This is a genomic window from Streptomyces violaceoruber (assembly GCF_033406955.1).
In the GTDB taxonomy this organism is placed as follows: domain Bacteria; phylum Actinomycetota; class Actinomycetes; order Streptomycetales; family Streptomycetaceae; genus Streptomyces; species Streptomyces violaceoruber.
In genome coordinates this window covers 169264-224661 of record NZ_CP137734.1, presented here as the reverse complement: position 1 = coordinate 224661, position 55398 = coordinate 169264, and the positions used below count along the sequence as shown (strand labels likewise).

Sequence of the window (55398 nt, the reverse complement as noted above, 5' to 3'; positions counted from 1 at the left end):
GTGCGGGCCCTGGAGGACTCGGGCGCCGCACTCGACGTCGACGCGCTGGGCCGGGCGGTGGACGCGGTGGCCAAGGCCCGCAGGGTCGATATCTTCGGCGTGGGGGCCAGCGCGTTCGTCGGCCAGGATCTGCACCAGAAGCTGCACCGCATAGGCCGGATGGCCTTCATCTGGAGCGACCGGCACGCGGCGCTCACCGCGACGGCCCTGCTGGGGCCCGGTGATGTGGCCCTGGCCGTCTCCCACTCCGGGGAGACCGAGGACACCACCGAGCCCCTCCAGGCCGCGGCCGAACGCGGAGCCACCACCATCGCCCTGACCAACGACCCGGGCTCCACGCTCGCGACCGGCGCCGACCTGGTGCTGACGACCTGCGCGCGGGAAACACCGTTCCGCTCCGGAGCGACCGTCAGCCGCATCGCCCAACTGGCCGTCATCGACTGCCTCTTCGTCGGCGTCGCCCAGCGCTCCTACGACGCGGCGACCACCGCCCTCGAAGAGACCTACGGAGCCGTCCAGCGCCGCCGGCGCCCCACACGCCGCACCGGGTGACGGCGCGTCACGACCGCACGGCCCCCACACCTTCCGTTTCCGGGTACTCGCCCTCGCGCAGGCTCGTCACCAGCTCGCGCGGCAGACCGTGGGTGTCATGGAGGTAGTGGAAGTCCTCCTCTCCCAGCGGGCCCCGGAAACGGGGCCGGGCGAGCACGTTCCGGCCGCGGTCCAGGAGCCGCCGGAACCGGCGCTCCTCCTCCACCAGCAGGCGCCGCACGAGGCCGGGGAGGCCGGGGTCGCCGTCCTGCCGGAAGTGGTCCAGGGTGTGCGTGATCAACTCGTCCGGCAGGTCACCGAGCCCGCGCGAGGGATCGTCCCGCCACAGCACGGTGAGCAGCCGCCGCACCAGGCGCCGCAGCACGTAGCCCCGGCCGGTGTTGGACGGGCGGACACCGTCGCCGACGATCACGACGGCCGACCGGAGGTGGTCGCAGACCACCCGGAACGACGGTTCGTCCAACGGCCACAGGACGGGCAGCAGGCGTCGCCACGGCTCGAAGACGTCGCACTCGAAGACCGACGACTTGCCCTGAAGGAGCATGGCGAGGCGCTCCAGGCCCAGGCCGGTGTCCACATTGCGCTGTGGAAGCGGCACGAGGCGGCCGTCGTCCAGTCGGCGGTGGCGCATCATCACGTGGTTCCACACCTCCACCCAGCGGTCGTCGCCGGTGGGCGTGGACCGGGGCGGGGTGTCACCGCTCCACAGGAAGATCTCCGAGTCGGGTCCGCACGGGCCCACCGGCCCGTTGGACCACCAGTTGTCGTCCACCGTCCGCTCCACGGGAACGCCGCGCTCCTGCCACAGCCGCAGCGACTCGGTGTCCGGCCCGACCTGCTCACCGCCCCCGTACACGGTGGCGTGCAGCAGGCCCGGGTCGACCCCGAGGCCCTCGGTGAGCAGCCGGTGGGCCCAGTCGAGGCTGCGCGAGCCCTCGTAGTCGCCCAGCGACCACGTGCCGAGCATCTCGAAGACCGTCAGATGCGTGCTGTCCCCGACCTCGTCCAGGTCCGTGGTGCGCAGACAGCGCTGTACGTTGACCAGCCGCCGGCCCAGCGGGTGGGGGCGGCCTTCCAGGTACGGGGTGAGCGGATGCATGCCGGCGCTGGTGAACAGCACGGGATCGCCCGGCTCGGGCAGCAGCGTCGAGCCGGTGATCCGGCGATGGCCCTGATCCTCGTAGTACTCGACGAACGTGCGGAGGACGTGCTCGGTGTCCATGGGGTGACTCCTTCGCTTCGGGGCGGGAGAGGCACCGGAGAACGGAACCGTGCGGTCCTCGCACCTGGGCGAAGGTGGCGGAGCGCCACGTGAACCACCGACGAACCGTTTCCGGTCGCCGGTGGGAAAGGGGGAAGGTCAGGCGGCGGCAACCGGCGAGCTGGTCGCTCGCGCGGTCGCGAAGATGTTCCTGCCGATGACGTTCATGCCTCGAAGATAACGCCCCGGGCGCGGGCGGGCACCCCATATTCCGCACCCGCGCCGCCCCGTGCGCCCGACTTCTGTCCCTCCGGTTCTATCCGTCCAGCTGATGGCTTGACGGAACGGGGGAGTCTCCCGCCCACACGGCGGGGACGCGGTCGGACCACGGCTGTGCCTGTTCGAGCTGGCCGGCGAGGCGGAAGAGGAGACCTTCGAGGCCGTAACCGGCGGCGAACTGCATACCGATCGGGAGACCGGTGCCGCTGTCGGCCGTCACCGGCACGGACATGGCGGGTGTGCCCGCCACGTTGAACGCCATGGTGAACGGGGAGTGGTCGTTGAGCCGTTCGATCCAGCCGAGCCCGTCGAGCGCCTCCGCGCCCGCGCCGTAGGCGCCCAGCGGCGGGGGCGGCTCCGGCAGGGTGGGGGTGAGCAGCAGGTCGTAGGTGCCGAAGTACCGCGCCAGGCCGCGGGCGACGCGGTTGCGGATCGCGAGGGCGGTGACGAACTGCGGGCCGCTGACCCGTTGCCCGTAGCGGTGGGCGGCCAGCGTCGCCGGTTCGAGGAACGAGGAGTCGACGGGCCGGCCCAGCGCCGCCGACAGGTCGTCGACCGAGGCCGCGAGATTCGCGGTCGACAGACGGGCGTTGGCCAGCACGAACTCCTCCCAGTCGGCGCCGAGGCCGACCGCGGCCTCCTCCGTGCGGTGTCCGAGGGATTCGAGCAGCCGCACGGTGCGCTCCAGCGCCTCGGCCACCGGGGCGGCGGTGGGGCGCCCGCCCCAGGCCCGCGCCAGGACCCCGATCCGCAGCGAGCCCGGCGGGCGCGTGACTTCCTCCGCGTAGGGGCGGGACGGCTGTTCGGCGAAGTAGGGGTCGCCGGGCTCCGGACCGCGTATCAGGTCGAGCAGCGCCGCGCTGTCCCGTACGGTGCGGCTGACACCGCCCTGGACGGCCAGGCCGTTGAATCCCTCGTCGAGAGCGGGGCCCATGGAGACCCGGCCGCGGGTGGGCTTCAGCCCGAAGAGGCCGTTGTACGCGGCGGGGATGCGCAGCGAGCCGGCGGCATCGGTCGCGTGGGCGAGGGGGACCGCTCCGGCCGCCACGGCCGCGGCCGCGCCACCGCTGGATCCCCCGGCGCCGCGCCGGGGGTCCCACGGATTGCGGGTCGGGCCGTACAGCACCGGCTCCGTGGTGATGCTGTAGGCCAGCTCCGGTGTCGCGGTACGCCCGAGGGTCACGAGGCCCGCGCGGCGGAAGCGCCGCATCAGGAAGGAGTCGGAGCGGGCGACGTGCCCGGCCGCGAGTCGGCTGCCCAGCTCCGTGCGCCGGCCCTCCATGGCGACCCCGAAGTCCTTGATCAGGAAGGGCGCGCCGGCCAGCGGCGTGCTGCCCGGGGCGGGCCGGTCGTCGGCCGGCCAGGTCTCCACGACGGCGTTGATCCGCGGGTTGACCCGCCGCACAGCCTCGTGTGCGGCGGCCTCCACCTCGGCGGGGGTCACCTCGCCCTTGGCCACCAGTTCCGCGAGGCCCACCGCGTCGTGGCGTACGTACTCGGACACTTTCACTGTCACTCCTGGGTGGATCGGAAGATACCTGTGAGTCCCGAACGATACCGAGCGGTATCGAGCGGGACGGGCTGGTACCGTAGCAGAGCAGCGAGGGGCCCCATCGACCGGACATCACGGAGCAGGCATGACATCGACCGCCGCCAGACCGGGCAGAGTGGCGAAGCTGCCGCCCCGCGAGCGCATCCTCGACGCGGCCGAGGAGCTCTTCCAGGGCGAGGGCATCCGACGCGTGGGGGTCCAGGCGATCGCCGAGCGGGCCGAGACCACCAAGATGGCGATCTACCGGCACTTCGAGACCAAGGACGCACTCGTCGCCGAATGGCTGCGGATCCTGGCCGCCGAGTACCAGGCGGCCTTCGACCGCGTCGAGGCCGAACATCCCGGCCGGCCCCGGGAGCAGATCCTGGGCCTCGCCCGCTTCATCGCCGACGGGCTGCCGGGGCTCTCGCACCGGGGCTGCCCCTTCATCAACTCCCTCGCCGAGCTGCCCGACCACTCCCACCCCGCGCGACGGGTGATCGAGGAGCACAAGGCCCGCCAGACCCGCAGGCTGGTCGGCATGTGTGCCGAGGCGGGGATGCCCGACCCCGAACAGGTCGCGGCCCAGATCACCTTCGTCCTCGAAGGGGCGCAGGTCAGCACGCAGAACGCAAGCATCGACCGGGCGGGGGAGCGGTTGATGCGCATCGTCGAGGCGATCGTCGACCAGTAGCACGGGCCCAGCCGGATCGTGTCGGTGCCGCGGGCCTTCGGCCGCTGCGGGTGAGCAGCGCGCCGAGGTGGGTCGGCGGTCTGCTCCGGCCGGTGGGCCGGCGGGGTCTACTCCGGCCGGTCCGTCGCCCAGGAGGGCAGCCAGGTGTCCTCGGGCAGCGGGGCCAGGTTCGCGAAGTGGTTGACGACCGCCCTGAGCCCCGGGTGCGGATTCTCCCGGGGGAGGAGGAGCGAAAGCGGGTAGGCGAGCGTCGGACCCGCGATCGGGATGCGGCGCAGATCGTGACCGGTCGGCCAGACGTACCGGTCGCGCGAGCCCACGAGGGTGGCCACGTCGTCGGAGTCGGCGAGGATGTCGAGGAGTACCTCGTTGCCGAAGTTGGGGCCCGCGGCGTCCACCCGGAGGCCGAACTCGGCGGTGAGCTGCTGGTAGAACTCCGCCCATTCGCTGCCCGGGGCGATACCGGGCACCCAGATCCGGTGCCCGCGCAGCCGGGCCGGTGTCACGGTGCGTGTGGAGGCGAGCGGGTGTCTCGGGCCGACGACGAGTTCCAGCGGGGAGTGGAACGCGTGGATCATCCGCACCTCGGGCGGCAGCGCGGCCGGGTCGGTGACCGAGCGGAAGGAGGCGTCGACGTCCCCCGCCCGCACGGCGGCCACCGCCAGACGCGGGTCGTCGACCTTGAGTGTCACCACGTCGAGTGCGGTTCCGGGATGTGAACGCCAGTAGTCGTGCAGGACGACGGCCTGCGCGGACCGCAGGCCGAGCACGTCGATCCGCAGCGCCCGCGAGCCCCGTCGGATCGCGGTGACGGCGCGGTCGACGTTCGCGACGATGTTCCGGGCGTGCGGCAGGAAGGCCTGCCCGTCCAGCGTCAGCTCGACCCCTCGGGGGGTGCGGGTGAACAACCGGACGTCCAGCGCGCGCTCCAGGGCCGCGATCCGTTTCGAGACGGCCTGCTGCGTCACGCCGAGTTCGTCGGCCGCGTGCCGCAGCTGGCCCAGCTCGGCCGCGCGGACGAACGATCGCACCGCCTCGGTATCCATGGGGGCGAGCATAGGGCTGCCCAACCCGTGGTTGTGGCGCAGGGCTCGGGCGGGGCGTCGGCCGCTCCCGGGACGCCGGACGAGGCGGGGGCCGGGCGGTGCCGGGGCCCGCCCCGCGGTGCCATAACCTCGTCGGTGGGAACGGCGGTTGCCATGTGTGTCCACACCGAGGAGGCGGCGGTGCTCAAATGGGGCGGCTCGCGATTGCTCGTCTGCGCGGTGGCGCTGGCCTGCGTGGCACTGGTGGGGCCCAGTGCACCCGGCGGTGCCCTGTCCGGCAGGTCGCTGCCCGTCGAAGCCGTCAAGGACGTCGTACCCGACCGGGTCATGACGTGGAACCTGTGCAACCCCTGCGACGCGAGCAACCTCGACCGGGCCGCGGAGATAGCCGCACACGCGCCCCAGGTCATCGGCATGCAGGAAGCCTGCGCACGTGACGTCGACAGGATCCGGGACTACCTGGAGGCCTTCCACGGGCTCGTCTACCACGTCGCACACGGATCGGTCCTGCAGAACTGGAGCCGTTGCGGGGGAGCGCCGTGGAATCCCGGGGGCTTCGGCCAGGCCATCCTCTCGGCGGCGCCGATCACGGACGCGGTCAACGTCGAGTACCCCGACGGCGGCTCCGAGGACCGCGGATACCTCGCGGTCACCACCGAGGTGGGCGGCCGGTCCGTCCGGGTGTTCAACACGCACCTCGCCCAGCGCCGTCAGGAGGAGTTCCGGACGGACCAGGTCCGCGTACTCGCCAAGGAGGTCGCCCGGCACGAACGCGCCATAGTCGTCGGCGACTTCAACGCCGTACCGGAAGCCTCCGAACTCGACCCCATGTGGTCCCTGGCCACGGACACCGACCCGCAGTGCCACCCCGCGCCCGGCGGCACCTGCGAGCCGACCACGGACTGGCAGAGCAAGTTCGACTACGTCTTCCTGCGCGGCGTCGCCCCGCGCGAGCACCGCGTGGTCCGTACGTCGCACTCGGACCACGACCTGCTGTACGCCGACCTGGACGTCACCTGAGGCCCCGTCACCGGATGCGGTGGCTCTCCCAGAAGGGGCCGAGGTCCTCGTCCGTCATGGACTGGGCGGCCCGCTTGAAGTCCTCCGTGGTGGAGACGCCGTACCAGTGGTCCCGGGCGTAGCGCTCGAGGAGCCGGGCCATGGCGTCGGCGCCGAGGGTGCGTTCCAGGTCGGCCAGGGCGCAGGGCCCGGCCGTGTAGACGAGGTGGTACTCGCCGCGGTGCCGCGACCAGTAGTCCATGGAGGCGGTCAGCTCGGCGCCGTCGTCGGGCCAGTAGACGTCCGACCAGCAGTCGCGCGTCTCCAGGCCGTAGAAGCGGAAGTTGGCGTACTGGGCGAAGCTCTCGTCCAGCCACGGCGAGGCGTACTGGTCGTTGCCGACGATGCCGTACCACCACTGGTGCGCCAGCTCGTGGACGACGGCGTTGCCCTCCTCGGTGGTGCCGAGCAGGACGAGGCCGGGATACTCCATACCGCCACCGAACCCGCTGGTCATCACGAGATCGACCTCGCCGTAGGGATAGCGGCCGAACTCGCGGCCGAACCGGTCGACGGCGGCGACGGCTTCCGCGCGGGCGAGGCGGACGCCCGCGGCGGGTGTGCCGGGCGCCCAGAACGACTTCACGCGCACACCCCCGGGCGTGGTCTGGGCCGCCGTGCGGAACGGCCCCGCCGCCCAGGCGAAGTCCCGCACGCGCTCCGCGAGGCTGAGGGTCACCGAACGTCCCGGGGCCCCCGGGCGGGTCCTGTTGCGGCCCGTCGCGGGCACCGCCATGCCCGAGGGGTGGTCGAGGCGGACCCTGAAGTCACCGGCGAGGGCGTAGAAGCTCTCGCCGACGGCCACGTACGGGTCGAGGTGCCAGCCCGCGGCGTCGTGCACGGCGAGCACCGGCAGGGCGTTGCCGAGGAAGCGGAAGGCGCCCTCGCGGCCGAAGCGGGCATTGCGGTCGGGCACCGTGACGGAGACGTCGAAGGCCACGGACGCCCGCTCCCCCCGCGCGAGGGGCTTCGGCAGGGCGATGCGCAGAGCCGTGCAGTTCACCGTGAGCGGGTCCGCCGTCCCGCCGCGCAGACCCGACACGACGACGGGCGAGGGCACGCCGGGCGCACCGGGTGTGCCGGGTGTGCCGCACCCGTCCTCGCCGTTGCCCCACAGGCGCAGGTACACCTCGCGCAGCGGCCGCTCCGACGCATTGCGGAAGGACACTCGCTGTCGCCCCGTCCAGCGGCCGCCGTCGGCGTCGGAGCGCAGGTCCACGTCGTAGCGGGCGCGATCGGGCGTCGCCGCGGACCCGCCGCCCCCGGCTGCCGCACCGGACACACCCGCCGGCGTACCCACCGCCAGGAGCAGCACGAGCAACACCACGAACAGACGACGACCGGCCGGGTGCGACCACGGGGCGGGCAGGAACGTGCCGAGCGGTGACATGACAGCGGATACTGCCACAACCCCCTGTCGGCCGAACCGACTTCGCCGAATCCTCAGTCCCGCCGGGCGCCGTGGGCGAGTCCGGCCCCGATGACCATGGCGGTGAACGCGATCGTGTCGTCGGCCCGGCGTTCGGGGATCGCGTCGTAGACGGACGGAGCGCTGGTGGACTCTCGCACCCGCAGGGCCTCGAGGACGATCGGGTGCCAGCGAGCATCGAAGGCGTTCAGGGCGTACCGTCCCGCGCCGCTCTTGGAAGTGAGGGAACCCGTCGAGAGGAGGTGATGCAGGCGGCTGACACCGAGCACGCACCACTCCACGGCGTCCGGCTCGGCAGCCTCCGCCGGACTCTCGACCAACTCCCGGTGCACGTGCGACCAGTAGCTCGACAGGTTGTCGTGGCTGAAGGCACGCAGCGCGGCGTCGTCGACGTGCACCTCAGCCTCGGTGAGCGCCGGGCCGCGGACCTTCACGCCGTGCCGGACCAGCTCGTGCCAGGTGACGGGGTTGATGCCGAACCGCCCGGCCTCCTCGTAGACCCCCATCCGGGTGCAGGGCAGGTCGGGGCAGTGCTCCGGTGGTCCGACCAGGTCCTCGCGCACCGCGTGGAAACCGTCGAAGAAGGGGCGGGGGTGCTCCCGCCGGACGGTCTCGTGCGCTGCGGCGAGCGCCGCCAGCGCGGCCCGGTCCGGGCGCTCGGCCAGCACGCTCACGAAGTCGACGTCACTGCGGTCGGGGAAGAACTCGCCGAAACCGAGTGAGCCGCACAGGTACAGCCCCCGGACCAGTCCCGGCGCGGACGCGTCGATCGCGGACAGGAATACGGACGTGGTCCGGTGGACCTCCGGAGGCAGCGGCATGCCGGCCAACTTAACCAGGGGCTCGCGGAACGCATAATCGGTTGCCGTCGACGGCGGGGGGTGGATGCAATGACCGGCATGGTGACGCAAGAGACTCTGCCGGGGCGGGACGAGACGAACGGGCACGTCCGGATCGGGGCTCTCGTGCCGCTGACCCGGCCGGGCTGGGACGAGGCGGGCCGGCACCTGCTCGCCGGGATGGAACTGGCCGTACGCGAAGTCAACGACGCCGGCGGCATCATGGGCAGGCCGGTGGCGCTGGTGGTGCGGGACACCGCGGCCGATCCCCACCGGGCCGCCGCGGCCGTGGAGGAACTGGCCGGGCTGGGCGTGGCCGCCGTGGCGGGGGAGTACCACAGCGTCGTCGCGCGTGCCGCTGCCGCCAGGGCCGATGCCCTGGGCGTGCCGTTCCTGTGCGCCTCGGCCGTGCTCGACACGCTCACCGAACAGCCGACGCCGTGGGTCGCGCGCCTCGCCCCGGCGCAGTCCCACGGCTGGCGGATCTACGCGGACCATCTCCTCGCCGCGGGCCACCGCCGCATCGCCGTGGCCATCGACCCGAGCAGCGTCTACTGGGCGTCTGGCGCCCGCATCCTGCGTGACCACCTCGCGCCGCACGGCGGCACCGTCGTCGACATCGACGTGCGCGACTCGACCGCCGCGTCGGTGTGCGACACGCTCGCCGGCCGGCACGCGACCGCCCTCCTCCTCCTGGTCGGTCACCCCGAGCCGGCCGTGTCGATCGTCCGCTCCGTGCGCCGGGACCGGCGCCTGGCCGGAGTCATGATCGGCGCCCCGGCCGGGCAGCCGGAGTTCACCGGATGGGCGACGTCGCTGGGCGCGGACGGCGCCGCGGTTCCCTTCCTGCGCTACCTGCCCGAACGCCTGGGCCCGCTTGGTGAACGGGTCGCAACGGCGCTGCGCGAGCGGCTGGCCGAAGCGCCCTCCTTCGTCGCCTTCGAGGGCTACGACACGGTGACGGTCCTCGCCGGCATGCTGCGCTCGCAGGGCCCGGACCGGGCGTGGACCCCCGAATCGTGGGCGAGCGTCTCGGCCGAGGGCACCCGGGGGCGGATCCGGTTCTCCCGGACGCCGGACATCGGCGTGTGGCAATGGGTCTGGGCGCCGGTGCAGGTCGTGGACCGGGATCCGGCGGACCCCGGCCGCCTGCGGGTCCTGCACACGGGCTGACGCCTCGGGCCGGCGCGCCTTGGTCAGCCGTACATCGCCACGCGGTGGAAGGCCGCGAGCGCGTCGTCGATGGGATGGGGCCGCGGCCTGCCCGCCGAGTCGAGTGCGTTCCACCTCTGGAGGTTCACCGCGACGGCCACGCGGCGCCTGCCGTCGGCGCTGATCACGGCCAGCGCCCCGGCGCCCCAGGCCGTGCCGCCGTGGCCCCAGAAGGTGTCCTGACCGGGCGTCTGTGTCGGGTGCAGGCCGAGACCGTACTCGATGGTCCGCCCCTCCTGGGAGACCACCGGCACGGTACGCCGCATCTGCGCCAGCGACGACGGGCTCACGATCTCGCCGGCCAGCAGCATCCCGAAGAAGCGGTTGAGGTCCGAGACGGTGGAAATCAGCGACGCCGACGGCCCCACCCACGACATGTCGTAGACGCTGTAGTCGCGCGGTGGGTCGATCATGCCGAACCAGGACTCGTAGAGGCGCGAGTGCGGCTCGCCCACGTACGGTCCGGTGGGCAGCTCGGTGTCCCGGAGTCCGGCGCGCTCGATGACGTTCCGGGTGATGCAGCGCTCGGCGCTGGTGCCGGTCACCTCCTCCAGGAGCTTGCCCAGGAGCAGGTAGTTGGTGTTCGAGTACAGGCCCGGAGCGCCGCCCGGGGGGCCGACGGCGGGTGCGGCGACGCCGAGTGCGATGAGTTCGGCGGGGTCGAACCGGGTGAACCGGTGGTCGTCCAGGCTCTGCGGCCCGGTGTCCGCGAGGGCGGGGAACGCCTTGAGGGACGAGTAGGCGTGGGGCAGGTACTCGGCGAGACCACTGGTGTGGTTCATCAGCATGCGGACCGTGACGGCCTCGCCGCGCCCGTCGGGAAGGAGCCCCGGAAGATACCGGCCGATCGGCGCGTCGAGACCGATCCGCCCCTGCTCGACCTGCTGCAGGACCGCGGCGGCGGTGAAGGTCTTCGTGATGCTGCCGACCCGGTGGCGCAGGTCGGCGGTGACCGGGCGGCCGGTGTCGACATCGGCGACCCCGGCGGCGCCCCGCCAGACCTGGTCGCCGTCCCGCACCTCGGCGAACAGGCCCGGCATTCCGGCGCGGTGGACGTTCTCGACGGCTGCGTCCAGTACCTCGGGATCCAGTGCGTCACTCACGGCAGGTGTCCTCTCCCCGGTTCTTCGGCGGCTCCTCGGCATGCTCTTGAACCCATTATGCACGCAGTGCGCGCAACACCAAGTGCACGGAGGGGGCGAAGAAGAATCCGCTGCGGTCCGCCGTCGCGCATGCCCGCCGCTGCCCCGGGTAGGACGTTCCGGTACACGGGCGTGACGCGAGGGCCCGAAGAGCGAGGAGAGTCGGACGTGATTCGAAAGATGCAGGCGGTCGCGCTGGACTGCGCGGATCCGGTACGGCTCGCGTCGTTCTACGCGGAGCTGCTCGGCGGGCGGGTGGTCGCGGATCCGGACGACTCCGACTGGCTTGAGGTGCACGGCTTCGAGGGGACGCCGCTGGCCCTCCAGCGGGTGGACGGCTACCGGCCGCCCGAATGGCCCGGCCAGGACCACCCCCAGCAGCTCCATCTGGACTTCGACGTCGACGACCTCGAAGGCGAGGAGAAGCGGGCCCTCGCACTCGGCGCGACCGTCCTGGAGCGGACCGACCAGCTCCGCCCGGGCGCCAACTGGCGGGTCTACGCGGACCCGGCCGGCCATCCGTTCTGCCTCTGCCTCCACTGAGCCGGGACTCTGGCCGACCGGGACGTGGCGACCGTCAGTTCCCCTCGGCCGCCGCGGCCAGGACCCGGGCCAGCTCGGCAGGCTTGGTGATCATGGGCCAGTGGCCCGAGTCGATGTCCGCGAAGTCGACGTGCTTGGCCCGGGCGAGTTCCGGAACATCGCCCGCGTCGATCCACTCCCGCGCCTGCGCGGGCGTGAACTCGGGGCACACGACCACGACCGGCACGTCGTAGCGGCGCTCGTCGGACAGTCGCACCACACCCCGGGCCACGGCCTCGGGCACCGGGATCGCGGCCGCCGCCAGCTCGTGCCGCGCCGCCTCGTCGAGGTCGGCGGCATCGGGCCCCTGGAAGGGCTCCCAGCCCGGAAAGGGCATCACACCGTCCCTGACCTCGAAGAAGTCCGCGTACGGTCGGCCGTCGGGGGTCGGGATGCCGCCGATGAGCGCGACCTTGGCCAACCGCCCCGGCCGCCGGTCGGCCGCCAGCCAGGCCAGCGCACAGGCCGCGGAGTGCCCCACCACCATGGGCCTGCCGGGCGCGGCGTCCACCGCGGCCAGCACCGCTGCCACCTGATCGTCCAGTGTGGCGGTCGCCGCGCCGTCCCCCTGCCCGGGGAGCGTGAGCGGCACCGGACGGTGGCCGAGCGACTCCAGCGTGGACGCGACGCCCTCCCACACGGATCCGTTCAGCCAGAGGCCGCCGATGAGCACGATGTCCATGATCGTTCCCCTTCGTCTGCGTGGGCCCCACCGTAGGAGGAGATCCGGACGATCCACTGCCGGTTTGCTCCGCCGGTCGCCGGTCGCCGGTCGCCGGTCGCCGGTCGCCGGTCGCCGGTCGCCGGCCGTCGGCCAGCGATCACCGTCGCCCGACCTCCGCCGCCCCCGGGCCGCGCCGTGCGCCGACTACCCTGCTCCCGTGCCCAACGACCCCGGCCCCACCGCGCGAGCGCTGCGCGCCCTGGAGATCCTCCGGACCCGCCCCACCACGACGGCCGACGAACTCGCCGTGCGGCTGGGCGTGACGGAGCGAGCTGCGCGCCGGTACGTCGGCATCCTCAAGGAGGCGGGCATCCCCGTGGAGTCGGCCCGCGGACCGCACGGCGGATACCGGCTGGGACGCGGGACGAGACTGCCGCCCGTGCACTTCACGCAGGCCGAGGCCCTCGGCCTCGTCATGGCGGCACTCGGCGGCCGGCCTGCGGTGGCCGATGCCGACGACCTCGTCGGTACCGCGCTGGGCAAGGTCGTCAAGGCGCTGCCGGAGAGCGTCGGCCGGCAGGCGGCACTGCTGCGGGAGTACGCGGCAGCCGCCCCCGACCCGTTGGCGGCCCACCCCGATCCGGCCGTCACCAGTTCCCTCGTCGAGGCCGTCGCGCACCGGCGCCGCGTGCGGCTCGCCTACCGCAGCGAGGCCGGCCACGCATGGGAGGAGGAGGCGGACCCCTGGTCCCTCGTCGTCCGCCACGGGCGCTGGTACCTGCTGTGCCACTCCCACCGCGCCGACGCCGTCCGCACCTACCGGGTCGACCGGATCGGCGAGGTCCGGAGCACCGGCCACGGATTCGACGCGCCGGTGGACTTCGACCCGGTGGCGGTGCTGGAGGAGAACCTGGGCACCGGATGGGAGTTCGCCACCCGCGTGGTCTTCGACGTCCCGCCCGCCGAGGTCGCCCCCTGGATCCGCCCGCCCATGGGACGGCTCGAACCACTGGGAGACGGCTGCGTCCTTCTCGGCAGCACTCGCAACCCGGACATGTACGCGCAGGAGTGGCTGGCGGGGGTGCCCTTCGCCTTCCGCATCGAGGGCGGAAAGGAACTGCGTGCCGCTGCCGCCGCCCTCGCGGAGCGTTTCACCGCCGCGGTGACGGACCACGACGCGGCGGGCCGCGACCGGTGACAGTGCTGCCGGGCGTGCGCGATCATGACGGAATGGACACTCGTTTCGTTGGCATACCCGAGGTCGGCGAGGCTCCGGCCGTGGCGGTCGTCGTCGACGTCATGCGCGCGTTCACCGTGGCCGCATGGGCCTTCGCGCGGGGGGCCGAGAAGATCGTTCTCGCCGGGTCGCTGGACGAAGCCCTGGCCCTCAAGGAGCGCGACCCGGCCCGGGTGGCGCTCAAGGACGGGCCGCTCACGCCCGGTTTCGACCTGGTCAACTCGCCGGGCCTGTTGCGCTCCGCCGACCTCGCGGGACGGACCGTCGTACAGAAGACCACGGCGGGGACCGTCGGCGCCCTGGCGGTCAGGGACGCGTCACTGGTGCTGTGCGCCGGCTTCGTGGTCGCGGAGGCGACGGCCCGGGTGCTGCGGGCACGCGCTCCCGAGCACGTCACGTTCGTGGTCACCGGTGAGGACGGCCGGGCCGACGAAGACCTGGCGTGTGCCCGGTACATCGCGCGCAGGGCCGCCGGGCACGATGCGGACGCCGCCGGGTTCCTCGGCCGTGCCGCCGAGTCGCGCGCCGCCACCGAGCTGGTGCAGGGCGTGCGTCAGGGCGTCCATCCCGATGACGTTGCCCTCTGCCTCGAACTCGACCGGTTCCCCTTCGCCATGGTCGCGGCACCGGAGGACTCGCTCATGGTCCTGCGCCCGTGCGCCGTGCCCCGGCCGTAGGGTTCAGGAGGAGCGGATCGCGGAGATGTCGAACTGCAGGCGGACCTTCTCGCTCACCATGCTGCCGCCCGCCTCGAGTCGCTGGTTGTAGACCAGGCCCCAGTCCCTGCGGTCGATGGTGGTGGTCCCGTCGAAACCCGCCCGCTCGTAGCCGAACGGGTCCACGACCGAGCCGAGGTAGTCCAGTTGGAGCTCGACGGGGCGGGTCGTGTCCCGGATGGTCAGGTCCCCCGTCATGCGGAAGCTCTCCGCGGACTCCTGGGTGGTGGAGGTGGAGTGGAAGGTCATCTCCGGGTGGCGCCGCGCGTCGAAGAAGTCCTTGCCGACGAGGTGGGCGTCCCGTTGTTCCACGCCGGTGTCGACGCTGGCCACGCGGATGACGAGGTCGGCCCGGGACTCGGAGGGGCGGGCTCCGTCGAAGTGGAGCGTGCTGTCGTAGTCGGTGAACGCCCCGCGGACCGTGGTGACCATCGCGTGCCGCACGGAGAACCCGATCCGGCTGTGCGGGCGGTCGATGGTCCATCGCCCGGTCAGCGCGCGAAGGGCCGGGTCGGGCGTGGCGAGCGCTGTCGCGGGCCGTGCGGCGAACGGGTCCTGCCCGACGGCCGACGGCTGCTCGACGGTGGCGGTCTGGCGGCGGCTGAAGATGCCCATGAGTCGGCCCTTTCGAAATCGATCACTTCGTGTTACCACGAAGTCGATCAATGGCCCACGGCAAGATGGGTGGCCTCGTCCGGGTTCCATGACCCCGACCGCAAAGCTGCACGGGTTGGACACGAGGCCCCCTCGCTCGTGCACATGGCGGCCCCGCGACCTGATCCGCCGGACAGGCCCTAGCCGAGCCGCCCCAGTGCCTCCCTCAGGCGCCGGGCGTCCCGCAGCCGTTGCTCGTAGGTGGCGCCGAGGACCAGCAGCACGAGACCGGCGACGGCGGGAGGAGCCCAGCGGGGGAGCGCGCCGACGACCTGGGCGAGGTACGGGGTCAGTTCGTGCAGCGCCACCAGCGCGAGCACACCCGGGCCGAGAACCAATGGCGCCTGGAGCCGGTGCCGGGCGCCCGCCAGCGTCACCGCGAGCGCGGCGACGCCGAGCGCCAGCGGACGCAGCCAGTGCTGGTCGTCCCAGGCGGCGAGCAGACTCGGCACCAGGGTGACGGCCAGCCCGGAGCCGTATGCCGTCCACGACGACACCGCGGCGTCACGGCGCCGACGCAGAAGTCCGACGATCAGCGCGGGTCCGGTCACCGGCAGCGTGTAGGCCTCCGGAGCGGCGACGTCCCACGCGGCCAGCCGCACCCAGGTGGCCAGCAGGAACAGCGCGGCCGCCGCCCAACCGGCCGCCCTCCGCTCCGGGCGCAGCGCGGTGGCCGCCGCGACGGCACCGCAGAGGGAGAGCACCAGGGCCAGCATCGGCGGCTCCGGCGCGGCGAGCGCGAGCGCCAGCAGCCCCGCGGCCGCACCCGCCACCTCGACCGGTACGGTGGCGCGCGACCCGCCCGTCCGCGACCCGCCCGTCCGCGACCCGCCCGTCCGTGACCCGCCCGTCCGCGACGCGATCAGGGCGGCGACGGCGGGCACGACGAGGACCAGCAGTGCCGTGTGGTGCGGCGGCCGGCCCGCGGACGCACCGATCGCGCAGGCCAGAGCCGTGGCGTGGCAGAGGGCGGCGGGCGCCGCGAAGGGCGCGGGCCCCGGACGGAGCCCGGCGGCAGCGAACAGGACCGTCAGCGTCCCGAGTACGGCGATCGTCGCGGGCTCGGAGGCCAGCGAGACGAGGGCGAGGCCGACCGAGGTGACGAGCGCCAGCAGGAGGGCCGTCAGGGACGGCGGCGACGGCCGCTTGTCGGCGCGGCCGAACCGCACCGCGAAGAACAGGGCCGCCGCGACCACGACCGCATGCGCCACCAGACCGGCCGCGTACGGCAGTTGCAGCACCACCGGGAGGACAAGGGCGGCCGCCCAGCCGAGGACCGGCGCCGCCACCGTGACCGCCGGGCGCCGGGCCGTGCGGTGTCCGGCCACCACCAGCACCGCGGCCACCACGGCGAGGACCAGCGGCGCGGTGCCCGCGTACGGCGGCCGGGGCAGGCCCGCGAACACGGCATCCCGGAAATCCCGCGGCGTACCGGACCAGGCCCCCGCACCCCGGACCGCCGGGCCGAGGACGCATCCGGCGACCAGGGGGAGCGTCCACAGCACCGCGAAGCCCTGAACCGCCGCCGAAGCGCGCACCAGCCCCTGCCGCAACGGATGGTGAAGACGCGTTCGCTCCGCCGCCAGCAGGGCGATCGCGCAGGCCAGACATCCCGGCACCGTCCACTCGCCGGGCACCGTCACCCGCAGCACCCCACCGGCCCCGGCGACCACGCACAGGCCGGCCGCGAAGGCGGCGCCCACGGAGATCTCCGGTCGTGGAACGAAGCGGCCGGCCACCAGCGCGAGCGCCGCCGCCACGAGCAGGAGCGCCGCCGCCCGAGCGGCCGGGCCCGGGCCGGACGCACTCCAGCCGAGCCACCCCGCCGACAGCACACCGGCGGCGCCCGTGCCCAGTGCGCCGGTGACGGCGACGATCCGCACCGGCAGCAGCGCGGCGCGCAGCGCGACGGCGGTGCCGCCGGCGGCGGTCGCCAGCGACACCGCCGTGAGCGTGTACGGACCCGCTCCGACGGCGATCGCCCCCAGCAGCAGGGGCAGATGGGCGGTCGCCACGGCGAGCGGGAGGGGGTGCCGGAGCCTGAGGCGAACGCCGTACACGGCCCACAGCGCCGCGAGGACGGCGGACGCGGTGGCCGTGTACCCGGCACCGTCCGTGCCGGGGAACGCCACCTCGTGGAGCGCGTAGGCGTCGAGGACGGTCAGGGCGGTCCCGAGAGCGGCCACGGCCTCGGCCGTCGACCTCAGCCCGCGTCGCAGCAGGGCCACCGGCGCACCGAGCGCGCCCACGGTCAGCGCACCGAGCACCAGAGCGCGTCCAGCGATCCCCAGGTGACCCCAGCTGACGAGGGTGAACGCGATCGCCGCGATCGTCAGCAGTACGCCACCGAGCACCAGCAGCACGTTCTGCACGCCGGGCGCGGTTGCCTCCGGGCGCCGTGCGGTGGCACCGGTGCCGGCGGGCGGTCCCACCGGCGCGGTCCCGGGGCCGAGGGCGGGCTGCCGGGCGGCGGTCGCCTGCAACGTGTGGACCAGCCACGCACGGCGCCGCAGCAGGGTGGCGCGGCGCACATCGAGTTGCCGCAACTCGGCGTCCAGGAACCGCAGCTCCTCGGCCGGGGGCGGAAGGTTCGTCATGCCTCGGAGTGTGGTCCTCGCCACGCGTCGGGACATGAGCGCGCATACTCAGCCCGTACTCAGAGGCGGGGTGCCCCGGGGGGTCAGAGGCCGACCCGCAGAACCGCCCAGACGGTGGTGCCCCTGGTGCGGTCGGAACGGGCCGTCCCCCACGAGTCGGCCAACTGCTGCACGATCAACAGCCCCCGGCCGCTCTCGTCCCGCGGGCCGGAGCCGCAACCGGCCGGGCCGGCCGAGGTCCGCCCGTCGTCGTGCATCTCGATCCGCAGCTGCTCGTGCGAGGTCAGCGACAGGCCGCACAGCATGCGGTCGCCGCCCGAGTGGAGCACGGCGTTGGTCGCCAGCTCCGAGACGAGCAGTACCGCGTCGGTGCACACGTCGCCGGGAAGCCGCCAGGTGCGAAGCTGCCGGCGGACCGTGTCGCGCGCCGTCCGCACGCTGATGCGGAGCGAGGGAAGGTCGAACCAGTGTTCCAGGTCGGGGCGCGCCGGTGGTAACAGTCCGGGTGAAGGGCTCGTGTGGGGGGTCACGGTGATCGCCTTCCAGTGAGGACGGGCGCGATGCTCACGACCGCCACTATGCTCGCCGACGAGTTCAGCCTGCAACCGGATCCCTGATAATTTCAGAAAGACCCGTTCAGTCTGGTGTCGTCATCAAGTCGCTGTCACAATGGCGCCGGTGACAGCCCATCAGGAGGTGGGGCGTGAGTGAAGCTCGGTCCGGCGCGGGCACCAGCGCCCCGACGGTGCTGCGCATGATCCTGGGGCGCCGGCTCCATGACATGAGGCAGAGCGCGGGTGCCTCACTGGCCGACGCCGCCAGGGCACTCCGGGTGACGCCCCTGACGATCCGCCGGCTGGAGAAGGCCGAAGTCGCCCTCAAACCCCTGTACGTCGAGAAGCTCCTGCAGACCTACGGCACCGGACAGCAGGAGATCGACGAGTTCGTCGCGCTCGCCGAGCAGGCCAACAAACCGGGCTGGTGGCACGCCTACCGCGACGTGCTGCCCAACTGGTTCACCGCGTACGTCAGTCTGGAGACCGGCGCCGGCACGCTGCGCACCTACGAACCCCACTACGTCACAGGGCTGCTCCAGACCCCCGCCTACGCCCGCGGCGTCCTGGGCGGAGGCTTTCCGAACGGCTCCGACGAGGAGCTGGAGCGCCGCGTCGGCCTGCGGCTGCGCCGGCAGAGCCTGCTGGAGCGGGAGAACGCGCCCACCCTCTGGGTGGTCATGGAGGAAGCGGTCCTGCACCGGGTCGTCGGCGGTCCGGACGTGATGCGCGAGCAGATCGACCGGTTGCTGGAGGCGTCCGAGCTGGAGCACGTCAGCATCGACATCCTTCCCTTCGCCGTCGGCGCCCACGTCGGGGCCTGCGCCCCCTTCACCTACTTCCGGTTCGAGGAACCGGAGCTGCCCGACGTGGTCTACAGCGAGATCCTCTCCGCGTCGATGTACCTGGACGAACGGGCCGACGTCGTCGCGCACCTGGAGGCGCACAACAGGATGTCGCTGCTCACCTCCACCCGGGCCAGCAAGGCACTCCTGAACCGCATGCGCAAGGAGTACTCATGAGCACCACCGACGTCCCCGTCTACAACGGGATGCCCGCCCGCGACCTCGGCGAAAGCGGCTGGGAGCGCCCGTGGAGCGGTCCCAACGGCGGCCAGTGCGTGGAGACCAAGCAACTCGCCGACGGACGCATCGCCGTGCGTCAGTCGACGGACCCGGCCGGCCCCGCACTCATCTACACGCGCGAGGAGATCGGCGCGTTCGTCCGAGGAGTCAAGCAGGGCATGGCCGACCATCTGACGGCCGGCCGCAGGAGGGGAACGGAATGAGCAGCACCCAGGGCGCGCGGAGCCTGGACACCAGCAGGCCGCACTCGGCCCGCATGTACGACTTCTACCTCGGCGGCAAGGACCACTTCCCGGTCGACAAGCAGGCGGCCGAAGCGGTCGCCGAGGCCTACCCGGGCATCTTCACCTGTGCCCGCGAGAACCGTGCCTTCATGCACCGTGCCACTCGGGTACTGGCACAGGAGCACGGCATCCGGCAGTGGCTGGACATCGGCACGGGCATCCCCACCGAGCCGAACGTGCACCAGGTGGCACAGTCCGTGGTCCCCGACGCCCGGGTGGTCTACGCCGACAACGACCCGCTCGTCCTGAAGTACGCCGAGCGCCTCATGCGCAGCACCCCGCAGGGCCGCACCACCTACATCGAGGCCGACGTCAACGACCCCGACGCCCTGCTGAACGCGCCCGAACTGGCCGAGGTGCTGGACCTGTCCCGGCCGGTCGCCCTGTCGCTGAACGCGCTGATGCACTTCATCACCGACGCCCGCGACCCGTACGGCATCGTCGACCGGCTGATGGCGGCCCTTCCGGCGGGCAGCGCGCTCGCGCTGAGCCACTGCACGCCCGACTTCGACCCGCCCACCTGGGAGAAGGTCACCGACATCTACACCGGCGGGGGCACGCCGGTGCAGTTCCGTTCGCAGCAGGACGTCGCCCGCTTCTTCGACGGGCTCGACCTCCTCACCCCCGGCGTCACCGTCGGTCACCGCTGGCGACCGGACCTCCCCGCCGGTCCCGACGCCCCCACCGACGCCCAGGTCAGCCTGTGGGCCGGGGTCGGCATCAAGGCGTAGCCCGCTTGCCGGACCCCCGCGGTGGGGCGCAGGGTGGAGGAGTGAGCGGTCAGGAGGGCCCCACGCTCATCTCCTCGGTGCAGCGAGCCTTTCGCCTGATGGAAGCGGTGGGCGCCCACGAGAGCGGCGTACCGGCCAAGCAGCTGGCGCGCGAGACGGGTCTGGCCCTGGGGACCACCTACCACCTGCTGCGCACCATGGTCCACGACGGTTATGTGCGCAAACTCGAGGACGGCACGTTCGTCCTGGGGGAGAGGCTGGGCGCGCTGCACGCGGGAAGCCGCGACCAGACGGCGCTCAGCAGGGTCCGCCCCACGCTCACCGAGCTGCGGGACGACCTGTCGGCCGCGGCGTACCTGACCCTCTACGAGGAGGGCGAGATCAGGGTCGCGGAGATCGTGGACGGCCCGAAGGCCCCCCGGGTGGATCTCTGGGTCGGCTTCGAGGACGCGGGACACGCCACGGCGCTCGGCAAGAGCGTGCTGCGCGAGCTGGACGCCGAGGCCCGCGCCGACTACCTCTCCCGCCACGCGCTGAACGATCTCACCCCGCGCACCATCACCTACCGCGCCCAGCTGCTGCGGAGCCTCGACGCCGCCCCACGCGGCCCGGCCGTGACCGACCTGGAGGAGTACCGTCTGGGCACCGCCTGCGTCGCGGTCCCCGTCCGCCGGGGCGACACCATCGGATCCCTCGGCATCTCCGTGGACATCAACCGCACGGCCTGCCTCGACGACGCCGTGACGACGCTGCTCGCCACCGCGGAACGGGTGTCCCGGGGGCTCTCGCTCACCATCTGAAAACCGGGCCCTTGCGGCAGCGAAGCCCCACCGCGTTTCCTGGATGAGACGGGCAAATCGGGCACGGTCGCAAGGAGAACCGGAACGTGAGTGAGCAGGGCGTCGCAGGGCCGTACGGGCAGGTCGGCTGTCATGTGGCGAACGGCTGGACGGTCGTCCGGGCGGCCGACGAGATCGACATCGCCTTCGCGCCGCTCGTCCGGGCCGAGGTGGGCCGGCGTCTCGCCGAGGGTCACCGGCACTTCGTACTGGACCTGTGCGACACGCCCTTCATCGACTCCATGGGCCTCGGCATGATCGTGGCCGTGACCAAGCTCATCCGGACCCATCACGGGTCGTTGCGGATCGCCTGTCCGGACCGGCGCCTCCTGCACGTCTTCGCGCTCGGCGGCCTGGGCGCGGTCTACTCCTTCCACGACTCCGTGGACAAGGCCGTCGCGCAGCCTCCCGGGGCCGAGGGACTGGCCGGCTGGCCGTACGCGCGCGACTGACCCCGCCGTCACCGCACGCCTTCGTGTTTCGTCCCGCCCGCGGCGGTTCACTTGAACGGAAGTCGCTGCCCGGGTCCTCTCCGGAAGGTGGATCATGACGGCACGGGTCGGATACCGCAGAATCTACGAAAGTGCCACGCCCCAGGACGGCAAGCGCGTGCTCGTCGACCGGCTGTGGCCCCGCGGTGTGAGCAAGGAGAAGGCCGGTCTGGACGCCTGGCTGCGCGACGTCGCACCGTCGGCCGATCTGCGGCGCTGGTACCACCACGATCCACGGCGCTACGACGAGTTCCGGCGCCGCTACTTCGCCGAACTGGAGGATTCCGACCACGAGGCCGCGCTGGAGCGCCTGCGCGACCTGGCGGCCCGGGCCAAGGTGACCCTGCTGACGGCCACCAAGGACGTGGACCACAGCGAGGCGGCCGCGCTCGCCGAGTGGCTGGACGGGTCCTGAGGGAGGCGGTCCTGGGGGAGGTGGTCCTGGGGGGGAGCACCCGCCCGCCCTACCTCGGAGGTCATCGCCCCGGCGCGCGCGGGCCGACAGGATGGGCGATGTCTCCGCGTCGACGGGATGCGGACCAGGAGGAGGTCTGCCATGCCCGCGGCCGCATCGACGAACACCCGCTCCGTGGTCGAAGACCTGCTGCGCAGGATCGGCACGGGCGACCCCGAGCACATCGCCGCGCTGTACGCCGACCAGGGCGACTGGAGGCTCGACTGGCCGGAGGCCGAGCACGGTCGTCCGGCCACGCCGTGGATCCGTCACCGGTCCACCCGGGCGGACGCGGCGGCCCACTACCGGGAGCTTGCCGAGCACCACCTGCCGCAGCAGGCGGACACCGAGGTGGAACGCATCCTCGTCGACGGGAACGACGCGGTCGTGCTCGGCGAGATCCGCCAGACCGCGCGCTCCACCGGACGCGCGTACCGCGCCCGGTTCGCCCTCCACCTGACGGTCGAGAACGGCCTCGTCACCCGCCACCACGTGTACGAGGACAGCCTCGCCGTCGCGCAGGCCTTCGAAACGGACCGCGCGTGAGGACTCCGCGCGGCGCCCACGGGCCCGGCACCCTTCACCGCACCGGCGTCGCCCCCCGTGCGGCGTCCCGGGGGTCTCGTCCGGTCCCGGACCCGAGGGCCTCCAGGATCGCCTCGACGCTCTGCTTGGCGTCGCCGAAGAGCATGCTGGTGTTGTCCCGGAAGAAGAGCGGGTTCTGCACGCCCGCGTAGCCGGAGGCCATCGAGCGCTTGAACACGACGACCTGCTCCGCCTCCCAGACCCGCAGCACGGGCATACCCGCGATCGGACTGGCGGGATCATCGGTCGCCGAGGGATTGACCGTGTCGTTCGCGCCGATGACCAGCACGACCGAGGTGTCCGCGAAGTCGTCGTTGATCTCGTCCATCTCCAGAACGACGTCGTAGGGCACCTTGGCCTCGGCCAGCAGCACGTTCATGTGCCCGGGCAGCCGCCCCGCGACGGAGTGGACGCCGAAGCGCACCTCGACGCCGCGCTCGCGCAGCCGCCGGGTCAGCTCCGCGACCGGGTGCTGGGCCTGCGCCACGGCCATGCCGTAACCGGGGGTGATCACCACGGACCGTGCCCGCGCGAGCAGTTCCGCCGCCTCGGGCGCCCGTACCTCACGGTGCTCGCCCTGCTCCTGCGCACCCCCGGGAGGAGCCTCGATGCCGAAGCCGCCCGCGATGACGGAGAGGAAGGAACGGTTCATCGCCTGGCACATGATGTAGCTCAGATACGCACCCGAGGAGCCGACCAGCGCACCGGTGACGATGAGCAGGTTGTTGTCGAGCAGGAAGCCGGCCGCCGCCGCGGCCCAGCCGGAGTAGCTGTTGAGCATCGAGACGACGACGGGCATGTCGCCGCCGCCGATGGAGGCCACCAGATGCCACCCCAGGGCGAGCGCCAGGACCGTGACCGCCACCATCAGGGGCAGGCCCGGGCTGACGGTGAACCAGACGGTCAGCACCGCGAACAGGGCCAGCGCACCCAGATTGAGGGCGTTCTTGCCGGGCAGCGTCAGCGGCCGGGACTTGATCCGCGCGGACAGCTTCAGGTAGGCGACCACCGACCCGGTGAAGGTGACCGCGCCGATGAAGACGCCGATGAACACCTCGGCGTGGTGGATGCCGATCAGGTCGGCGGCGATCCGGCCCCGCGAGCCGTGCGCCTCGACCTCGAGATAGCTGTTCCAGCCGACCAGGACGGCCGCCAGACCGACGAAGCTGTGCAGCACCGCGATCAGCTCGGGCATCTGCGTCATCTCCACGCGGCGCGCCCGCCACAGGCCGACCGCGGCGCCGATCACCGTGGCGAGCAGGATCAGCGCGACGGGCCCGGCGGACACGCTCCGCGCCGAGACCACGACGGTGGCCGCGAGGGCGAGGGCCATCCCCGCGATGCCGTACACGACACCGGCGCGTGACGTCCGGTGCTGGGACAGACCGGCGAGGCTCAGGACGAACAGCAGGGCCGCCACCAGGTCGGCGGCGCGGGAGGCGGTCATGGACGTCATCGGGACTCGCCTCTCGAGAACATGGACAGCATGCGGCGGGTGACGGCGAAACCGCCGAATATGTTCACGCTCGTCAGCAGGATCGCCACGAAGGACAGCACGGTGACGAGCGTGCTCTCGTGCCCGATCTGCACGAGGGCGCCGATCACCACGATCCCCGAGATGGCGTTGGTCACCGACATCAGCGGGGTGTGCAGGGAGTGGTGGACCTTGCCGATCACGTAGTAGCCGATGACCACCGCCAGCGCGAACACCGTGAAGTTCTGCGCCAGTTGGGCCGGAGCGAAGGCGACCAGCAGGAAGGTCGCCAGCATGCCGAGGCCGATCAGGCCGAAGCGCCCCGCCGGGGTGAGCCGGCGCAGTCTCCCGCCCACCGGCGCGGCGGGCGACGTCGCCGGGGGCGCGGTGGCGGGCGGCGCCGCCGACACGGCGACCGGTGGCGGAGGCCAGGTGACCGTGCCCGCGCGGACCACGGTCACGGTCCGCTGCACCACGTCGTCGAAGTCGATGACGATCCGGCCGTCCTTGCCCGGGGTGAGCAGCCGGAGCAGGTTGACCAGGTTGGTGCCGAACAGCTGCGACGCCTGGGCGGGCAGCCGGGCCGCCAGGTCCGTGTAGCCGATGACGGTCACACCGTTGCCGGTCACCACGGTCCGGCCCGCTACGGTCCCCTCGACGTTGCCGCCCTGGGCGGCGGCCATGTCGACGACGACACTGCCGGGCCGCATCGCCGCCACGTCGGCGGCGGTCAGCAGGCGCGGGGCGGGCCGTCCGGGGATCAGCGCGGTGGTGATGACGACGTCCACGTCACGGGCCTGTTCGTGGTAGAGCCGGGCCGCGGCACGGTCGTAGTCGGCCGACGTCGCCTTCGCGTAGCCGTCGGCGCTCTCCTCCTGGGCCACGTCCACCGCGAGGTACTCGCCGCCCAGGGACCGCACCTGGTCCGCGACTTCCGGCCTGGGGTCGGTGGCGCGGACGATCGCACCGAGGCTGGACGCGGCCCCGACGGCGGCGAGCCCCGCGACCCCGGCCCCGGCGACGAGGACCTTCGCCGGCGGCACCTTGCCCGCCGCGGTGACCTGCCCGGTGAAGAAGCGGCCGAAGACGTGCGCGGCCTCGATCACGGCCCGGTACCCGGCGATGTTCGCCATGGAGCTGAGCACGTCCATCGACTGCGCCCGCGATATGCGCGGCACCGCGTCCAGGGCGAGCGCCGTGACGCCCCGCGCGGAAAGCGCCTCGAGCAGCTCGGGCCGCTGCGCCGGTGCCAGAAGAGCCACCAGCGTCGTGCCTTCGCGCAGTGCGGCGGTCTCGTCGGCGGTCGGCGCGTTGACCTTGAGTACGACGTCCGCGGCCCAGGCCTCGCCGACGCCCGCCCCCGCCTCGGCGTAGGCCTCGTCGCCGAAACCGGAGGCCGCGCCGGCTCCCGACTCGACGACGACCTCGTAACCGAGGCCGAGGAGCAGACGAACCGTCGAAGGCGTCGCGGCGACGCGCGTCTCCCCGGGCAGGGACTCGGCGACGACGCCGACGCGCCGAGGCGGGCGGTGAGCGGATTGGTGTCCAGTCATGTCCAGTCTCTCGTGGAGGCGTTGTTGACCGGTTCCGTACCCACGGGAGGGCGACGCGGCACCGAGAGACGGCCGTCGTTCTTGGCCGCACCGGGTCGGGGACCGGTCAACTCCCCGGTGGCCGGGCGAGTCTGACGGCCACGGCGTCGAGGACCCAGTCAAGGCCGGTCGCGAAGGACTCCTCGGCATCCACGTGCGTGCCGTCGTGCACGGCCTTGGCCAGCGCCGGGTAGCGGCCCGTGGCCAGCATCCGGGTCAGGTGCGGGCCGTGCTCGCGCTGCCACTCGGGCTTGGACAGGCCCGTGGCGCGCTCCGCCCGCAAGTCCGCGATCTCGCGCCGGACGGCTCCGGTGAAGTAGGAACTGACCGTCTCCACGGCGCGCATGACGGTGTCGACGTCGGCCAGGCCGTCGAGTGCGGCCAGGGTCGCCTCGGCCACGGCGAGACCGTTGGGCCCCAGGGCCGGACGGCCGCCGAGCAGGTCGGCCAGCCACGGGTGCCGCAGAGCGGCCTGCCGGGTCCGGTGGGCCAGGACGCGCAGTGCCTCTCGCCAGTCACCGGCCCGTTCCTCGGGGAGGATCTCGGCGTACACCGCGTCCACCATGAGGTCGAACAGCTCGTCCTTGGTGGAGATGAATCCGTACAGCCGCATCGGCCCGGCGTCCAGCCGGGCCGCCACCTTGCGCACGGACACCGCCGTCAGGCCGCCCTCGTCGGCGAGCGCGACCGCGGCGGCGACGATCCGCTCGCGATCGAGCGGCACGGGGCGGTGCGGCGGCTCCGGCCGGTCCCAGACAGTCATGTCCCCACCGTACTGTTGCGATACGCCGTAGACCGAAAATACAGTGTATCGACATGAGACAACGTATCGCCGTGGTGGGCGGCGGCCCCGCAGGACTTGCCTTCGCCCGTGTCATGCACCGCCACGACCGCTCCGTCACCGTCCTCGAACGCGATCCCGCCCCCGACGCCCGCCCCCCGGGCGGCACCCTGGACCTGCACGAAGGGCTGGGCCGGCTCGCCATGGACAAGGCGGGGCTGTCGGCGGAGTTCGAGGCGCTGTCCCGGCCCGAGGGCCAGGCCATGCGCATCCTGGACACGGACGGGACCGTGCTGCGCGACTGGCGTCCGGATCCGGCGGAGCGGGCCAATCCGGAGATCGACCGCGGGCAACTCCGCGACCTGCTGCTCGGCCCGCTCGACGTCCGGTGGGGCCAGGGCGTGACGAAGGTGGTGCCGGGCGGCCGGGACGGCGTCCTGGTCCATTTCGAGGGCGGGCGGCAGGAGGCGTTCGACCTGGTGGTCGGCGCGGACGGCGCCTGGTCCCGCACCCGCCCGGCGGTCTCCCCGGTGACGCCGCACTACACCGGCGTCACCTCGGTCGAGACCTCACTGGACGACGTCGACACCCGGCACCCCGACCTCGCCCGGCTGGTCGGCGACGGCTCGGTGGCCGTGTACGGCGTGAACCGGGCCGTCGTCGCCCAGCGCAACAGCGGCGGCCACGTCAAGGTGCACGCCCAGTTCCGCGCGCCGCTGGACTGGCACGCGCACCTCGACCTCGGGGACGCGGAGGCCGTGCGGTCGCGTCTGCTGACCCTGTTCGACGGCTGGACCGCTCCCGTCCTCGACCTCCTCCGCCACGGCACCGGGTTCGTCCACCGACCTCTGCACGTCCTGCCCGTGTCCCACACCTGGACCCACGTCCCCGGAGTGACGCTCCTGGGCGACGCCGCCCATCTGATGCCTCCCCTGGGGGCGGGCGCCAACCTCGCGCTGCTGGAAGGCGCCGAACTCGCCGAGTCCCTCGCCGACGGCTCCGCGGATCCGGACGACGCCGTCCGCGCCTTCGAGGAACGGATGTGGGCACGGGCAGGACGGTGGGCGAAGATCACGGCGGCGGGTCTGGAACGCCTCGTGAGCCCGGATCCCGCCGCGGCCCTTGCCGTCTTCGACCAGGTCCAGCCGTCCCGGTGAGTGGCCGGCCCGTCGGCCGCCGGGTCAGCCGGTGGGCTCGCCGAACCAGCGGGAGAGGTGCTCGTCCAGGTCACGCTGGTCGTCGCCGATCCAGGCGACGTGGCCGTCCGGGCGCAGCAGGACGCACGGTACGTCCAGCTCCGCGGTGGGGTCCGCGAGCCGATCGACCCGGTCCGACCGGCCGCCGGCCGTCAGGCGTCCGGTGCGGTCCAGCAGCAGGCCGCGTCCGCGACGCAGCAGACCGTAGAGGTTGCCCTGCGCGACGCCGATGTCCCGCATCCGGCTGCCGAGCAGGTCGGGGCCCGCACCGAAGTCGTAGCGGATGCCGGTCGCGGTGACCTTCTCGATGAGCCGGCGGTTCACCTCGTCGAAGTCCATCAGTTCGGTGAGCAGCCGGCGCACGGCCCGCGCGCCCGGTTCGGTGGAGTGCAGTTCCATCTGGGCGCGGGTGTTGTCCAGTACGTCCTCGGCGACCGGACGGCGCTCGGCCTGGTAGGTGTCCAGCAGTGTGTCCGGCGCCCAGCCGCGGATCCGCGCGGCCAGCTTCCAGCCGAGGTTGAACGCGTCCTGGAGGCCCAGGTTGAGCCCCTGCCCGCCGGTGGGCGGATGGATGTGTGCCGCGTCCCCGGCCAGCAGCACCCGCCCGACCCGGTAGCGCTCGGCCAGCCGGGTGGCATCCCCGAAACTGGACAGCCAGCGCGGCGAGTGCACGCCGAAGTCGGTTCCGGCGACAGCGCGCAACTGCCGCCGGAAGTCCTCCAGGGTGGGCGGTTGTGCGCGGTCACCGACTTCCGCGGCGGGGACCACGACGCTGTAGACCCCCGCGCCGAAGGGCCGCAGCCAGAACCGCTGCCGGGTCTCACGGACCCGGGCCACCCCGGCGGAGACCTCCTCCGGGGGCACCCCCACTTCCATCTCGCCCATCAGCGTCTCGTTCCGCGACGGCTCCCCGGGAAAGGGGACGCCCAGCAGTTTGCGCACCGTGCTGCGGCCGCCGTCGCAGCCGACGAGATAGCGCGAACGCAGCCGTTGCCCGTCGGCCAACTCCACGGTCACCCCCTCGCCGTCCTGCTCGAAACCGGCGACCGCGCCCCCGTGCAGGACCCGCGCGCCCAGGCCGACCGCGTGTTCCTCGAGGATCCGGACGACGACCGGCTGCGGGATGCCCAGCAGATAGGCGTACTCGGAATCCAGGTCCTCGGGCGCGGGCTTGGGGATGGCGGCGAAGACTCCGCCGACCGGGCGCTTCCTGCCGTGCCGCAGGAGGCGGTCCAGCAGTCCGCGCATGGCCATCAGCTCGAGGCTGCGCATGTGCAGGGCGACGATCCGGACGAACGACGCGGGCTCGGTCTCCTTCTCCAGAACGAGTACCCGCACATCGTGCAGCCGCAGCTCGGCGGCCAGCATCGCGCCGGTGGGCCCGCAGCCGGAGACGATCACGTCGAAGTCGTGCCCGGCCGTGGCCTCGGACGACGGCTCGGCGGTGAACTGCGCAGAGTTCATAGGTGTTGCCTTTCGGGAGTGCCTTGTGGTCGAGGCGCTCCCGGCGACACCTGTGTCAGTCGCCGGCCATGACGGGAAGGGGGAGCACCCACGTCGATACAGCGTTCATGGGTCTCACCTCCTCGGGCGGTGTCACGGTCGGGTGCAGGCTACAAGTGCGGTGCTCAGCCCGTCCAATCCCTTTCGGCGATGACTTTCGGGCCCGGCAGCGGTCGTATCCGGTAGGCAGACCTGGCAGACCCACCGCAGGGAGGAACGGACCGATGGCAAGTCTCATGGTCGACTTCATCATCTCGCTCGACGGATACGCGGCCGCGGACGGCTGGCCCGGCTTCTGGGGCATGGAGGGCCCCGAGTACCTCGCCTGGCTCGACGGGGACGCCGAGAAGCAGCACACGAGCCTCATGGGGGCCACGACGTACCGGCTGATGTCCGGCTTCGCCCGCGAGATGCCCGACGATCCCGGCTTCGAGGGGATCACCGCGATGCCCAAGGTGGTGTTCTCCTCGACCCTCCGGACCCCGCTGTCCTGGGACAACACGGAACTGGTCCCGGGGGACCCGGTCCCGGCCGTGCGGGACATGAAACGGCACGGGACGCGGCCCCTGCGCACCCTGGGAAGCCTCACCCTGTGCCGCTCGCTGCTCCGGGCCGGTCTGGTCGACCGCTTCCGGGTGGTCGTCTTCCCGGTCATCACCGGGGCGACGGGCAGGGAAAGGATCTTCGACCAGTACCCGGACGTCACCCTCGACCTCGTCGGGAGCCGCACCTTCGACGGCCGGCTCCAGCTGCTGGAGTACGTTCCCACGGTCCTGGACGGACCGCCCGGGGCCGACCAGAAGTAGCGCGTATTGGTCTGGGCCTGAAACGCCCGACCCCCTATTCTCGGCGGTGGCCGGCGAGACCCCCCACCCGTGTCGTCGGCCGGCCCGGGCGGCCCCAGGTCCGGACCGGGCAGTCAGGTGCACTCCCCCCACTCACCGCCTCCGGGAGGCCATGGTGAACACGCGCACCAGAATGTCGGCGATCGTCGCAACACTCGGTCTCGTAGGATCCCTGGCCCTGGCCACGGCGTCCGCCGACGAGTCCCGCACATCCGGATCCGCGGCGCAGATCGCGCTGACCGAGGTGGCCCGGGCCCAGAACCCGACGGCCGGTGCCGCGGGCCCGCAGGACACGGTCTGGATCGCCGAACGCGCCGGCACCGTCCGGGTCCTCGGCGACGACGGACTCGGCGAACCCGTGCTCGACATCTCCGACGAGACCACCACCGACGGCGAACGCGGCCTCCTCGGCCTGGCCTTCGACGAGCGGTTCGCGCACCTTTACCTCTCCTACACCGACCTCGAGGGCACCTCCACCGTCGACGAGTTCGCCGTCCAGGACGGCACGGTCCGGGAGGACACCCGGCGCACCGTCCTGACCCAGGAGCAGCCCGAGTCCAACCACAACGGCGGCGCCATCACCTTCGGCCCCGACGGCTACCTCTACATCGCGCTCGGCGACGGAGGGGGCGGCGGCGACCCCCAGGGCAACGGCCAGAAGCTCGACACCCTGCTGGGCAAACTGCTGCGGATCGACCCGCAGGGCGGCGACCCGTACGCGATCCCGGAGGACAACCCCTTCGCCGACGACCCGGACGCCAGGGGCGAGATCTGGTCGTACGGGCTGCGCAACCCCTGGCGGTTCTCCTTCGACGCCGGCTCGGGCGACCTGCTCATCGGCGACGTCGGCCAGAGCGACTGGGAGGAGATCGACTGGGCGCCCGCGAGCAGCCCGGGCGGCGAGAACTACGGCTGGTCGCAGATGGAGGGCACACACCCCTTCCGCGGCGGCACCGAGCCCGCGAACCACGTTCCGCCGATCCACGAGTACGACCGCACCGGCCTCGGCTGCTCCGTCACCGGCGGCTACGTCTACCGCGGTGAGGCGGTCCCCGGGCTCGCGGGACAGTACGTCTACAGCGACTACTGCGACGGCACCCTGCGCTCCCTGGAGATCGAGGACGGCCGGGTGACCGGCGAGCACGACCTCGGGGTGAACGGCGGCGAGGTCGTGTCCTTCGCCCAGGACGGCGACGGGGAGCTCTACGTCCTCGCCATCGGGGGTACGGTTTCCCGCGTCGACCCGGCGTGACCCCGGCACGGGCCTGACCACCGGGCGCGCGTCGCCGAGGAGGAACGACCCTGTGAAGATCACCGCCGCCGACGTCGTCGTCACCAGCCCGGGACGCAACTTCGTCACCCTGCGCATCACCACCGAGGACGGGCTCACCGGCCTCGGCGACGCCACCCTCAACGGGCGCGAACTGGCCGTCGAGGCCTACCTGCGCGAGCATGTGGCCCCGCTGCTGCTCGGGCGGGACGCGCACGCCGTCGAGGACACCTGGCAGTACCTGTACCGGGGCGCCTACTGGCGCCGGGGTCCGGTCACCATGGCGGCCGTCGCCGCCGTGGACATGGCGCTGTGGGACATCAAGGGCAAGGCGGCGGGCATGCCGGTGTACCAACTCCTCGGCGGCGCCTGCCGCACGGGCGCCCTGGCCTACGGCCACGCCTCGGGCCGGGACATACCCGAACTGCTCGACTCGGTGCGCGAACACCTGGCGGACGGCTTCCGGGCCGTCCGCATCCAGAGCGGCATCCCCGGTCTGGACTCCGTGTACGGCGTCGCCGCCTCCGCCGCCGGCGACGGGGACCGCTACGACTACGAACCCGCCCGCCGCACCGGCGCCGCGCACCCGCGCCCCACCGAGGAGACCTGGGACACCCGCGCCTACCTGCGCCACATGCCCACGGTCTTCGAAGCGGTACGGCACACCTTCGGCCCCGAACTCCCCCTGCTGCACGACGGACACCACCGCATGACGCCCATCCAGGCGGCGCGGCTCGGCAAGGACCTCGAACCCTACGACCTCTTCTGGCTGGAGGACGCGACCCCGGGCGAGGACCAGGGGGCACTGCGGCTGATCCGGGAGCACACCACCACGCCGCTGGCCATCGGGGAGGTCTTCAACTCCGTCCACGACTACACCACGCTGCTCCAGGAACGGCTGATCGACTACGTCCGCTCGGCGGTGACCCACACCGGCGGCATCACCGCCGTACGCAAACTGCTCGACATGGCCGCCGTGTACGGCATCAAATCCGGTATGCACGGTCCGACCGACATCTCGCCCGTGGGCATGGCGGCCGCCCTCCACCTCGACCTCGCCGTGCACAACTTCGGCATCCAGGAGTACATGCGCCACGCCCCGGACACCCTTGAGGTGTTCCGCACCTCCTACCGCTTCGAGGACGGCCTCCTGCACCCCGGCGAGGCCCCCGGCCTCGGCGTCGAACTCGACGACGGGGCCGCGGCCCGCTTCCCCTACGAGCCCGCCTACCTGCCCGTGAACCGCCTCTCGGACGGCACGGTGCACGACTGGTGAGACCCGGGACACCCGTGGCGCGTGGCAGAGTGGAGATGCCCGTCGTTCCGTCGTCCCGCAGAAAGTCCCCGTCGCATGCGTCTCCTGCTCATCAGGCACGGTCAGACCCCGTCCAACCTCAAGCACCTCCTGGACACGGCCGAGCCGGGCCCCGGTCTGACCGCCCTCGGCCAGGAACAGGCGGCGGCGCTGCCCGGGGCCCTGGCGTCCGAGGAGATCGGCGCACTGTACGCGTCGACGCTCGTACGCACGCAGCTGACCGCCGCCCCGCTGGCCTCGGCGACCGGACTGGAGGTCCGGGTCCGGGCCGGGATCCGGGAGCTGACCGCCGGCGACCTGGAAATGCGCGGCGACGACGACGCGGCGCGCACCTACATGCACACCGCGTTCGCCTGGTCCGCCGGGGACGTCGGGCTGCGTATGCCCGGGGGCGAGAACGGGGCAGAGGCACTCGCCCGTTTCGACGCCGTGGTGGCCGAGGCCCACGAGACCGGTGCGGAGACCGTGGCACTGGTCAGCCACGGCGCCGCCATCCGCATGTGGGTGGCGGCGCGCGCCGACAACGTGGACGTCGACTACGCCGAGCGGCACCCCCTGGCGAACACCGGGATCGTCATCCTCTCCGGCTCGCCCGGGCAGGGATGGCGGGCGCTGCTCTGGGAGGGCGAGTCCCTGGGGCCGGTGCCCCTCACGCCGGGCCCGGACGACCCCACCGGAGCCACCGTGGAGCAGCTCAGCCGAGGGGAGTGAGGAACTCCCGCACCGGCAGCGGCCGCCCCACGATCCGCGTGTCGCCCATCCAGCCGTAGAAGCCCTGCCCGAACCGCTCGTCGAACTGCGTGCCGCCCAGGACGAAGGGCTTGCCGAGGGTGGCGATCCCGGTCGACGGCTGTGCGGGATTGCGCGCGATCCTCGAGCCGTCCACGTACATCACCGTGCGGCGGCCGTCGTTGACGACGGCGATGTGCATCCAGCGCCCGACCGGCACCGCATGGCTCCAGGAGGTGGGGTCGGCGTCCTGGCGGTGCGGGTAGACCACGAACTGGAGGAACCGCTCGGGGGAGAGGTTGAGGCTGCACGTCGGCTCCAGCGGGGACCAGCCGGTGGTCTTGCCCGCGTCGCCGTTGCGGCCCTCCCAGCTGAGGATGCCCATCCAGTCGTGGTTGCCCTCGAACGGCTCGGGCAGCCGGACGAACGTCTCGATGGTGTATCCGCGCGGGAACTTCTCGCTGTTCAGGGCCGCCCCGTCCGCGGTGGTGAGGACGGCACCGCGGTCGGGGCCCTGACCGCCGTCGAAGCGGAGGCTGGCGTGCGCGGGCTGACCGCGGTGGTGCTCCGGCGACCAGGTGAGCGCCTCGGCCCCGGAGGAGTGCAGCCGGCGCACGGTCAGGTCGTTTCCCCGGCCGGTGAGGTCCTTGACCACGGTGCCGTCGGGCAGGGGCGCACCCGGCCGCTGGGCCGCGCCCGTTCCCGAGGCGTCGAAGCGCCAGTAGGCGAGGGTGCCGCGGGGCATCACGGCCCGGGCCGGCCGGGGCTTCGACGCGGGCACGGGGGCGAAGCCGGCGAACCGCTCCTCGAAGTCGATGTCGAGCGTGAACCGGTCGGTGGGGCCGGTGAGTTCCAGCGTCTCGGCCGCCAGCGGGGAGCGCGCCGCGGGGTCCCGGGCGAGGAACCAGGGCGAGAACGTCTCCACGTCGACGACCCCGCGCACCAGGTCGAAGCCGTAGGTGCGGATCATGCCCGCGCCGCCGTAGTAGCGGTCCTGGTAGTTGGTGATGTGGACGTGGACGTCGTGTCCGGCGTCGTTGGTCAGTACGGTGCGGCCGGGCGGCCAGTAGTGCCCGCCCAGCGCCAGGAAGACCTGGTCGTTCCCCTTGATCAGGCCGTCCCACAGGCGTTGACCGTGGTCGGACAGCCGGGCCTCGCCGTCGTCACCGGACCAGGCGATGTCATGCGTGGTCAGCACCGCCGGCAGCGCCGGGTGCCGGTCGAGCACCCCCTGCGCCCATGCCAGCCCCTGCTCGGAGACCCGCCAGTCCAGGGCGAGGACGAGCCACTGCCGCCCGCCGGCCCGCAGGACGTGGTAGCTGTTGTAGCCGTCGGGCGAGGCACCGCCGAACGTCGGCATGGACCGGTAGCGGTCGGGCCCGAAGGCGGAGAGGTAGGCGGAGTCGCCCCGCTGGTCGTCCGTGGACGAGCGGATGTCGTGGTTGCCCGCCAGCACGCTGTACGGGACGCGGCCGTGCAGGACGCGGAAGGTGTCGGCCGCGAGTTCGATCTCGGCCTCGGTGCCGTGCTCGGTGACGTCGCCGAGGTGCATCATGAACGCGATGTTGGCCGCGGCCCGCTCGGTGACGAGGTGGCGGAACGTCGCCCGCAGCGGGGCCGGATCGGCGCTGTCGGCGTCGAATAGGTACTGGGTGTCGGGCAGCACCGCCAGGGCGAACCGCGGACTGTCGGCATCGAAGCGGCCGCCGGACGGGCCGGCCGCATCGGCCGCCTGCGCCGGGACGGTGGCCGTACCGGCGACGGCGGCACCGGCCGCCGGCACGGCCACCGCCGCACGCAACAGCACGCGTCTGTCCGGGTGACGGCGACCACTGCTCTGTTCCTCTGTGCTCATCTGGGCTCCACGGACCGGGTGACGGATGGCGATCAGTGCGCATGCTGCTCACCCGCGCCGACCGTCCGGTGGCGCCGAGCTGAACACCGCCCGCCCGGCCGGCGACGGCCCGTGGCGGTAACCTGCGGCGGCGGGCCGGGAACAGGGGAGCCGTCACACGCTGTTGCATCGGCGGAGGGACCGGCGCCGCATCCGCGCCCGCCGCGTCCGGAGCATGACGTATCCCAGCAGGAGGACTTTTCCATGACCGACCGACCCTTGACGCTGATGGCCGTGCACGCCCACCCCGACGACGAGGCCACGAGCACGGGCGGGGTCCTGGCGCGGTACGCGGCGGAGGGCATCCGCACGGTGCTCGTGACGTGTACCGACGGCGGTTGCGGTGACGGGCCGGGAGGCGTCAAGCCGGGGGATCCCGGACACGATCCGGCGGCCGTCGCCCTGATGCGCCGGCGGGAGCTCGAGGAGAGCCGTGACATCCTGAAGATCAGCGATCTGGAGACGCTGGACTACGCCGACTCCGGAATGATGGGCTGGCCGAGCAACGACGCCCCCGGTTCCTTCTGGCGTACCCCGGTGGAGGAAGGCGCCGCCCGCCTCGCGGAACTCATGCGGCACTACCGGCCCGACGTGGTCGTCACCTACGACGAGAACGGCTTCTACGGTCACCCCGACCACATCCAGGCCCACCGCATCACCATGGCGGCACTGGAGATGACGACGCTGACGCCGAAGGTGTACTGGACGACGGCGCCCCGCTCGATGATGCAGCGGTTCGGCGAGATCATGCGCGAGTTCCATCCGGACATGCCGGAGCCGGACCCCGCCGAGGCCGCGGCGATGGCCGAGATCGGCCTCCCCGACGAAGAGATCACCACCTGGGTGGACACCACCTCCTTCAGTGGCCAGAAGTTCGACGCCCTGGCCGCCCACGCCAGCCAGGGCGAGAACATCTTCTTCCTCGGGATGGGCAAGGAGAGGTTCGGCGAGCTGATGGGCATGGAGACCTTCGTACGCGTCCGGGACACCACCGGCGCGGCCGTACCGGAGAACGACCTCTTCGCCGGACTGCGCTGACCCGCCGCCCTGCGGCCGCCCGTGGGCCGCAGGGTATGGATGACATCGTTGTCCGGTCGCAGCCCGGCGCGGCGCCCTACGGCGTGCGGACGGCCTCGCTGCCGTACAGCTCCCTGGTGAACGCGGAGACGTCGGCGCTGCGGTCGCTGCCGTCGAGGTTGTACGTCAGATAGACGCCGTATCCCTCGTCGACGGTGCGCCGGGCGAGCTCGGCGGACGTGCTCTGCGAGGTCCGGCCGATCTCGACGGCCGCCGGTGACAGCTTCGACTTTGGCAGCGCGATCCCCGGCACCTGCCAGGTGCCGTAGTACGGGTTCCAGGCGTAGTCGAAGTCGGTGGAGACGTCCACGCCGCCGTAGGAGAGGCGAGAGGCGGCCGGACCGATGTTGTACAGGCTGATGATCTTGTCGGGCATGTTCGCGCGCAGGGCCGTCACCAGGTGGACGAACGAGCTGTCGTTGGGCTGCGCGGTGCCGCTGTTGCCGTACTCGGCGTACTCGTCGTCGAAGTCGATGCCGTCGAGCCCGTATTCGGCGACGGCGTCCGAGAGTTGCCTGGCGAACGCCGAAGCAGCCTGCTGGGACGGGAAGTTGGCGAAACCGGCACCCTGGTGGTTGCCGAGTACCGAGAGGACGACCTTGATGCCCTTCTGCTGCAACGGCCGTATCTGTGTGGCGGCGTTGTCGAGGACGCGCTGCACGTTCTCGTTGAAGTGCAGGTACGCCGACTTCGTGCCCGTGTCGTAGTTGATGTTCGCCGCGAAGATCACGGCGACGTCGAAGACGTTGCCGCCGCCGTCGGCGAGGGTGTACTTGCCCGCGTTGAGCATGCTGTTGTTGTTCACCTCGATGTAGGCCACCGAGGTCGGTCCCTGTTTCCGGGGAGCGGGGGCCGCCGCCGCGCCGGTCGTGGCGGCCGTCGCGGTCGTGCCGACGGCGAGGGCCGCGACCGCCGAGAGCGCGAGCGCGGCCCTGCGCACCCTGCTCCGTACCGGAGTGAACTTCATTGATCGTTCTCCCATCTCGTGACCGGCGCCCGGCCGGTCGGCCGGCGCCGAGTGAAGCCCTTCGAGTCTTCCCGACCCGGACGGCACTGTCAGTGGGTGATGGCAGCCTGGACGCATGACGGATACGACGGCGTTCGACTGGCGGCCCTTCCTCGTCGAGTGGAGCGCGGAGTGGGCGGACTGCCAGCCCGAGGGGGAGACGCGGAGCGCGGACGACGCATCCGCCCGGCGGTCTCGGTGGCTGGGGTTCCCGCCCGCCGACGAGGAGCGGGTCGCGGCGGCGGAGGCGCGCCTGGGCCGGCGCCTGCCCCCGTCGTACCGGGAGTTCCTGATGGTCAGCGACGGGTGGCGGCACGCGGGCGGATTCGTGTGGCTGCTCGCGGGCACCGCGGACGCGCGCTGGCACGACGACGCGTCGGGCCTGGCGGACACGTTCGAGGAGGACCTGGACGAGGAGGCCGGGCCGCAGGAGCGGCGGGAGGCGGGCATCTGGCGGCGCGGACTGCAACTCGACGTCGCCTCCGACGCCACCTACGTCCTCATGGACCCGGAGGACGTGGACGAGGACGGTGAGTGGGCCGTGTACACCTGGGCGGGCTGGCGGGCGGCACCGCCCGAACGGCACGCGAGCTTCCGTGCGTTCATGCGGGAGATGCACCGCGAGTTCCACCGCCTGCGCGCCTGCCCGGGGGAAGGAGAGCCGGAGTTCGTCAATGACACGACGCGCAGGCTCGACGGGCTCGTCGAGGAGGCCCGGCTGGAGGCGCTGCGGGGCGACTGGGAAGGAGCCCTGCGACTCCTGGACGAGGCCGGGGCGTACGGCAGACCGCGAGCCGCCGGACTCGGCGACCAGATACGCCGTCTGCTCGGCAAGACCTACATGGTGGACTTCGGCGGCCTGGCCACGGACCCGCGGTACACGCCCGAGCTGCTGCCCCTGCTGACCGCCGAGCACGCGGCGCACTCCTACCGGGACGATCGGACGCTGTCGTTCCATTTCCGGGGCGCCGAGGCGGACCTGATGGGACCGGCGCTGACGATGCTCGACGGGATGAGGAAGGGCACGTACGCGTACACGGCGTCCGGAGCGTTCGGAGAGGCGGTGGAGCGGGCGAGGGAGCTGGCCCGGTGGGGAGACACGGACGCGGCCTGGCGGGAGCTGACGAGCGCCCTGCCCTCGTGGGAGCCGCTGGGGCCGGACCACCTGGCACCGGTGGGCTGGATCGCGGACCCGCTGCTCGGGCCGCTGCTGACCGCGGAGCGGGGGCGCGAGCTGCTGTCCACGCCCAGGGGCGGCGAGACCGGTGAGACACCCGGGCCGACGCCGCCGCTGGACCCGCCCGGCCTGGCCTGGCTCGCCGAGCCGGACCCGGGCGGCAGCCGCACGTGCTACCGGTTCGTCCTGGTCGAAGGGGTCGAGCCAGAGGAGTTGCCGGCGCGGCTCGCGGACGGGGGCGGCACCGTGCTCAACGACCCCATGACCTCCTGGCAGGCACGGCACGGCTCGTCGCGCGGCCGCGGGGAGTTCCCGGCGTACGAGGACCGGGCGCTCCTCGCGGTCGGCCGGGCGGGCGCCGGCTGGAGTTTCGCCTTCGACGGCGACCCCGCCCCCTTCGACCGGCAGCGATTCGTCCCGCCCGCGGCCGCAGCCTGCTCGGGCGGTCGGGCGGTGGTGGTGTGGAGCGGGCTGCGAACGCGGCACGGAGAACCCTTCTTCCACCTCTCGGTGGCCCGGGGCGGCGTCGAGCAGTACGCCTTCACGTATGGCGAGGGGGAGATCCGGGAGAGCGGCCATATACCGGAGGCACTGCGCCCGGACCAGTACTTCGGTGATCCGGGCGACGGCGCCGACGACGCGGAACGGGCGCTGCTGGCGGCGGTGGGCCGGGAGTTCGGTGTCCACCTGCCCAGGCAGGCGCTCGTGCACGGGAAGCTGCACACCTGCACCAGCCGCTCCTGGACCCGTCCACCGAGGGACGGTGAGGGCTACCTGGAAGTCCGCGTGCACATGTGCTGACCGTGCTGATCGTCGTCGAGGCTCAGTCCTCGATGAGGACGGGCACCGGTCCCGCGACCGCCCGCGAACCGGCCGCACCGGCGAAGTTGTCCTCGACCTCCGCCTTCTCCGCGGCGTTCGGGTACGGGTTGGTGCACGGGACGCCCGCGCTCGATCCCGACATCAGACTGGAGCACGGCCCGGGTTTGCGGTCCGGCAGCCCCAGGATGTGACCGAGTTCGTGGGACGAGATGCGTACCGTGTTGTAGCCCTCGTCCACCGCCTGACGTCCGATCCAGACGGTGCCCTTGCCCAAGGACGTGGGGAGGGCGCGCGGCCAGCCGTCGTCGGCCAGGATCCGGATGTCGGCCCGCTGTCCGGCCGAGACCGGACGCAGCTCGGCATTCTCGACGCTCTCGTTCCAGATGGCCGCGCCCCGGTCGACCGCGGACCGGAACTCCGCGGAGCCGCTTGCGTCGTAGGTGAGTACCCGGGCTGCGGCCGGTGATTCCGCGGCCACGGCCTGGCCGCTCAGCAGCGGCAGCGACAGCAGCGCCGCCGCGAGACATCCGGTCAGTGTGCGGACGTGCATGCTCGACCTCCTTGTGGGGGAGAGGAGTCGTGCTCATGACATCACCTGCCTCTCTGCCCAGCGGACGGCGCTGCCAATCAGTCAATTCGCGGGCAGCCCCCGGCCGTCCGTGACAGGGCGGCCGAGCGGGGCCGGGCGGCGTGCACGTACGATGCCCGGATGTCCGAGCCGTTGCGCACGAGCCGCCGCAGGTGGGTTGCCGCGTGGGCGGTGACGGCTGCGGTCGGCCTCGTCGCCACCGCGGTGCTGGACTCCTCCTCGACTCGGGCCCCCCGGCCCGAGGGGCCCGTCAGCGCGGTGTGCGCCGAGCGCATCGCGGACATCGGGAAGCAACTGGCCAAGGCCGGGCGGGAAGGCGACGACGGGGTGCTGACGTTCTCGCGAGTCGAGGGCGGTGCCGCGGACGACTGCGACGAGGAACTCCGGGACCACTTCGGGGGCGGTCGGTGAGCCGCGGAACCGGAGCCGCGGCCCACCTCGTTGCGCGTCCGCTCCTCCCGTCTCGCCGGGTCAGCTCGTCGGGAAGTCGTCGGTGGTGCTGATGCGGCTCTTCAGTAGAGCACCCGACTCGGTCAGCACGCCACTGCTGCTGTAGTCGGTGCCCTCACAGGTGCCCGGCCTGAACGCGGCGCTCCCCTCGTCGGCGTCGGAATACGTCCAGTTCGCATAACTGATCTTGAGCTGGTCGAGCAGATCCAGCCAGGCGACGCTGCTCGACCGGTCCACCGCACCACCGCCGGTGGCGCTCACCGTGCCGAACTCCGATACGAACAGGGGAAGTCGGGTGGCCGCTCGGCTCACCGCCGCCCGGTAGTCGTCCTTGTGGCTGGCGGCGTAGAAGTGGAACGCGTACATGATGTTGGTCGCGTTCACCGGGTTGTTGACCACCTCGCTCTCGTTGGCGCCGTCCGAGACGCCCAGCGAGGACCAGCCGCGGGTGCCGACGATGACGACGGCGTCCGGGTCGGCGGCCCGGATCACCGGGATGACCTGCTCGGCGTAGCTCTTCACGGCCGTCCAGCTCACCCCGTTGGGCTCGTTGGCGATCTCGTAGATCACGTTCTTCTTGTCCGCGTTGCGGGCGGCTACGGAGGAGAAGAACGTCCTGGCGCGGTCGAGGTTGTAGTTCGGGTCGCCCGGCGTCAGTGTGTGGAAGTCGATCACCGCGTACATGCCGCGGTCCTCAGCCATGTCGACCAGGCCGTTCACCCGGCTGGTGAAGCCCGCCGGGTCGGTTTCGTAGCCGTCCTCCTGGACGTACATGGCGACGCGGAGCAGGTCCGACTTCCAGTCCTGCGCCAGGGCGTCCAGGGACGCGTCGCCGTAGCACGGGCCGAACCACTGGATGCCGTGCGTGCTCATGCCGCGCAGCTGTATCGGGCGGTCGTACTGGTTGCACAGATGCACGCCGCAGACGTGCAGTTGGCCGTTGACGGCGGCCGGTGTCCCGGTCGCGGGCGGATCGGTCGGCGGGTCCGTCGGCGGATCGGTGACGGACCCGCTGCAGGTCGCGCCGTTGAGCGTGAAGGACGTGGGCGCGGGATTGGCGCCCGTGAAGGAGCCCACGAACCCCAGGTCGGCCGACGCGCCGGTGGCCAGGGTGCGGTTCCAGTCGACGCCGCCGGCGGTGACCGCGGAGCCGGACTGCGACCAGGTCGCGTTCCAGCCCTGGACGAGCCGCTGCCCGGCGTCCGGCATCGTGAACCCGAGCGTCCAGCCACTGACGGGATCGCCCAGGTTGGTGATCTTCACCCCGGCCTGGAAGCCGCCCTCCCACTGGCTGGTGATCGTGTACTCGGCCTTGCAGCCGGTGGCGGCCTGTGCCGGGGGGCCGGCGAGCGCAGTCAGGCCGACGATCGACACGCCGGTCGCGAGCAGGGCCAAAAGGCGTTTCAAAGCGTTCCTCCTCGTGCGAAGCGGACACAACGCGATGGGAGCGCTCCCAAAGCCCATCGGCCCGAGACCGTACACCCGCACGCCGGTGCGCGACAGGGTGTCGGAACGCCGAACTCCCCGCCCGTGAGGAGCAATCGGCCCCTGCTGCCGTCGGGTGCCGGTGGCGGGCCGGCTCGTCGGCCACGCGCCGACCCGCGGAGCCGATGTTCCGTTCCACGATGCGCCGTTCCGCAGTCGGTGTCGGACCCCGGCCGGGGTGCGCGGGGCGACCGGCGCGCGCGGCCGGTGGGGCCGCCGACGACCACGCGCGTTGCTGTCACTGCTTCGCGCCGAGCCCGGTGCATCGCCGGACGAGGCCCGACATGGCGCCAGGCCGCGGCTCGCCCCCGTCCGCGGCCTGCCGGCCACCGGCGACCGCGATCCGGCTCCCGCCAGGTGCTCCGACCCGCCCCGCGCACCGGTCCGTCCGCCCGCCCCGCGCACCGGTCCGTCCGCCCGCCCCGCGTACCGGTCCGTCCGCTCGCCCCGCGCACCGGTCCGCCGGCTCGGCGCGGCGGGCCGGCACGGCGGCGGGCCGGTCGCGACTCAGACCCGGCGCAGTGCGGAGCGGCCCGCGAACCGTGCCGAGGCGCCCAGTTCCTCCTCGATCCGGATGAGTCGGTTGTACTTGGCCGTGCGGTCGGAGCGGGAGAGCGAGCCGGTCTTGATCTGACCGCAGCCCGTCGCCACCGCGAGATCCGCGATGGTGGTGTCCTCCGTCTCGCCGGAGCGGTGCGACATGACAACGGTCCAGCCCGCCTCGTGCGCCGTGGCCACGGTCGCCAGTGCCTCGGTGAGGGTTCCGATCTGATTGACCTTGACCAGGACCGAGTTGCCGACGCCGGTACGGATGCCCTCGCGCACAAGTGCCTCGTCGGTGCAGAACACGTCGTCGCCGGTGAGCTGGCACCGGTCGCCGACGCGGTCGGTCAGTTCGCGCCAGCCGTCCAGATCGTCCTCGGCCATCGGGTCCTCGATGGAGACGACCGGGTAGGCGTCGATGAGCCCGGCCAGGTGGTCGGCGTGTTCGGCGGGGGACCGGCGCACCCCCTCGCCCGCGTAGTCGTACCCGCCGTCGCGGAAGAACTCCGACGACGCCGGGTCCATGACCAGGCCGATGTCCGGGCCGGCGCGGTAGCCGGTGCGCTCGATGGCGGCCACCACGAAGTCGAGGGCCTCCTCGGCGGTGCGCAGCGCGGGCGCGAAGCCACCCTCGTCGCCCACGCCGGTGGAGTGCCCGGCGGCCAGCAGATCCCGGCGCAGGGTGTGGAAGACCTCGCTGCCCATGCGGACGGCTTCGGCGAACGTGTCCGCACCCACCGGCACGATCATGAACTCCTGGAAGTCCAGCGGATTGTCGGCATGGGCACCGCCGTTGACGATGTTCATCATCGGCAGCGGCAGTAGGTGCGCGTCGGCGCCGCCGAGGTAACGGTAGAGGGGCTGACGGCGGGCCGCGGCGGCGGCCTTGGCGGCGGCGAGGGAGACACCGAGGAGCGCGTTGGCGCCGAGCCGGGACTTCGCGGCGGTGCCGTCCAGGGCGATCAGCGCGGCGTCGAGACCCGCCTGGTCCGCCGCGTCGCGGCCGCGCACGGACGCCGCGATCTCCCCGTTCACATGGGCCACCGCGCGGTCGACGCCCTTGCCGTGCCAGCGGGTGGGGTCTTCGTCGCGCAGCTCCACCGCTTCCCGGGCTCCGGTGGAGGCGCCGGACGGGACGGCTGCCCGTCCCAGGGACCCGTCTTCCAGGACGACGTCGACCTCGACCGTGGGGTTGCCGCGGCTGTCGATGATCCGGCGGGCGGTGACGGTATCGATCGCCGCGGCGGGCTCGACTGCTGTTGCGGACATGGGAGTTCCTTCCCTTTGTCGGTGCCGTGACCCGGCTGCGGCAACGCTGGCGCGAGGCCCGGCAGGCCAGACTCTACAGCAATGCTGAGCAGTTGTGCTGCTCAGTTGCACTGAGCAGTTTTGCTGTGCAGGCTGTCTGTGCAGCGTTGCTGTGCAGTATTGCTGTAGAGTCTGGCTGTGCAGGCCAGGTGAACAGCCTTGCTGGTCAGCGGGGGTAAGATGCCCCATGCCCACCCCGGAAGCCGCCGCCATCGCCGCCGAACTGCGCACCGCGATGAGCAAGCTCACCCGACGCGTCAAGCACGAGGACCGCATCCCGTTGGGCCAGGTCGCCGTGCTCGGCGCACTCGACCGCGACGGCGCCATGACCACCAGCGAACTCGCCGCCGACCAGCGCGTACGCCCCCAGTCGATGGCGCGGGCGGTGGGCCTTCTCATGGAGCAGAACCTGGTCACCCGACGGGCGCACCCCACGGACGGCCGCAAGTCGCTGGTCGAGCTGTCGGATGCGGGCCGCGCCGCGCTGGACGCGGAGCGCGGTCGCAGGGTGGGCTGGCTCGCTCAGGCCATCGAGGACGAACTCACGGACAGAGAGCGGGCGTTGCTGGCGGAGAGCGCCGCCCTGCTCGAACGGCTGGCCACTCGCTGACGCCGTCTCGGTGGGCGGGTCACCGCCCCTGTGTTCTCAGCTCCTGTTGAGCCTCTTCGCTCTCCCCGGCGGCGACCGCCTCTCGGGCCTCCACCGGGGACGTGGCCATCGGCTCCCCGGCGGCGGCGAACGCACTGGTCAGCTCGTCGTGGAGAGGGGCCGCACAAGGGTGGGGGTCGCGGTACGGGGTGATCGTGTAGACGCCGCGAGTCGGAGCGTCGACGAGGCCCACCGTGGTGACGTCGGCCCGCAACGCACGCCTCAGCACCCCGGGCACCAGTGCGATGGCGTGACCGGTGGCGACCAGGGCGAGCTTGCCGGGCAGGTCGGCCGCACCGAGGTCGATGCGGACACCGACTCCGGCTCGGGCGGCGTGCCGGCGCAGGAGTGCCGCCGAGCCGTCGTTGTCCTCGGCCCAGGTCTCGTCGGCAAGCGTCCGGATGTGCACCGGGCCTGCCCCGGCCCGCGGATGGTCGGCCGGCAGGACCACGACCATGCGGTCGAGCCCCAGGAACCGCCGTTCGACCTGTGGGGCATGAGGCAGGCCGGGTGGTGCGTCGGTGACGACAGCCATGTCGATGTCGCCGCCGATCACACGCCGGTGCAGCTGCCCGGTCAGGCCCGGCACCAGGCTCCACCGGATGTGTCCGGCCCTGTCCAGCAGGCCGCGGACCGCTTCCGGGACGATCCCGGAAGCCAGGGAGGGGACCGCACCGACGGCCAACGGCCGACCGGACCCCCCGTCGCGGACGTCCCGTGCGGCACGGACGGCCTCGGTGAGCGTGGCCAGGGCGTGCCGGCGGAACACCTCACCGGCCGGCGTGGGACGCACGCCCCGCGCATGGCGCTCGACCAGCGGCACGCCCAACTGCCGCTCCGGTCCGGCGATCTGGCGGGAGACCGCCGACTGGGTGTGGTTCAGCTCGTCGGCGGCCGCCGAGAGCGACCCGAGACGGCACACGGTCACGAAGGTCCGCCACACGGTGAGATCCATCGCGCCAGTATCCACGCGCCCAGGCATGCGTGTCCCGCAGGGCAGGCCTGCGAAACCTGCGCTTGTCGCAGCCCTCCGAGTGCTCCACTGTGGCGGTCATGACCGCACCACACGCGCCATGCACCATCGCCGTTCTCGGCCTGGGACGCATGGGAGAAGCGATCGCCGCCCGGCTCACCGCCCAGGGCCGGGACGTCGTCGGCTGGACCCGCTCCGGCCGCGCCTCGGGCACCGTCGAGGTGGCTCCCGATCCGGGCACCGCCGTGGCGGAGGCGGACCTGGTGCTCCTGTCGCTGTTCGACGGACCCGCCTGCCTCCAGGTCCTCGGCGACATCCGGGACTCGCTGCGCACGGACACCGTCGTGCTGAACACCAGCACCGTCGCACCCGCCGAGGCGGCGGAGTTCGCGCGGCGCCTCGGCCGGTCCTACGTCCACGCGCCCCTGATCGGCTCCGTCCCGGCCGTGGCCGGCGGAACGCTCCGGATCCTCGCCGCCGCCGAGCAGGACACACTCGACGGCGTCCGGCCGGTCCTGGAATCGCTGGGTACCGTGCGACGCGTCGACGACGCCGCCACCGCCGCGGCGCTCAAGCTCGTCGCCAACAGCAGCCTGGCCGGAGCCCTCCTGGCGCTGCGCGACTCACTGCGGCAAGGGGACGCGCTCGGCCTGCCGCGTACTCAGGTGCTCAACGTCCTCGAACTCGGTCAGCTCGGCGGGCTCGTCGCCCGCAAGCGTCCCTTCCTCACCGGCGAGCGGGCCCCGCACCCGGCCGATTTCACCATCGGCGCGCTGGCCAAGGACATGGCGCTGCTCGCCGATGACTCGGCCACGCCCTTGCGCAGCGCGGACGCCCTGGCAGGACCCGCGGCCGACCCCGCGTCCGACGTGGCCGTCGCCGCCGTGCCGACGGTGGAGGGCGATGTGGAGGGCGCCGTACTCGATCCGCTCCGCTCCTACGTCCGCGGACACGCCACCGGCGACCCCGGCCACTTCCGTGACGCGTTCTTGCCCACCGCACACATCGAGGGTGTCCGGGACGGCGCCTTCGTCTCCTGGTCCCTGGACGAGTACTGCGCCCTCTTCCGGGGCCGGCCTGCCGCGGACGAAGCGACCCGCACCCGCAGTATCGACGCCGTCGAGGTCCATGGCAGCGTCGCGACCGCCACCATGACCCTGCGGCACGGTGCGGACCGGTTCACGGACGTCTTCCTGCTGGTGGATGCCGAAGACGGCTGGCGCATCGCGAACAAGGCATACCACCGGCACGCCGGTCGGTCCTCGGGTCACCGATGAGTTTTCCCGCCCGCCTCCGTCCTACCTGGTGAACGAAGGCCGAGGCAGTGGAGGCAGACATGAGCAGGGCCACCCGCATCACCCACGTGGCTACGGTCGGGATCCGCGTCGCCGACCAGCGTAAGGCCACCGAGTTCTACGTGGGCGAGCTCGGCTTCGAAGTGCGCCGGGACGTACCGTTCGGCGGTGGACGCTGGATCGAGGTGGCCCCACCAGGGGCGACGACGACCGTGGCCCTGGTGCCCGAAGGGGTCCCGGGCGGCATCCGCCTCGCCACCCGGGACGCCGACGCCGACCACGCGGACCTGCGCGCACGCGGCGTCGACGCGGACGCCGAGGTCCCGCGGACGGGGCCCGGAGTGCCGCACATGTTCGCTGTACGCGACCCGGACGGCAATGACCTCATCGTCGTCGAGAGCTCCTGAACGGGGGGTGCCGACGATGACGATGGACAGGCAGTTCACCGCGACCTTGCTGAAGAGCCCGAACAAGGGCGGCTGGACCTACGTCGTCTGGCCCGAGTCGGTCGAGTACTTCGGCACTCGCGGCCTGGTGAAGGTCCGGGGCACGATCGACGGTCACCCCTTCCAGGGTTCCTTCATGGCCCTGGGCGACGGCACGCACAAGCTGCCCGTGCGGGCGGACACGCGCAGGGCCATCGGCAAGGAAGAAGGAGACACCGTGACCGTCCGCCTGGTGGAACGGTTGGGAGCCTAGGCCTGCTGTCCCGGGACGTGCCGGCCATCTTCGGCACCGTGTCCGGTACCGCTCAGCCCTGTTCGCGCAGTCCCCAGGGCGACCCGTACTCGGTGAGCAGGTCGAGGAACGGCTGGGCGGGCAGCGCCTCGGGGCCGAGGACACCTTCGCCGGACCAGGCCCCGGTGGAGAGCAGTTCGAGGGCGACGACCGGGTTGACGGCCGTCTGCCAGACGACGGCCTGCGACCCGTACTCGCGCATGGACCACTGATTGTCGACGACGTGGTACAGGTAGACCTCCCGGGCCTCGCCGCCCTTGGTGCCCCTGACCCACGTGCCCGCGCAGGTCTTCCCGGTCATCCTCTCGCCGAGGGTCGCGGGGTCGGGAAGGCACGCGGCGACCACGTCACGCGGGGAGACCCGCACCGGTCCGTCCTCGCCCGGCACGGTGACCCTGGCGGTCGAGTCCAGCCCCAGTTCGTGGAGGGTCTTGAGCCGGGCGATGAAAGCGTCGCCGAGGCCGTACTTGAAGGTGACGCGCCGGGCGTCCAGCCAGCGGGGGATCAGCAGCACCTCCTCGTGCTCCACGTTCACGCACTCCACCGGCCCGATCCCCTCGGGAAAGTCGAACACCTCCGGTTCACTGAAGGGAGCGGTGGTGAACCAGCCACGATCCTTCTCATAGACCACCGGCGGGTTCAGGCACTCCTCGATCGTGGTCCAGATGCTGAAGGAGGGGGCGAACTCGTAGCCCTCCACGGTGAGGTCGGCACCGTCGCGGACGCCGATCTCGTCGATCTCGTCGAAGAGTTCGTCCGCGGCGTACCGGGCGAAGACGTCGGACAGCCCTGGCTCCACCCCCATCCCCACCAGGGCCATGCGCCCCGACTCCGCCCAGCGCCCGGCCAGTTCGAACTGCGCGTCGCCGAGCTTCACCCCGCACTCCTCGTACGGGCGGGAGGCGTGCGGAGCGGACAGCGACATGGCCATGTCCACGTAGTGGACCCCGGCGGCGAGGGCCGCCCGGAACAGGGGCATCACGAACCGCGGGTCGGTCGCGTTCAGCAGGAGGTCGCACCGGTGTTCCACGAGCGCCTTGCGCACCGCGGCCTCGTCGGAGGCGTCGAGGCGAAGGGCACTGAACCGCTCACCCCGACCCGGCAGCGCGTCGACCGCCGCACGCGCGCGGGAGTGGTCGTAGTCGGCCACGACCATGTGGGTCAGGAACTTCCGGCGGGCCACGATCCGGGTGACGGCCGTGCCGACACCGCCCGCGCCGACGAGGAGGACGCGCATGAAGAGACCTTTCGTGCGGGAGGCCGCTGCCTCCGGAGCGACCCCGATGCAACAGGACCTGCTGTTGTAAGGTCAACCGTGTTGGCATAAGGACGGGAGCGGGCGGATGCCGAAGAAGGTGGTGCCCGAGGAGGCGCGACGCAGGCGCAGGCCGACGCGGCAGGGCGCGGTGCTCTCGGAGGGCCTGATCGTGCGGACCGCGCTGCGGATGCTGCGCGAGCACGGCACCGGCGGACTGACCGCCCGGCGTCTGGGCGCGGCGCTGGGGGCGGACCCGAGCACCCTGTACCGCTACTTCGCCGGCATGGACGACCTGGCACGGGCCGTCGGCAACGAGCTGATGGGGCAGGCCCTGGACGGGTGGACGGCGCAGGGCGACTGGCGAGCGGACCTCCGCTCCCTCGGTCTCGCCCTGCACTCCTCGTACCTCGCCCATCCCCAGGCGGCGGTGCTCACCGCCAGCCGGGTCAGCGGACGGCCGCGTGAGATCGCGGTGGACGAGGCGATCCTCGGTCTGCTGAGAGGCGCCGGGCTGACCGATCGGGCCGCGGTCCGCTTCTACCACGCGTTCATCGACCTGGCCCTCGCCTTCGCGGCGCTCGACGCGGGTGCACTGGCCCTGCCGGAAGAAGCCCGCAGGTCCGACGAGGACATGTGGGGAACCACCTATGCCCGGCTGCCCGCCGAGACCCACCCGAACATCGCCGCGACCGCCGAGCGGCTCGCCGCCCGCATGCCGCACAGCGCCTACCCCGTGGTCCTGGACACCCTGCTGGACGGCATCGCCGCCGAACTGACCGGGACGGCACCGGAGATGTGAAGCGGCAGAGGTCCGGCGTGCGGCCTCCGGGCGGTCTCGCAGTGACGATCCGTAGGTGTGAATCGACATCGAGCGGCAACTCGAAGGTTAGCCAAGGAGATACCCACTGATCCACGACAGTTCGGGAGAAAGCATGGCGACCTACAGCAGAACGGGAACCCGAAGGGGCGGCAGGACCAGCGGACTTGCGATCGCCGGACTGGTCTGCGGCATCGTCGGACTCCTCATCCTGCCGATCGTCCTGGGCCCGCTCGCCATCGTCTTCGGTGCCGTGGCGCTGCGGCAGACCGGATCCACCATGGCCAAGTGGGCACTCGGCCTCGGAGTGGCCGACATCCTGCTCATGATCGTGATGTTCGCCGTGGCGGCCAACAACGGCGGCAGCTTCTCCTGGCACATCGGCTGACGCCGCTCGATCGGCCGTTCACCACGGTGCCCGCACCGCTTCCCGCAAGCGGTGCGGGCACCGTGCTGCGCGAAGGGGCTGCGGCCTGGCGACGCCCCCGCCTCGCCGCTCGTCACCGACGAGGACCTCAAGTTGTGTCCGGGACACCGGCACTTCATACAACGACCGCGCGATTTCCGCCCGTTCGTGTGCTCCCGGCCGCTTTCGCCGACGCGGCGGCGGCAGCGGGCCGATAGTGGACGAGCTGCCGGAGGTGATGCCGGCGCACTCAGCCGGAAGCCCTCCATCCCGAAAGTCCGAGGTGCACCATGACGCCCACCAGCGAGGCGACGGATCGCGTCCAGTTGGTCTTCTCCCTCTTCGACGCCGACGGAAACGGCTACCTGGAGCAGGCCGACTTCGACCTCATGAGCGACCGCGTCACGGCGGCCGTGCCCGCGGCCCGCGACGCGGTGAAGGAGCGGCTCACCGCGTCCTTCGGCGGCTACTGGGACACGCTCCGGACCGAGCTGGACGCCAACGGCGACGGTCGGATCAGCCCCGAGGAGTTCACCTCCGTCGTCCTCGACCCGCAGCGCTTCGACACCGCCGTGGACGAGTTCGCCGAGGCGCTGGCCGCGATGGGGGACCCGGAGGGCGACGGCCTCGTCGCGCGGTCCGAGTTCATCGCGCTGATGCTCGCCATCGGGTTCGAACGGCGCAATGTCGAGACGCTGTTCGACGCCTTCGGACCGGACGACGGCGACCGAATCCGGGCGGCCACCTGGGCGGACGGCATCAGGGACTACTACCGGCCCGAGAAGTCCGGCATCCCCGGCGACCACCTGACCGCCGGCCTCTCCGGCTGACCGGCGGCGGGCCGGACAGGAGACGGCGCCGGTCGCCCGGATCATCCGACATCCGAAGGGCGATCGACGGCACGCCGACGGGTCGGATGCCCCGCGTCGCGGACCAGCAGCGCGATCTGCACCCGATTCTCGACGCCCAGCTTGGCGAACAGACTGCCGGTGTGCGCCTTGACCGTCGCGACGGTGATGTGCAGCCGCTCGGCGATCTCCGGGTTGCCCAGCCCGTCCGCGACGGCCCGGGCGGTCTCCCACTCCCGCTCCGTCAGCACGGACAGCCGTTCGCGCGCGGCCTCGCGGGTGCGGTCACGGCTGTGTGAGGAGTCCGGGCCCGTGGCCGCGGCGATCACTCGTGCCGTTGCCGCCGGGGACAACGCGGGATGGCCGTCCGCGACGGTCCGCACCGCGTCGAGGATGCGCGGGGGAGGGGTGTCCTTGAGGACGAAGCCGAGCGCCCCGGCACGCAGCGCCCCGAGCACGAGGTCGTCGGAGTCGAAGGTGGTCAGCATCAGCACCCGTGGCGGCGCGGGCCGGGCGAGCAGTTCCCGGGTCGTGTCCAGACCGTCCCGGCCCGGCATCCGTACGTCCATCAGCACCACGTCGGGCCGCTGTTCGTCCACCACGGCGAGGGCGGCGTCCCCGTCGGCCGCCTCCGCCACGACGGTCAGGTCCGGTTCGCCGTCGATGACGAGCCGCAGGGCCATGCGCACCAGTTGCTCGTCGTCGACGATGACGATCCGTACGGTCCCGGAACCGGAACCGGAACCGGGCTCGGAACCGGAACCGGGACCGGTCCCGGAGTCGGGCTCGGAAGCGGGATCGTGTCGGCTGTCCACTCATGCGCCCCTTTCATGGCGGCGGGCGGCGCCGTCCGGCCAGGGCAGCCGTGCGGTGAGGACGTACCCGCCGTCGGGCGTGGGGCGGTGGCCCAGTTCGCCGCCGGCGACGGTGATGCGTTCGCCGAGGCCCAGCAGGCCGAAGCCGGAGGCCGGCGGCCGTGCGGGGCGCAGCGGAGCCGGTCCGTTGCGGACGCCGATGTCGAGCGTGCCGCCCGCGGTGCCGTCGAGGGTGACCCGCACGACCGCGCCGGGGGCATGCTTGGCGGCGTTGGTCAGCGCTTCCTGGACGATCCGGTAGCAGGTCCGCCCGACGCCGTCGGGCGGGGCCGCGGTCACGGTGCTGGTGAACCTGACGTCGAGGCCCGAGGCGCGGGTGTCGGCCACCAGCTCGGGAACGCGGTCGAGGGAGGGCTGCGGCGGTTCCGGGCGGCCCGGGCCCGCGCGGAGCACGCCGAGGACCTCCCGCAGCTCCTCCAGCGCCTGGTGGGCCCCCTCGGCGATACCGTGGACCAGCACCCGGTTCTCGTCGGCCGAGAGATCACCGCGGTGGTCCAGAACCCCGGCCTGCATGGCCACCAGCGAGATGCGGTGGGCGAGGACGTCGTGCATCTCGCGGGCGATCCGGTTGCGTTCCAGGGCCCGTACCTGCGCCGCCCGCGCGCTCTGCTCCCGTTCCGCGCTCTCCGCCCGCTCGCGCAGGGACCGCACCTCGGCCCGCCGTGCCCCGACCGCCATGCCCGCGGCCACCGCGATCCCCGCGGTCAGCGCCGGCACCACGACCTGGACCCACCCCATCGAGTCGGCAGAACCCTGCACGGCGTAGACCTCGCCGGCGAGCCGTGACGCGGTCACGTAGGCCAGCACGACGATCCCGATCTCCGCCGGACGGCGGCGGGTGGCGACCGAGCACAGCGCCAACAGCGCGGCGCCCGTGGCGAGCGCCGACACGGACGAGGCGACCGTGACGGTGACAGCGACCGCGACGGGCCACCGCCGCCGCCACCGGAGCAGCGTCAGGCAGCCCAGGGCCACCAGCGGATCGCCGACGAGGACCCAGGAGCCCGGCTCGCCGGACCGGCTCCGTATCAGCGCGAGGGTCGAGAGCCAGACCGGCAGGCTCACGACCGCGGCCACCGTCAGCCGCCATGCGTGCTGCCACGCCCCGAGCCGCGGCACATCGTCCGTGTTCACCACGCCATTGTCGCCACACCGTGCGGCCGGCGGATCAGACCGGGGACCGATCCGCCTTGGACCCAGGTCCAACCGGCACCTCGCCCCAGGGCCGAGACGGAGCCGGTCCGCCGGGCCGATGTACCGGCCGCCGACGCCGAACAGACTCGATCCGTGCCGGTCACCCCCCCAACTGGAGGACCTCATGCGCAGAAGCCTGTCACTCGCTCTCACCGCCACCGCGTTGGCGGTGACCGCGCTGCCCGCGTCGGCCACCCCGCCGGCGGCGGCGACGACCGCGTCGGCGCCGGACGCCCTGCGGTGGGGCCCGTGCCCCGAGGGCGCCGCCGCGCCCCGCCTGCGGTGCTCGACACTGCGCGTCCCGCTGGACTACCGCGATCCGGACGGCCGTCGGATAGAGATCGCCGTCTCCCGGCTGGCGAGCGAGAAGCCGGCGCAGCGGCGTGGCGTCCTGTTGACCAACCCGGGCGGCCCGGGCGGATCGGGCCTCGTCTACCCGGCCGTGCTGGCCGCCTCGGGGCTGCCGCAGGAGGTGCTCGACTCCTACGACATCATCGGCTTCGACCCGCGCGGTGTCGGCCGCAGTACGCCGGTGACCTGCGACCTGACGCAGGAGCAGCAGTGGCGGGGCAACTTCCCGCCGTACGCGCACACCGCGGCCGACGTCACGCGGGAGGCGGGGAACGCGCGGAAGATCGCCGAACAGTGCGGCGACTCGCGGACGGCGTGGATGCTGCCGCACACCACCACCGCCAACACCGCACGTGACATGGACCGCCTCCGGACGGCGCTGGGCGAGCCGAAGCTGTCGTACCTCGGCGCCTCCTACGGCAGTTACCTCGGCGCGGTCTACGCGACGCTGTTCCCGCGGCGCGGTGACCGGATCGTGCTCGACAGCAACATGGGTCCCGGCGGCTACGACGTCACGGCCATGCGGCTGTTCGCCCGGGGACTGGAGGACCGTTTCCCCGACTTCGCAGCGTTCGCCGTGGCCCACCCCGAGTACGGCCTGGGCTCCACGCGGGAGGAGGTCACCGACACGTACTTCGAACTCGCGGAGCGGCTGGACGAGAAGCCGTACCAGGACGTCGACGGGACCGCGTTCCGCGGTTACACCTTCGACAGCCTCTACGCCGACGCCTCCATGCCCCGGCTCGCGGAGTTCTGGCAGGCCGTCGACACGGGCGGGCCACTGCCGCTGCCGGAGCCGCCCGCGGGCCTGGAGAACCTGATGGCCGCGCGCTTCGCGGTGGTGTGCGGTGACTCGCGCTGGCCGGGGACGGTCCGGGAGTACCAGCGCAACGTCGCCGTCGACCGGCACAGGTACCCCATGCTGGGCGGCTCCACGGCGAGTATCAACCCCTGCGCGTTCTGGCCGCGGGAAGGGACCGAACCGCCGGTGCGCATCACCGGCAGGGGGCCGTCGAACGTGCTGATGCTGCAGAACGAACGCGACCCGGGCACGCCGCTGGCCGGCGCCAGGGAACTGCGGCGCGCCTTCGGCGGGCGGGCCACGATGGTGACCGCCGACCAGGGCGGCCACGGTGTCTATCCGTACGGTCGCAACACCTGCGCCAACGATGCGGCGACCAGGTTCCTCACCACCGGGGAACGCCCCGCGCGGGACCTCGCCTGCGCGGCGCGACCGAGCGAGTGAACTACCCCGCCCCGGCGGCCAGGGCGGCCAGGTAGTCGTCCAGCAGCTCGACCTGCCGCTGCGGCGTGAACGTCACCGGGTCGAACAGGGCTTGGACCACCAGCCCGAGTGCGAACGACTGTGCGGCGGCCGCGACCTGCGCGGGGTCGCCCGGGGCCAGTTCGCCGCGTTCCTGCGCCGCGACCACCCGGGCGCGCAGCCTTTCACGGCCCTCGGCGTACTTGCGGGCGTAGTCGGTGCTCAGGGCCGGGTCGGAGAGCGCGGCATCCCAGGAGGAGACCCAGACGCGGTTGCTGTCCGTGGCCTCGGGGGTCAGCGGCAGGATGTCCAGCAGGGCGTCCCTGAGGGTGGCCGGGCCCCGGCCGGCACTGCGGCGGGGGCGGGAGAGGGTGCGCTGTTCGAGCAGGTCGAGGGCGTAGGCGACCAGGGCGCGCTTGGTGGGGAAGTAGTGGGTGAGCAGGCCCGTGGTCGCGCCGAGTTCCGCGGCCACGGCACGCAGCGTCAGGCCCGCGAAGCCGCGGGTGGCCATGACCTGCCAGACCGCCGCGGAGACGTCCTGCCGCCGGGCCTCGTGATCTCCCTTGGTGCGTGGCATGCCGCCACGGTACATTGTCATAACAGTTGTTGTGCAAACGGGGAGGCTCTCATGTTCTCGGTGTCGCTGGGTGGCGCTGCTCGACTCGGTCCGCTGGAGGTGTGGCAGGCCGAGGAGTTCGCCGGGCATCTGGACCGGGCTCGTGAGCACATCCGCCCCTGGGTCGGGCCCGGCTTCGTCACCCGCGACACGGACGGAGCGCGCGCCACCCTCGAGCGGTATGCCGCACGCCAGGCCGCCGACGGCGCCCGTCTGTACGGCCTGTGGAGCGAGGAAGCACTGGTCGGCGGCGTGATGTTCACCCAGTTCGACGCGGCCTTCGGCAACTGCGAGATCGGCTGCTGGCTGGAGCCGTCGGCCGAGGGCCGGGGGCTGATCACACGGGCCTGCGGCCTGCTGCTGGACTGGGCCTTCACGGTTCGAGGGCTGCACCGGGCCGAATGGCACTGCCGGGCGGACAACGACCGCAGTGCCGCGGTGGCCGAAAGGCTCGGCATGACACTGGAAGGAGTGCGACGCGAGGCGTGGCCGTACGAGGGTGTGCGTTACGACAAGCAGGTCTGGGCGATCCTGGCCGCCGACCGGCGGTCACCGGCACGGTAGGCGGCAGGCGGCAGGCGGCAGGCGGCAGACTACGGAC

At 72.5% G+C, this 55398-nt stretch carries 55 protein-coding genes (1 of these 55 only partly in view); 31 read left to right on the top strand and 24 right to left on the bottom strand.

Annotated features, from left to right (window positions below; translation table 11 throughout):
- Nucleotides 1–552 carry the 3' portion of a MurR/RpiR family transcriptional regulator gene (locus R2E43_RS01160; protein ID WP_011031770.1) on the top strand. It extends 384 nt beyond the left edge of the window, so the window shows 552 of its 936 coding nt (coding positions 385–936); the start codon falls outside the window, past its left edge; its stop codon occupies nt 550–552.
- Nucleotides 553–559: 7 nt separating this feature from the next.
- Here the strand turns inward: R2E43_RS01160 and R2E43_RS01155 are convergent, their stop codons facing one another.
- Both R2E43_RS01155 and R2E43_RS01150 read right to left on the bottom strand, forming a co-directional pair.
- Entirely contained in the window at nt 560–1774 is a 1215-nt protein-coding gene (locus tag R2E43_RS01155; RefSeq protein ID WP_011031771.1) for an alanine--tRNA ligase-related protein, read from the bottom strand.
- A gap of 295 nt (nt 1775–2069) precedes the next feature.
- Nucleotides 2070–3542, bottom strand: coding sequence for an amidase (locus R2E43_RS01150; RefSeq protein WP_329429410.1), 1473 nt, complete (start codon nt 3540–3542; stop codon nt 2070–2072).
- Between the two features lie 127 nt (nt 3543–3669).
- Here R2E43_RS01150 and R2E43_RS01145 point away from each other — a divergent pair, with 127 nt between their 5' ends.
- Nucleotides 3670–4257, top strand: a complete 588-nt coding sequence (locus R2E43_RS01145) for a TetR/AcrR family transcriptional regulator (protein ID WP_332055812.1) — start codon at nt 3670–3672, stop codon at nt 4255–4257.
- A gap of 107 nt (nt 4258–4364) precedes the next feature.
- Here the strand turns inward: R2E43_RS01145 and R2E43_RS01140 are convergent, their stop codons facing one another.
- Nucleotides 4365–5303 carry a LysR family transcriptional regulator gene (locus R2E43_RS01140; RefSeq protein ID WP_332055811.1) on the bottom strand — a complete coding sequence of 313 codons (939 nt, stop codon included), beginning with the start codon at nt 5301–5303 and terminating at the stop codon, nt 4365–4367.
- A gap of 153 nt (nt 5304–5456) precedes the next feature.
- Here R2E43_RS01140 and R2E43_RS01135 point away from each other — a divergent pair, with 153 nt between their 5' ends.
- Nucleotides 5457–6323 carry an endonuclease/exonuclease/phosphatase family protein gene (locus R2E43_RS01135; protein WP_332055810.1) on the top strand — a complete coding sequence of 289 codons (867 nt, stop codon included), beginning with the start codon at nt 5457–5459 and terminating at the stop codon, nt 6321–6323.
- Between the two features lie 7 nt (nt 6324–6330).
- On the opposite strand, the gene R2E43_RS01130 is transcribed toward R2E43_RS01135, so the two are convergent.
- Both R2E43_RS01130 and R2E43_RS01125 read right to left on the bottom strand, forming a co-directional pair.
- The gene (locus tag R2E43_RS01130; protein WP_332055809.1) at nt 6331–7752 is read right to left on the bottom strand and encodes a M1 family metallopeptidase; all 1422 of its coding nucleotides are present in this window, start codon (nt 7750–7752) and stop codon (nt 6331–6333) included.
- A gap of 53 nt (nt 7753–7805) precedes the next feature.
- Nucleotides 7806–8612 carry an aminoglycoside adenylyltransferase domain-containing protein gene (locus tag R2E43_RS01125; protein WP_030864405.1) on the bottom strand — a complete coding sequence of 269 codons (807 nt, stop codon included), beginning with the start codon at nt 8610–8612 and terminating at the stop codon, nt 7806–7808.
- Nucleotides 8613–8681: 69 nt separating this feature from the next.
- Here R2E43_RS01125 and R2E43_RS01120 point away from each other — a divergent pair, with 69 nt between their 5' ends.
- On the top strand, nt 8682–9803 hold the full coding sequence (locus R2E43_RS01120; RefSeq protein ID WP_078653040.1) for an ABC transporter substrate-binding protein: 1122 nt from the start codon (nt 8682–8684) through the stop codon (nt 9801–9803).
- A gap of 23 nt (nt 9804–9826) precedes the next feature.
- Here R2E43_RS01120 and R2E43_RS01115 read toward each other — a convergent pair whose 3' ends face one another.
- Complete coding sequence (locus R2E43_RS01115; protein WP_332055808.1) at nt 9827–10987, bottom strand: serine hydrolase domain-containing protein; 1161 nt, start codon at nt 10985–10987, stop codon at nt 9827–9829.
- 165 nt (nt 10988–11152) lie between these two features.
- Here R2E43_RS01115 and R2E43_RS01110 point away from each other — a divergent pair, with 165 nt between their 5' ends.
- A complete protein-coding gene (locus tag R2E43_RS01110) occupies nt 11153–11527 on the top strand; it encodes a VOC family protein (RefSeq protein WP_003971536.1) in 375 nt (124 codons plus the stop codon).
- A 34-nt stretch (nt 11528–11561) separates the two neighbouring features.
- Here the strand turns inward: R2E43_RS01110 and R2E43_RS01105 are convergent, their stop codons facing one another.
- Complete coding sequence (locus tag R2E43_RS01105) at nt 11562–12248, bottom strand: alpha/beta fold hydrolase (protein WP_003971535.1); 687 nt, start codon at nt 12246–12248, stop codon at nt 11562–11564.
- A gap of 199 nt (nt 12249–12447) precedes the next feature.
- Between R2E43_RS01105 and R2E43_RS01100 the strand changes: the two genes are divergently transcribed.
- Nucleotides 12448–13428 carry a helix-turn-helix transcriptional regulator gene (locus R2E43_RS01100; RefSeq protein ID WP_003971534.1) on the top strand — a complete coding sequence of 327 codons (981 nt, stop codon included), beginning with the start codon at nt 12448–12450 and terminating at the stop codon, nt 13426–13428.
- A gap of 32 nt (nt 13429–13460) precedes the next feature.
- Nucleotides 13461–14144, top strand: a complete 684-nt coding sequence (locus R2E43_RS01095; protein ID WP_030864421.1) for a 2-phosphosulfolactate phosphatase — start codon at nt 13461–13463, stop codon at nt 14142–14144.
- A 3-nt stretch (nt 14145–14147) separates the two neighbouring features.
- Here the strand turns inward: R2E43_RS01095 and R2E43_RS01090 are convergent, their stop codons facing one another.
- The 3 genes from R2E43_RS01090 to R2E43_RS01080 form a co-directional block, all read right to left on the bottom strand.
- Entirely contained in the window at nt 14148–14798 is a 651-nt protein-coding gene (locus R2E43_RS01090; protein ID WP_030864424.1) for a YceI family protein, read from the bottom strand.
- A 179-nt stretch (nt 14799–14977) separates the two neighbouring features.
- Entirely contained in the window at nt 14978–17434 is a 2457-nt protein-coding gene (locus tag R2E43_RS01085) for an SCO7613 C-terminal domain-containing membrane protein (protein ID WP_332055807.1), read from the bottom strand.
- Nucleotides 17435–17517: 83 nt separating this feature from the next.
- A complete protein-coding gene (locus tag R2E43_RS01080; protein WP_332055806.1) occupies nt 17518–18039 on the bottom strand; it encodes an ATP-binding protein in 522 nt (173 codons plus the stop codon).
- 98 nt (nt 18040–18137) lie between these two features.
- Here R2E43_RS01080 and R2E43_RS01075 point away from each other — a divergent pair, with 98 nt between their 5' ends.
- The 7 genes from R2E43_RS01075 (at nt 18138) to R2E43_RS01045 (ending at nt 22418) form a co-directional block, all read left to right on the top strand.
- Nucleotides 18138–19010 (top strand): helix-turn-helix domain-containing protein, encoded by an 873-nt coding sequence (locus R2E43_RS01075; protein ID WP_003971529.1) that lies wholly within the window; start codon nt 18138–18140, stop codon nt 19008–19010.
- Entirely contained in the window at nt 19007–19276 is a 270-nt protein-coding gene (locus R2E43_RS01070; protein ID WP_136207627.1) for a DUF397 domain-containing protein, read from the top strand. Before R2E43_RS01075 ends, R2E43_RS01070 begins: the two co-directional genes overlap by 4 nt.
- Nucleotides 19273–20088, top strand: a complete 816-nt coding sequence (locus R2E43_RS01065) for an SAM-dependent methyltransferase (RefSeq protein ID WP_003971527.1) — start codon at nt 19273–19275, stop codon at nt 20086–20088. Before R2E43_RS01070 ends, R2E43_RS01065 begins: the two co-directional genes overlap by 4 nt.
- A 41-nt stretch (nt 20089–20129) precedes the next feature.
- Nucleotides 20130–20888, top strand: a complete 759-nt coding sequence (locus tag R2E43_RS01060; protein WP_003971526.1) for an IclR family transcriptional regulator — start codon at nt 20130–20132, stop codon at nt 20886–20888.
- A gap of 86 nt (nt 20889–20974) precedes the next feature.
- Nucleotides 20975–21379: an STAS domain-containing protein gene (locus tag R2E43_RS01055; protein ID WP_319127938.1), complete on the top strand. Its 405-nt coding sequence runs from the start codon at nt 20975–20977 to the stop codon at nt 21377–21379.
- A gap of 94 nt (nt 21380–21473) precedes the next feature.
- Nucleotides 21474–21833, top strand: coding sequence for a DUF488 domain-containing protein (locus R2E43_RS01050; RefSeq protein WP_003971524.1), 360 nt, complete (start codon nt 21474–21476; stop codon nt 21831–21833).
- 141 nt (nt 21834–21974) lie between these two features.
- The gene (locus tag R2E43_RS01045) at nt 21975–22418 is read left to right on the top strand and encodes a nuclear transport factor 2 family protein (protein WP_003971523.1); all 444 of its coding nucleotides are present in this window, start codon (nt 21975–21977) and stop codon (nt 22416–22418) included.
- A gap of 34 nt (nt 22419–22452) precedes the next feature.
- Here R2E43_RS01045 and pntB read toward each other — a convergent pair whose 3' ends face one another.
- From pntB to R2E43_RS01030, 3 genes are all read right to left on the bottom strand, one after another.
- A complete protein-coding gene (gene pntB, locus R2E43_RS01040) occupies nt 22453–23913 on the bottom strand; it encodes a Re/Si-specific NAD(P)(+) transhydrogenase subunit beta (RefSeq protein WP_332055805.1) in 1461 nt (486 codons plus the stop codon).
- The gene (locus R2E43_RS01035) at nt 23910–25484 is read right to left on the bottom strand and encodes a Re/Si-specific NAD(P)(+) transhydrogenase subunit alpha (protein ID WP_319127933.1); all 1575 of its coding nucleotides are present in this window, start codon (nt 25482–25484) and stop codon (nt 23910–23912) included. The genes pntB and R2E43_RS01035 overlap by 4 nt, the downstream gene beginning before the upstream one ends.
- Before the next feature lie 106 nt (nt 25485–25590).
- On the bottom strand, nt 25591–26286 hold the full coding sequence (locus R2E43_RS01030; protein ID WP_003971520.1) for a TetR/AcrR family transcriptional regulator: 696 nt from the start codon (nt 26284–26286) through the stop codon (nt 25591–25593).
- A gap of 53 nt (nt 26287–26339) precedes the next feature.
- Between R2E43_RS01030 and R2E43_RS01025 the strand changes: the two genes are divergently transcribed.
- Entirely contained in the window at nt 26340–27461 is a 1122-nt protein-coding gene (locus R2E43_RS01025) for an FAD-dependent oxidoreductase (protein ID WP_003971519.1), read from the top strand.
- A gap of 24 nt (nt 27462–27485) precedes the next feature.
- On the opposite strand, the gene R2E43_RS01020 is transcribed toward R2E43_RS01025, so the two are convergent.
- Nucleotides 27486–28964, bottom strand: a complete 1479-nt coding sequence (locus tag R2E43_RS01020) for an FAD-dependent monooxygenase (protein WP_003971518.1) — start codon at nt 28962–28964, stop codon at nt 27486–27488.
- A gap of 263 nt (nt 28965–29227) precedes the next feature.
- Between R2E43_RS01020 and R2E43_RS01015 the strand changes: the two genes are divergently transcribed.
- The 4 genes from R2E43_RS01015 (at nt 29228) to R2E43_RS01000 (ending at nt 33144) form a co-directional block, all read left to right on the top strand.
- A complete protein-coding gene (locus R2E43_RS01015; RefSeq protein ID WP_011031787.1) occupies nt 29228–29809 on the top strand; it encodes a dihydrofolate reductase family protein in 582 nt (193 codons plus the stop codon).
- A 154-nt stretch (nt 29810–29963) separates the two neighbouring features.
- Nucleotides 29964–31100, top strand: coding sequence for a PQQ-dependent sugar dehydrogenase (locus tag R2E43_RS01010; RefSeq protein ID WP_173668840.1), 1137 nt, complete (start codon nt 29964–29966; stop codon nt 31098–31100).
- Nucleotides 31101–31152: 52 nt separating this feature from the next.
- Nucleotides 31153–32394: a D-mannonate dehydratase ManD gene (gene manD / locus R2E43_RS01005; protein ID WP_003971515.1), complete on the top strand. Its 1242-nt coding sequence runs from the start codon at nt 31153–31155 to the stop codon at nt 32392–32394.
- Between the two features lie 75 nt (nt 32395–32469).
- The gene (locus tag R2E43_RS01000; RefSeq protein ID WP_003971514.1) at nt 32470–33144 is read left to right on the top strand and encodes a histidine phosphatase family protein; all 675 of its coding nucleotides are present in this window, start codon (nt 32470–32472) and stop codon (nt 33142–33144) included.
- Here R2E43_RS01000 and R2E43_RS00995 read toward each other — a convergent pair.
- Nucleotides 33128–35017 (bottom strand): LamG-like jellyroll fold domain-containing protein, encoded by a 1890-nt coding sequence (locus R2E43_RS00995; RefSeq protein ID WP_332055804.1) that lies wholly within the window; start codon nt 35015–35017, stop codon nt 33128–33130. The two genes, R2E43_RS01000 and R2E43_RS00995, sit on opposite strands and share 17 nt — an antisense overlap.
- 243 nt (nt 35018–35260) lie before the next feature.
- Between R2E43_RS00995 and R2E43_RS00990 the strand changes: the two genes are divergently transcribed.
- Nucleotides 35261–36094 carry a PIG-L family deacetylase gene (locus R2E43_RS00990; protein WP_003971512.1) on the top strand — a complete coding sequence of 278 codons (834 nt, stop codon included), beginning with the start codon at nt 35261–35263 and terminating at the stop codon, nt 36092–36094.
- A 76-nt stretch (nt 36095–36170) separates the two neighbouring features.
- On the opposite strand, the gene R2E43_RS00985 is transcribed toward R2E43_RS00990, so the two are convergent.
- Entirely contained in the window at nt 36171–37100 is a 930-nt protein-coding gene (locus tag R2E43_RS00985) for an endo-beta-N-acetylglucosaminidase H (RefSeq protein ID WP_332055803.1), read from the bottom strand.
- 115 nt (nt 37101–37215) lie between these two features.
- Between R2E43_RS00985 and R2E43_RS00980 the strand changes: the two genes are divergently transcribed.
- On the top strand, nt 37216–39117 hold the full coding sequence (locus tag R2E43_RS00980; protein ID WP_332055802.1) for an SMI1/KNR4 family protein: 1902 nt from the start codon (nt 37216–37218) through the stop codon (nt 39115–39117).
- 22 nt (nt 39118–39139) lie between these two features.
- Here the strand turns inward: R2E43_RS00980 and R2E43_RS00975 are convergent, their stop codons facing one another.
- The gene (locus tag R2E43_RS00975) at nt 39140–39688 is read right to left on the bottom strand and encodes a snapalysin family zinc-dependent metalloprotease (RefSeq protein ID WP_003971509.1); all 549 of its coding nucleotides are present in this window, start codon (nt 39686–39688) and stop codon (nt 39140–39142) included.
- A gap of 159 nt (nt 39689–39847) precedes the next feature.
- Here R2E43_RS00975 and R2E43_RS00970 point away from each other — a divergent pair, with 159 nt between their 5' ends.
- Nucleotides 39848–40138, top strand: coding sequence for a hypothetical protein (locus R2E43_RS00970; RefSeq protein WP_319119847.1), 291 nt, complete (start codon nt 39848–39850; stop codon nt 40136–40138).
- Between the two features lie 60 nt (nt 40139–40198).
- Here the strand turns inward: R2E43_RS00970 and R2E43_RS00965 are convergent, their stop codons facing one another.
- Nucleotides 40199–41584 carry a cellulase family glycosylhydrolase gene (locus R2E43_RS00965; RefSeq protein WP_003971507.1) on the bottom strand — a complete coding sequence of 462 codons (1386 nt, stop codon included), beginning with the start codon at nt 41582–41584 and terminating at the stop codon, nt 40199–40201.
- A gap of 585 nt (nt 41585–42169) precedes the next feature.
- A complete protein-coding gene (eno, locus tag R2E43_RS00960; protein WP_030864450.1) occupies nt 42170–43474 on the bottom strand; it encodes a phosphopyruvate hydratase in 1305 nt (434 codons plus the stop codon).
- A 226-nt stretch (nt 43475–43700) separates the two neighbouring features.
- Between eno and R2E43_RS00955 the strand changes: the two genes are divergently transcribed.
- The gene (locus R2E43_RS00955) at nt 43701–44123 is read left to right on the top strand and encodes a MarR family winged helix-turn-helix transcriptional regulator (protein ID WP_011031795.1); all 423 of its coding nucleotides are present in this window, start codon (nt 43701–43703) and stop codon (nt 44121–44123) included.
- Nucleotides 44124–44142: 19 nt separating this feature from the next.
- On the opposite strand, the gene R2E43_RS00950 is transcribed toward R2E43_RS00955, so the two are convergent.
- Entirely contained in the window at nt 44143–45117 is a 975-nt protein-coding gene (locus tag R2E43_RS00950; RefSeq protein WP_332055801.1) for a LysR family transcriptional regulator, read from the bottom strand.
- Nucleotides 45118–45215: 98 nt separating this feature from the next.
- Between R2E43_RS00950 and R2E43_RS00945 the strand changes: the two genes are divergently transcribed.
- Genes R2E43_RS00945 through R2E43_RS00935 form a run of 3 tightly spaced genes read left to right on the top strand, consistent with a single transcriptional unit; the run spans nt 45216 to nt 47129 of the window.
- Nucleotides 45216–46412 carry a nuclear transport factor 2 family protein gene (locus tag R2E43_RS00945; RefSeq protein ID WP_016328163.1) on the top strand — a complete coding sequence of 399 codons (1197 nt, stop codon included), beginning with the start codon at nt 45216–45218 and terminating at the stop codon, nt 46410–46412.
- Between the two features lie 59 nt (nt 46413–46471).
- Nucleotides 46472–46837: a VOC family protein gene (locus tag R2E43_RS00940; protein WP_210984001.1), complete on the top strand. Its 366-nt coding sequence runs from the start codon at nt 46472–46474 to the stop codon at nt 46835–46837.
- 22 nt (nt 46838–46859) lie between these two features.
- On the top strand, nt 46860–47129 hold the full coding sequence (locus R2E43_RS00935; protein ID WP_037667056.1) for a DUF1905 domain-containing protein: 270 nt from the start codon (nt 46860–46862) through the stop codon (nt 47127–47129).
- A 52-nt stretch (nt 47130–47181) separates the two neighbouring features.
- Here R2E43_RS00935 and R2E43_RS00930 read toward each other — a convergent pair whose 3' ends face one another.
- Nucleotides 47182–48405, bottom strand: coding sequence for a saccharopine dehydrogenase family protein (locus R2E43_RS00930; RefSeq protein ID WP_003971500.1), 1224 nt, complete (start codon nt 48403–48405; stop codon nt 47182–47184).
- Nucleotides 48406–48511: 106 nt separating this feature from the next.
- Here R2E43_RS00930 and R2E43_RS00925 point away from each other — a divergent pair, with 106 nt between their 5' ends.
- From R2E43_RS00925 to R2E43_RS00915, 3 genes are all read left to right on the top strand, one after another.
- On the top strand, nt 48512–49225 hold the full coding sequence (locus tag R2E43_RS00925; RefSeq protein ID WP_319705759.1) for a TetR/AcrR family transcriptional regulator: 714 nt from the start codon (nt 48512–48514) through the stop codon (nt 49223–49225).
- Between the two features lie 133 nt (nt 49226–49358).
- Complete coding sequence (locus tag R2E43_RS00920) at nt 49359–49631, top strand: DUF4190 domain-containing protein (protein ID WP_003971498.1); 273 nt, start codon at nt 49359–49361, stop codon at nt 49629–49631.
- A 308-nt stretch (nt 49632–49939) separates the two neighbouring features.
- Nucleotides 49940–50479 carry an EF-hand domain-containing protein gene (locus R2E43_RS00915; protein ID WP_003971497.1) on the top strand — a complete coding sequence of 180 codons (540 nt, stop codon included), beginning with the start codon at nt 49940–49942 and terminating at the stop codon, nt 50477–50479.
- Between the two features lie 41 nt (nt 50480–50520).
- On the opposite strand, the gene R2E43_RS00910 is transcribed toward R2E43_RS00915, so the two are convergent.
- Together R2E43_RS00910 and R2E43_RS00905 are read right to left on the bottom strand one after the other, a co-directional pair.
- On the bottom strand, nt 50521–51213 hold the full coding sequence (locus R2E43_RS00910; protein ID WP_319705980.1) for a response regulator transcription factor: 693 nt from the start codon (nt 51211–51213) through the stop codon (nt 50521–50523).
- 99 nt (nt 51214–51312) lie between these two features.
- A complete protein-coding gene (locus R2E43_RS00905; RefSeq protein WP_011031803.1) occupies nt 51313–52509 on the bottom strand; it encodes a sensor histidine kinase in 1197 nt (398 codons plus the stop codon).
- Nucleotides 52510–52690: 181 nt separating this feature from the next.
- Here R2E43_RS00905 and R2E43_RS00900 point away from each other — a divergent pair, with 181 nt between their 5' ends.
- The gene (locus tag R2E43_RS00900) at nt 52691–54163 is read left to right on the top strand and encodes an alpha/beta hydrolase (RefSeq protein WP_319127921.1); all 1473 of its coding nucleotides are present in this window, start codon (nt 52691–52693) and stop codon (nt 54161–54163) included.
- Nucleotide 54164: 1 nt separating this feature from the next.
- On the opposite strand, the gene R2E43_RS00895 is transcribed toward R2E43_RS00900, so the two are convergent.
- A complete protein-coding gene (locus tag R2E43_RS00895; protein WP_240804699.1) occupies nt 54165–54758 on the bottom strand; it encodes a TetR/AcrR family transcriptional regulator in 594 nt (197 codons plus the stop codon).
- A 51-nt stretch (nt 54759–54809) separates the two neighbouring features.
- Between R2E43_RS00895 and R2E43_RS00890 the strand changes: the two genes are divergently transcribed.
- Complete coding sequence (locus R2E43_RS00890; protein ID WP_319705751.1) at nt 54810–55361, top strand: GNAT family N-acetyltransferase; 552 nt, start codon at nt 54810–54812, stop codon at nt 55359–55361.
- The last annotated feature ends 37 nt before the right edge of the window (nt 55362–55398 follow it).

Coding starts and splice junctions, on each gene's coding strand:
- R2E43_RS01115 (WP_332055808.1), bottom strand. CDS start 10,987: ATGCCGAGGAGCCGCCGAAGAACCGGGGAGAGGACACCTGCCGTGAGT.
- R2E43_RS01070 (WP_136207627.1), top strand. CDS start 19,007: ATGAGCACCACCGACGTCCCCGTCTACAACGGGATGCCCGCCCGCGAC.
- R2E43_RS01030 (WP_003971520.1), bottom strand. CDS start 26,286: ATGACTGTCTGGGACCGGCCGGAGCCGCCGCACCGCCCCGTGCCGCTC.
- R2E43_RS00920 (WP_003971498.1), top strand. CDS start 49,359: ATGGCGACCTACAGCAGAACGGGAACCCGAAGGGGCGGCAGGACCAGC.
- R2E43_RS01035 (WP_319127933.1), bottom strand. CDS start 25,484: ATGACTGGACACCAATCCGCTCACCGCCCGCCTCGGCGCGTCGGCGTC.
- R2E43_RS01130 (WP_332055809.1), bottom strand. CDS start 7,752: ATGTCACCGCTCGGCACGTTCCTGCCCGCCCCGTGGTCGCACCCGGCC.
- R2E43_RS01155 (WP_011031771.1), bottom strand. CDS start 1,774: ATGGACACCGAGCACGTCCTCCGCACGTTCGTCGAGTACTACGAGGAT.
- R2E43_RS00950 (WP_332055801.1), bottom strand. CDS start 45,117: ATGGATCTCACCGTGTGGCGGACCTTCGTGACCGTGTGCCGTCTCGGG.
- R2E43_RS01020 (WP_003971518.1), bottom strand. CDS start 28,964: ATGAACTCTGCGCAGTTCACCGCCGAGCCGTCGTCCGAGGCCACGGCC.
- R2E43_RS01095 (WP_030864421.1), top strand. CDS start 13,461: ATGGACACTCGTTTCGTTGGCATACCCGAGGTCGGCGAGGCTCCGGCC.
- R2E43_RS00935 (WP_037667056.1), top strand. CDS start 46,860: ATGGACAGGCAGTTCACCGCGACCTTGCTGAAGAGCCCGAACAAGGGC.
- R2E43_RS00995 (WP_332055804.1), bottom strand. CDS start 35,017: ATGAGCACAGAGGAACAGAGCAGTGGTCGCCGTCACCCGGACAGACGC.
- R2E43_RS01045 (WP_003971523.1), top strand. CDS start 21,975: ATGCCCGCGGCCGCATCGACGAACACCCGCTCCGTGGTCGAAGACCTG.
- R2E43_RS01015 (WP_011031787.1), top strand. CDS start 29,228: ATGGCAAGTCTCATGGTCGACTTCATCATCTCGCTCGACGGATACGCG.
- R2E43_RS00945 (WP_016328163.1), top strand. CDS start 45,216: ATGACCGCACCACACGCGCCATGCACCATCGCCGTTCTCGGCCTGGGA.
- R2E43_RS01050 (WP_003971524.1), top strand. CDS start 21,474: ATGACGGCACGGGTCGGATACCGCAGAATCTACGAAAGTGCCACGCCC.
- R2E43_RS01140 (WP_332055811.1), bottom strand. CDS start 5,303: ATGGATACCGAGGCGGTGCGATCGTTCGTCCGCGCGGCCGAGCTGGGC.
- R2E43_RS00925 (WP_319705759.1), top strand. CDS start 48,512: ATGCCGAAGAAGGTGGTGCCCGAGGAGGCGCGACGCAGGCGCAGGCCG.
- R2E43_RS01125 (WP_030864405.1), bottom strand. CDS start 8,612: ATGCCGCTGCCTCCGGAGGTCCACCGGACCACGTCCGTATTCCTGTCC.
- R2E43_RS01000 (WP_003971514.1), top strand. CDS start 32,470: ATGCGTCTCCTGCTCATCAGGCACGGTCAGACCCCGTCCAACCTCAAG.
- R2E43_RS00985 (WP_332055803.1), bottom strand. CDS start 37,100: ATGAAGTTCACTCCGGTACGGAGCAGGGTGCGCAGGGCCGCGCTCGCG.
- R2E43_RS00940 (WP_210984001.1), top strand. CDS start 46,472: ATGAGCAGGGCCACCCGCATCACCCACGTGGCTACGGTCGGGATCCGC.
- R2E43_RS00955 (WP_011031795.1), top strand. CDS start 43,701: ATGCCCACCCCGGAAGCCGCCGCCATCGCCGCCGAACTGCGCACCGCG.
- R2E43_RS01065 (WP_003971527.1), top strand. CDS start 19,273: ATGAGCAGCACCCAGGGCGCGCGGAGCCTGGACACCAGCAGGCCGCAC.
- eno (WP_030864450.1), bottom strand. CDS start 43,474: ATGTCCGCAACAGCAGTCGAGCCCGCCGCGGCGATCGATACCGTCACC.
- R2E43_RS01120 (WP_078653040.1), top strand. CDS start 8,682: ATGACCGGCATGGTGACGCAAGAGACTCTGCCGGGGCGGGACGAGACG.
- R2E43_RS01105 (WP_003971535.1), bottom strand. CDS start 12,248: ATGGACATCGTGCTCATCGGCGGCCTCTGGCTGAACGGATCCGTGTGG.
- R2E43_RS01085 (WP_332055807.1), bottom strand. CDS start 17,434: ATGACGAACCTTCCGCCCCCGGCCGAGGAGCTGCGGTTCCTGGACGCC.
- R2E43_RS00990 (WP_003971512.1), top strand. CDS start 35,261: ATGACCGACCGACCCTTGACGCTGATGGCCGTGCACGCCCACCCCGAC.
- R2E43_RS00980 (WP_332055802.1), top strand. CDS start 37,216: ATGACGGATACGACGGCGTTCGACTGGCGGCCCTTCCTCGTCGAGTGG.
- pntB (WP_332055805.1), bottom strand. CDS start 23,913: ATGACGTCCATGACCGCCTCCCGCGCCGCCGACCTGGTGGCGGCCCTG.
- R2E43_RS01145 (WP_332055812.1), top strand. CDS start 3,670: ATGACATCGACCGCCGCCAGACCGGGCAGAGTGGCGAAGCTGCCGCCC.
- R2E43_RS01135 (WP_332055810.1), top strand. CDS start 5,457: ATGTGTGTCCACACCGAGGAGGCGGCGGTGCTCAAATGGGGCGGCTCG.
- R2E43_RS01090 (WP_030864424.1), bottom strand. CDS start 14,798: ATGGGCATCTTCAGCCGCCGCCAGACCGCCACCGTCGAGCAGCCGTCG.
- R2E43_RS01025 (WP_003971519.1), top strand. CDS start 26,340: ATGAGACAACGTATCGCCGTGGTGGGCGGCGGCCCCGCAGGACTTGCC.
- R2E43_RS00930 (WP_003971500.1), bottom strand. CDS start 48,405: ATGCGCGTCCTCCTCGTCGGCGCGGGCGGTGTCGGCACGGCCGTCACC.
- R2E43_RS00970 (WP_319119847.1), top strand. CDS start 39,848: ATGTCCGAGCCGTTGCGCACGAGCCGCCGCAGGTGGGTTGCCGCGTGG.
- R2E43_RS00895 (WP_240804699.1), bottom strand. CDS start 54,758: ATGCCACGCACCAAGGGAGATCACGAGGCCCGGCGGCAGGACGTCTCC.
- R2E43_RS00900 (WP_319127921.1), top strand. CDS start 52,691: ATGCGCAGAAGCCTGTCACTCGCTCTCACCGCCACCGCGTTGGCGGTG.
- R2E43_RS00975 (WP_003971509.1), bottom strand. CDS start 39,688: ATGCACGTCCGCACACTGACCGGATGTCTCGCGGCGGCGCTGCTGTCG.
- R2E43_RS00915 (WP_003971497.1), top strand. CDS start 49,940: ATGACGCCCACCAGCGAGGCGACGGATCGCGTCCAGTTGGTCTTCTCC.
- R2E43_RS00890 (WP_319705751.1), top strand. CDS start 54,810: ATGTTCTCGGTGTCGCTGGGTGGCGCTGCTCGACTCGGTCCGCTGGAG.